At 64.5% G+C, this 57671-nt stretch carries 39 protein-coding genes; 27 read left to right on the top strand and 12 right to left on the bottom strand.

Features of this window, described 5'->3' with window-relative positions; translation table 11 throughout:
* The first annotated feature begins 402 nt into the window (after window positions 1-402).
* Window positions 403-2424, top strand: coding sequence for an alpha/beta hydrolase family protein (locus ACFQDI_RS17910; RefSeq protein ID WP_377169314.1), 2022 nt, complete (start codon window positions 403-405; stop codon window positions 2422-2424).
* Between the two features lie 12 nt (window positions 2425-2436).
* Here the strand turns inward: ACFQDI_RS17910 and ACFQDI_RS17905 are convergent, their stop codons facing one another.
* A complete protein-coding gene (locus ACFQDI_RS17905; RefSeq protein WP_377169312.1) occupies window positions 2437-4317 on the bottom strand; it encodes an alpha/beta hydrolase family protein in 1881 nt (626 codons plus the stop codon).
* 131 nt (window positions 4318-4448) lie between these two features.
* On the opposite strand from ACFQDI_RS17905, the gene ACFQDI_RS17900 reads away from it, so the two are divergent.
* From ACFQDI_RS17900 to ACFQDI_RS17875, 6 genes are read left to right on the top strand one after another with little or no spacing between them, the layout of a single operon-like run.
* Window positions 4449-4760, top strand: a complete 312-nt coding sequence (locus tag ACFQDI_RS17900; protein ID WP_377169310.1) for an ArsR/SmtB family transcription factor — start codon at window positions 4449-4451, stop codon at window positions 4758-4760.
* 15 nt (window positions 4761-4775) lie between these two features.
* A complete protein-coding gene (locus ACFQDI_RS17895) occupies window positions 4776-5258 on the top strand; it encodes a DUF6428 family protein (protein WP_377169308.1) in 483 nt (160 codons plus the stop codon).
* Between the two features lie 9 nt (window positions 5259-5267).
* On the top strand, window positions 5268-5951 hold the full coding sequence (locus tag ACFQDI_RS17890; RefSeq protein ID WP_377169306.1) for an MIP/aquaporin family protein: 684 nt from the start codon (window positions 5268-5270) through the stop codon (window positions 5949-5951).
* Window positions 5952-5990: 39 nt separating this feature from the next.
* The gene (gene arsD, locus ACFQDI_RS17885; protein ID WP_377169304.1) at window positions 5991-6320 is read left to right on the top strand and encodes an arsenite efflux transporter metallochaperone ArsD; all 330 of its coding nucleotides are present in this window, start codon (window positions 5991-5993) and stop codon (window positions 6318-6320) included.
* Window positions 6317-8128 (top strand): arsenical pump-driving ATPase, encoded by a 1812-nt coding sequence (gene arsA / locus ACFQDI_RS17880; protein WP_377169302.1) that lies wholly within the window; start codon window positions 6317-6319, stop codon window positions 8126-8128. The genes arsD and arsA overlap by 4 nt, the downstream gene beginning before the upstream one ends.
* Before the next feature lie 49 nt (window positions 8129-8177).
* Window positions 8178-8684: an arsenate reductase ArsC gene (locus ACFQDI_RS17875; protein ID WP_377169300.1), complete on the top strand. Its 507-nt coding sequence runs from the start codon at window positions 8178-8180 to the stop codon at window positions 8682-8684.
* A 13-nt stretch (window positions 8685-8697) separates the two neighbouring features.
* Here the strand turns inward: ACFQDI_RS17875 and ACFQDI_RS17870 are convergent, their stop codons facing one another.
* Window positions 8698-9345 (bottom strand): hypothetical protein, encoded by a 648-nt coding sequence (locus ACFQDI_RS17870; RefSeq protein WP_377169298.1) that lies wholly within the window; start codon window positions 9343-9345, stop codon window positions 8698-8700.
* 356 nt (window positions 9346-9701) lie between these two features.
* On the opposite strand from ACFQDI_RS17870, the gene ACFQDI_RS17865 reads away from it, so the two are divergent.
* From ACFQDI_RS17865 to ACFQDI_RS17810, 12 genes are all read left to right on the top strand, one after another.
* Entirely contained in the window at window positions 9702-10454 is a 753-nt protein-coding gene (locus ACFQDI_RS17865; RefSeq protein WP_377169296.1) for a PEP-CTERM sorting domain-containing protein, read from the top strand.
* A 57-nt stretch (window positions 10455-10511) separates the two neighbouring features.
* Window positions 10512-11645: a type 2 periplasmic-binding domain-containing protein gene (locus ACFQDI_RS17860; RefSeq protein WP_377169294.1), complete on the top strand. Its 1134-nt coding sequence runs from the start codon at window positions 10512-10514 to the stop codon at window positions 11643-11645.
* Window positions 11646-11792: 147 nt separating this feature from the next.
* On the top strand, window positions 11793-12440 hold the full coding sequence (locus ACFQDI_RS17855; protein ID WP_377169291.1) for a hypothetical protein: 648 nt from the start codon (window positions 11793-11795) through the stop codon (window positions 12438-12440).
* Window positions 12441-12696: 256 nt separating this feature from the next.
* The gene (locus ACFQDI_RS17850; protein ID WP_377169288.1) at window positions 12697-14310 is read left to right on the top strand and encodes a ShlB/FhaC/HecB family hemolysin secretion/activation protein; all 1614 of its coding nucleotides are present in this window, start codon (window positions 12697-12699) and stop codon (window positions 14308-14310) included.
* A 50-nt stretch (window positions 14311-14360) separates the two neighbouring features.
* Complete coding sequence (locus ACFQDI_RS17845) at window positions 14361-16214, top strand: DUF2341 domain-containing protein (protein WP_377169286.1); 1854 nt, start codon at window positions 14361-14363, stop codon at window positions 16212-16214.
* A 6-nt stretch (window positions 16215-16220) separates the two neighbouring features.
* Entirely contained in the window at window positions 16221-16625 is a 405-nt protein-coding gene (locus ACFQDI_RS17840) for an ExbD/TolR family protein (protein ID WP_377169284.1), read from the top strand.
* 22 nt (window positions 16626-16647) lie between these two features.
* The gene (locus tag ACFQDI_RS17835) at window positions 16648-17355 is read left to right on the top strand and encodes a TonB C-terminal domain-containing protein (RefSeq protein WP_377169282.1); all 708 of its coding nucleotides are present in this window, start codon (window positions 16648-16650) and stop codon (window positions 17353-17355) included.
* 45 nt (window positions 17356-17400) lie between these two features.
* Complete coding sequence (locus ACFQDI_RS17830; protein ID WP_377169280.1) at window positions 17401-19344, top strand: putative porin; 1944 nt, start codon at window positions 17401-17403, stop codon at window positions 19342-19344.
* A gap of 2 nt (window positions 19345-19346) precedes the next feature.
* Window positions 19347-20054: a hypothetical protein gene (locus ACFQDI_RS17825; RefSeq protein ID WP_377169278.1), complete on the top strand. Its 708-nt coding sequence runs from the start codon at window positions 19347-19349 to the stop codon at window positions 20052-20054.
* Between the two features lie 13 nt (window positions 20055-20067).
* Window positions 20068-20964, top strand: a complete 897-nt coding sequence (locus tag ACFQDI_RS17820; protein WP_377169276.1) for a peptidylprolyl isomerase — start codon at window positions 20068-20070, stop codon at window positions 20962-20964.
* Between the two features lie 20 nt (window positions 20965-20984).
* A complete protein-coding gene (locus ACFQDI_RS17815) occupies window positions 20985-32429 on the top strand; it encodes a filamentous haemagglutinin family protein (protein WP_377169274.1) in 11445 nt (3814 codons plus the stop codon).
* Window positions 32430-32472: 43 nt separating this feature from the next.
* A complete protein-coding gene (locus ACFQDI_RS17810) occupies window positions 32473-34260 on the top strand; it encodes a hypothetical protein (RefSeq protein WP_377169272.1) in 1788 nt (595 codons plus the stop codon).
* 52 nt (window positions 34261-34312) lie between these two features.
* Here the strand turns inward: ACFQDI_RS17810 and ACFQDI_RS17805 are convergent, their stop codons facing one another.
* From ACFQDI_RS17805 to ACFQDI_RS17790, 4 genes are all read right to left on the bottom strand, one after another.
* Window positions 34313-34540: a TIGR03643 family protein gene (locus tag ACFQDI_RS17805; RefSeq protein ID WP_377169270.1), complete on the bottom strand. Its 228-nt coding sequence runs from the start codon at window positions 34538-34540 to the stop codon at window positions 34313-34315.
* Window positions 34537-35547 carry an ADP-ribosylglycohydrolase family protein gene (locus ACFQDI_RS17800; RefSeq protein WP_377169267.1) on the bottom strand — a complete coding sequence of 337 codons (1011 nt, stop codon included), beginning with the start codon at window positions 35545-35547 and terminating at the stop codon, window positions 34537-34539. The genes ACFQDI_RS17805 and ACFQDI_RS17800 overlap by 4 nt, the downstream gene beginning before the upstream one ends.
* Before the next feature lie 10 nt (window positions 35548-35557).
* Window positions 35558-36421 (bottom strand): hypothetical protein, encoded by an 864-nt coding sequence (locus ACFQDI_RS17795; protein ID WP_377169265.1) that lies wholly within the window; start codon window positions 36419-36421, stop codon window positions 35558-35560.
* A gap of 160 nt (window positions 36422-36581) precedes the next feature.
* Complete coding sequence (locus ACFQDI_RS17790; RefSeq protein ID WP_377169262.1) at window positions 36582-37568, bottom strand: NAD(P)/FAD-dependent oxidoreductase; 987 nt, start codon at window positions 37566-37568, stop codon at window positions 36582-36584.
* Between the two features lie 814 nt (window positions 37569-38382).
* On the opposite strand from ACFQDI_RS17790, the gene ACFQDI_RS17785 reads away from it, so the two are divergent.
* From ACFQDI_RS17785 to ACFQDI_RS17775, 3 genes are read left to right on the top strand one after another with little or no spacing between them, the layout of a single operon-like run.
* Complete coding sequence (locus ACFQDI_RS17785; protein ID WP_377169260.1) at window positions 38383-40497, top strand: AAA family ATPase; 2115 nt, start codon at window positions 38383-38385, stop codon at window positions 40495-40497.
* 32 nt (window positions 40498-40529) lie between these two features.
* The gene (locus ACFQDI_RS17780) at window positions 40530-41618 is read left to right on the top strand and encodes a 5-methylcytosine restriction system specificity protein McrC (RefSeq protein WP_377169257.1); all 1089 of its coding nucleotides are present in this window, start codon (window positions 40530-40532) and stop codon (window positions 41616-41618) included.
* Window positions 41619-41631: 13 nt separating this feature from the next.
* Window positions 41632-41934 carry a DUF7957 family protein gene (locus tag ACFQDI_RS17775; protein ID WP_377169255.1) on the top strand — a complete coding sequence of 101 codons (303 nt, stop codon included), beginning with the start codon at window positions 41632-41634 and terminating at the stop codon, window positions 41932-41934.
* Between the two features lie 115 nt (window positions 41935-42049).
* Here the strand turns inward: ACFQDI_RS17775 and ACFQDI_RS17770 are convergent, their stop codons facing one another.
* Complete coding sequence (locus ACFQDI_RS17770; RefSeq protein ID WP_377169253.1) at window positions 42050-43183, bottom strand: sensor histidine kinase; 1134 nt, start codon at window positions 43181-43183, stop codon at window positions 42050-42052.
* The gene (locus ACFQDI_RS17765) at window positions 43180-43878 is read right to left on the bottom strand and encodes a response regulator transcription factor (protein WP_377169251.1); all 699 of its coding nucleotides are present in this window, start codon (window positions 43876-43878) and stop codon (window positions 43180-43182) included. The genes ACFQDI_RS17770 and ACFQDI_RS17765 overlap by 4 nt, the downstream gene beginning before the upstream one ends.
* Window positions 43879-44085: 207 nt before the next feature.
* Here ACFQDI_RS17765 and ACFQDI_RS17760 point away from each other — a divergent pair, with 207 nt between their 5' ends.
* Both ACFQDI_RS17760 and ACFQDI_RS17755 read left to right on the top strand, forming a co-directional pair.
* Window positions 44086-44484 carry a hypothetical protein gene (locus tag ACFQDI_RS17760; protein WP_377169249.1) on the top strand — a complete coding sequence of 133 codons (399 nt, stop codon included), beginning with the start codon at window positions 44086-44088 and terminating at the stop codon, window positions 44482-44484.
* 159 nt (window positions 44485-44643) lie between these two features.
* Window positions 44644-45534: a UDP-2,3-diacylglucosamine diphosphatase gene (locus ACFQDI_RS17755; protein ID WP_377169247.1), complete on the top strand. Its 891-nt coding sequence runs from the start codon at window positions 44644-44646 to the stop codon at window positions 45532-45534.
* A gap of 186 nt (window positions 45535-45720) precedes the next feature.
* Here ACFQDI_RS17755 and ACFQDI_RS17750 read toward each other — a convergent pair whose 3' ends face one another.
* From ACFQDI_RS17750 to ACFQDI_RS17740, 3 genes are all read right to left on the bottom strand, one after another.
* Complete coding sequence (locus ACFQDI_RS17750) at window positions 45721-46749, bottom strand: hypothetical protein (protein WP_377169245.1); 1029 nt, start codon at window positions 46747-46749, stop codon at window positions 45721-45723.
* 612 nt (window positions 46750-47361) lie between these two features.
* The gene (locus ACFQDI_RS17745) at window positions 47362-48138 is read right to left on the bottom strand and encodes a hypothetical protein (RefSeq protein ID WP_377169243.1); all 777 of its coding nucleotides are present in this window, start codon (window positions 48136-48138) and stop codon (window positions 47362-47364) included.
* Between the two features lie 74 nt (window positions 48139-48212).
* Window positions 48213-48341 (bottom strand): hypothetical protein, encoded by a 129-nt coding sequence (locus ACFQDI_RS17740; protein ID WP_377169240.1) that lies wholly within the window; start codon window positions 48339-48341, stop codon window positions 48213-48215.
* 142 nt (window positions 48342-48483) lie between these two features.
* Here ACFQDI_RS17740 and ACFQDI_RS17735 point away from each other — a divergent pair, with 142 nt between their 5' ends.
* Window positions 48484-49677 (top strand): efflux RND transporter periplasmic adaptor subunit, encoded by a 1194-nt coding sequence (locus ACFQDI_RS17735; RefSeq protein WP_377169238.1) that lies wholly within the window; start codon window positions 48484-48486, stop codon window positions 49675-49677.
* Window positions 49678-49689: 12 nt separating this feature from the next.
* A complete protein-coding gene (locus ACFQDI_RS17730; RefSeq protein WP_377169236.1) occupies window positions 49690-52896 on the top strand; it encodes an efflux RND transporter permease subunit in 3207 nt (1068 codons plus the stop codon).
* 257 nt (window positions 52897-53153) lie between these two features.
* Here ACFQDI_RS17730 and ACFQDI_RS17725 read toward each other — a convergent pair whose 3' ends face one another.
* Window positions 53154-56210 carry an SEL1-like repeat protein gene (locus tag ACFQDI_RS17725; RefSeq protein ID WP_377169234.1) on the bottom strand — a complete coding sequence of 1019 codons (3057 nt, stop codon included), beginning with the start codon at window positions 56208-56210 and terminating at the stop codon, window positions 53154-53156.
* A 158-nt stretch (window positions 56211-56368) separates the two neighbouring features.
* Here ACFQDI_RS17725 and dinB point away from each other — a divergent pair, with 158 nt between their 5' ends.
* A complete protein-coding gene (gene dinB, locus ACFQDI_RS17720; protein ID WP_377169232.1) occupies window positions 56369-57448 on the top strand; it encodes a DNA polymerase IV in 1080 nt (359 codons plus the stop codon).
* Window positions 57449-57671: the final 223 nt, after the last annotated feature.

The raw sequence follows: 57671 nt of genomic DNA, 5'->3' as shown, positions 1-57671 counted from the left end.
TCATTATTTCAAATAGGCTGGCGCGTCCCGCGCTATTGGTTGGCGCGTGGTTCATTCTGGATGCAGAATCGAGGTCAATTACTTTAATCTCCACCGATTTGTATGGTGACTTAGGCATTTTTGCAAATATCGAATGGTATCAACCATGCTTCCGTTAGGAATCTTGCTTTTAGCAAAACGGATAACCGTGACAGTTTTCGCAATCGAGACGACGCCCTCAAAAGGCAGATTCGTTAACACAAGCGGTCCATCTTTCGTAGTGGCCCGGTCCATGACTGGCCGAAGGCTGCCCTGCCCGCTTCACCTGAGGTGGCGCGGCGCGGTGGAAATGTGAGTTTGCGAGCTTCGTGATGAACTTTGGGGGTTCATGGCGTTTGTTTGGGCTCTGTCTTTTTCCCCACCATGAAATCCAAGCTGCTGCTCCTTGCCGTTCTCGCTTCGTCCCTTGTCCGTGCTGAGGACAGCCGGGTGCAGGCGCCGAAGGATCTGAACGGGTACTTTCCGTTTAATCCGCCGTCTTCGCTGAGCGAGTGGGAGGCACGAAGGGAGCAGGTGCGGAAGCAGATCCTGGTGGCGGAGGGGCTGTGGCCGATGCCGACGAAGACGCCGCTGAATGCGGTGGTGCATGGGAAGGTGGAGGGGGATGGCTTCACGGTGGAGAAGGTGTACTTTGAGAGTGCGCCGGGATTTTTTGTGACGGGGAGCCTGTGGAAGCCGAAGGTGATCAAGGGGAAGGTGCCGGGGGTGATGTTTGCGCACGGTCACTGGAAGGATGCACGGCTGTCGCTGGCGGAGCCGGACAAGCTGCGCGCGGAGATCGCCACGGGTGGGGAGCGCTTTGAGCGGGGCGGGAAGAGCATTTTTCAGTCGCTGTGCGTGCAGCTGGCGCGGATGGGCTGCGTGGTGTGGCAGTGGGACATGCTGAGCGATTCGGACTCGGTGCAGATCCCGCGTGAGATCGTGCACACGTTTGCGAAGCAGCGGCCGGAGATGAACACGACGGAGAACTGGGGGCTGTACAGCCCGCAGGCGGAGGCGCACCTGCAGTCGATCATGGGGCTGCAGACGTGGAACGCGGTGCGGGGGCTGGATTTCCTGCTGTCTTTGCCGGAGGTGGACCCGGAGCGCACGGCGATCACGGGGGCGAGCGGCGGGGGCACGCAGACGATGCTGCTGGCGGCGATCGATGACCGGATCAAGCTCTCCTTTCCGTGTGTGATGGTGAGCACGGCGATGCAGGGGGGCTGCACGTGCGAGAACACGTCGCTGCTGCGGATCGGGACGGGGAATGTGGAGTTTGCGGGGCTGTTTGCGCCGAAGCCGCAGGGGATGAACACGGCGAATGACTGGACGAAGGAGATGGCGACGAAGGGTTTTCCTGACCTGCAGAAGCTGTACACGACCTACGGTGCGAAGGACAATGTGTTCCTGCTGCGGGGGGAGCACTTCCCGCACAACTACAATGCGGTGACGCGCTCGGCGTTTTACACGTTTGTGAACAAGCACTTCAAGCTGGGCTTCCCTGCCCCGGTGATCGAGCAGGACTATGAGCCGCTGACGCGGGAGCAGCTGACGGTGTGGGATGAGAAGCACCCTGCGCCGAAGGCGGGTGATGCGGAGTTTGAGCGGAAGCTGCTGAAGTACCTGGCGACGGATGCGGAGAAGGTGCTGCGTGAGGCGGACGCGAAGGTGCTGCGCGAGGGGATCGAAGTGGTGACAGGCCGGACGTATGACAAGGCGGGCGAGGTGGAGTGGACGCTGAAGGACAAGCAGGACCGTGGCGACCACCTGGAAATGACGGGGACGCTGACGAACAAGACGTACAACGAGGAGGTGAGCGTGGCGTGGCTGTACCCGAAGGCGTGGAACGGGCGTGTGGTGGTCTGGCTGGATGACGCGGGCAAGTCCGGCATCTCGGGGAACAAGGAGGTGAAGGAGCTGGTGGCCGGCGGTGCGGCGGTGCTGGGGGCGGACCTGCTTTTCCAGGGGAGCGAACTGGCAAAGCAGAACCGGCTGGTGGCGAATCCGCGTGAGTTTGCGGGATACACGTACGGGTATAACAACGCGCTGTACGCGCAGCGTGTGCATGATGTGCTGACGCTGACGACCTTTCTGCGAAACACGAAGGTGGGCAGCCACCCGAGCCCGAAGACGGTGTGTGTGGCGGCGTTTGGGGAGCAGACGGGGCCCATCGCGGTGGCGGCACGTGCGCTGGCGGGGAGCGCGATCGACCGCGCGGCCGTGGACACCCATGGCTTCCGGTTTGGCAAGCTGCTGGACTACCGTGACCCAATGTTCCTGCCGGGTGGTGCGAAATACCAGGACCTGCCGGGGATGATGGCGCTGCAGGCCGGGCTGCCGCAGTGGGTGAAGGGCGAAGGCCAGGAGCCGAAGGGCACGGCGGTGAAGTGGCTGCTGGAGTAGAGCAGGCCTGGATCAGGCCCACTCCACGCGGACAAACTCGGGCGCGGAGCCCGCCCATGGCGCAGGGGTGGTGTCGGTGTCGCCGGGGAGTGTGTGGCGGGCGCAGAGGCCGAGCTGGTCGATCTGCGCCCAGCTTTGGGGGGAAGATCCGTCGCGGCTGGTGAAGTCCCTGAGCTCCAGGGCGAGGGTCTGCGGCTCTGCGGAGCCGGTGATCTCGCGCCTGCAGACGTAGGTTTTGCGCGGGCCGCGATAGCTGCGCCATTCGTTTTCCTCGACGACGAAGGCCATGCGGTTTGTCTTTGGCATCCTGAGGGTGATGGCGAGCCTGGCGCCTGCGGGGCCGCGCCAGAGGGGATCGGTGACTTTGCGGGTCCACATCTGCTGATGGGAGGTGTTGCCCTGATTGAGGACGTACCAGTCGCGCAGGCCGTGGCTGAAGTCGTCGATGAGGCGGGTGGGCTGTGCGGTGAGGGGCACCTGGGATTTTTGCAGTTCTTCCGCGCTGCGGGTGTGGAGGAGGGTGCTGATGCAGACCTCTGTGACAGGCGTGCCGTAGCCGCCGAGCACGGAGAGCGAGACGGGCTGAGGCAGGGTGAAGTACACATTGGCAAAGGCGTGCAGGGCGGACTCGCGCGCATGCAGGGGGAGCCGGGCGGTGAAGCCGCCGCCTGGCTGGGGGGTGACGTCTGCGCTGCGCCAGAAGCGGGCGCGGGGGTCGTCATCGATGGAGTAGAAGATCTCGCAGCGTGCCACGGGCCAGGGGTGTGCAGCGGGCTGCACCTGCAGGGCGGGTGCGGGTGTGAGGAGGAGCTGGCTCTGAGGTGTGGCGGGCAGCGGGGGGCCGCCTTTGAGGTGGTGGTCAAACCACAGGGGCATGGTGACGGCGACGGCCGGGGTGAGGCGGTGATTGAGGTGCGGGGCCCAGCTGTAACGTGTGGGCTGGGGGATGAGCGCATTGGTGCGGTAGACGTCGTCCATCCAGCCATGGAAGTCATTGGTACCGCTGCGGTGGAGGACCGGGCAGGCGATGCGGGGGGCGTAGCTTTCAAAGCTGAGGGTTTTGCGGAAGAGCTCCACGTCCCCCTTCACGGCGTCCTGGGGGTCTGACTTCACGCCGCCAAAGACATGCGGCTGCCAGCGCCAGCCCTGGCCGCCGACGGCAGGCACGGCGGCCTTTACGCGCGAGTCTGTGCCGGCGACATACATGGTGAGGTTTCCGCCCATGGAGTAGCCGTGCACGCCGAGGCGTGCGGAGTCCACGCCGGGCTGCTGCGCGAGGAAGGTGAGGCCACGGCGGCAGCCGAGTGCCAGAAGATACCAGTTGTTGTTTTTCGGGTGCTCGCGGTCCTCGAAGAGCTGCTTTGGACCGGGCAGGATGGAGGCATAGCCGGGGACGTTGAGCTGGGTGGGGTCCACGGCGCCCCAGTCGGTATTGGGATCGCCAGGCAGGGCTTTTTCACACGAGTTGAAGGGGGGCTTTCCGGTGCCGCTGCCGCCCCAGTTGACAGAGAGGGCGGCGTAACCGCGCGAGACGAGGAGCCTGACCTCCGCGACGGAGCCGCGCTGGCCGCCGCCGTGGATGTGCATGACGGCGGGCAAGAGGCCCTGAGCCTGATGCGGAAAGCCATAGACGGCGGACATGAAGGCCTTGGTGCCTTTGAAGGTGCCGATGAGGTAGCAGACATGGCGGAGGATGGCGCCGTCTTCCGACCACTCGCGGATGACCTCGGACTCGAGCGGGTCTTTGAGCGGGTCAAAGTCCGCCCAGAGCTCTGCCACGGACTGAGGGACGGCGGGGTCTGCGGCGTGGGCAGGCAGCACGAAAGCGGGAATGGCGGCGGCGCTGGAAAGGAGAAAACGGCGGCGGCCGGAGGTGAAGTCTGGGGGATGCATGCGTGAGGTGGAGAGTACGCGGATGCGGCGGAAACTTTCCACGGAAGATGGTGGGAGGGTGCGCCGGGGGAGGAAAGGAGTTGCGCGGGGCGACTATTTGGTTATTTTGCCAAATAACCAACCGATTGACCATGCCCGCGAGCAAAACCGTCTCAAACAAACGAACCGCCGTGATCAAGGCGCTGGCGCACCCTTCCCGGCTGCTGATCGCGGAGGCGCTGATGGACGGGGAGATGTGCGTGTGCGACCTGAAGGAGCTGGTGGGCGCGGACATGTCCACGGTGTCCAAGCACCTGAGCATGATGCGCCAGGCCGGGGTGCTGGTGTCTGAGAAGCGGGGGCTGAACATTTATTACCGGCTGGCGTGCGACTGCCTGGGGGATTTCCTGCGCTGCCTGGACCAGCTGGCGCCGAAGAAGGCCACCACCAAACCCTGCTGCTAACTGCTTTTTCCTACCATGAACATCACCGAATTTCTCACCCACCTGAACTCGAATGCGGCCAAGCCGCTGCTGTTTGTGCTGCCGGACGGCGGCATGATCCCGGCGCACTACCACGTCACGGAAGTGGGGCATGTGATGAAGAACTTCATCGACTGCGGCGGCACGCGGCGGACGCTGGAGACCTGCCTGCTGCAGACGTGGGTGCATGATGATGTGGAGCACCGGCTGCTGTGCGGCAAGCTGGCGGCGATCTTTGAACGTGCGGACGATGTGCTGCCGCACCACAACCTGCCGGTGGAGATCGAATACGAGGACGGGGTGGTGGCGCAGTTTCCGGTGGAGCGTGCGGAGGTGATCGACGGTGCGCTGGCGTTTCACCTGGGGCTGAAGCACACGGACTGCCTGGCGCGGGGGATCTGCCTGCCGGGCGAGTGTGCGCCTGCGCCGAAAGCGGAGGCGGCGGCCTCCTGCTGCACGCCGGGCTCCAAATGCTGCTGAGACCTCCCTATGAAGAGACAACGCCTTGCTGAATTTCTGGGTACTTTCGCGCTCGTCTTTGCGGGCACGGGGGCGATCGTGATCAATGGCGCAAGCCACGGGGCCATCGGGCATGCGGGGATCGCGCTGACCTTCGGGCTGGTGGTGATGGCGATGATTCACACCTTTGGCGATGTGAGCGGGGCACACCTAAACCCTGCGGTGACGCTGGCGTTTGCGGTGGCACGGCGCTTTGCGTGGCGGGATGTGCCGGGGTATCTCGGTGCGCAGATGGGCGGGGCGCTGGCTGCGAGCATTTTGCTGAACGGGCTGTATCCGCATGATGCCACGCTGGGGGCCACGCTGCCTGCGGGGTCTGAGATGCAGAGCTTTGTGCTGGAGCTGGTGCTGACGGCGATGCTGATGCTGACGATTTTGAGCGTGTCCACGGGTGCGAAGGAAAAAGGCATCACGGCGGGCATCACCATCGGCGGAGTCGTGGCGCTGGAGGCGATGTTTGCAGGACCGGCGTGCGGCGCCTCGATGAATCCTGCGCGGTCGCTCGCGCCTGCGCTGATCTCAGGGCACACGGAGCATCTGTGGATTTACCTCGTGGCGCCCGTGCTCGGGGCGCTGGTGGCGGTGCCGCTGTGCAGCCAGCTCCAGGCCAAAGGCTGCTGCGATGGCCAGTGCGGGCCAGGCCCGTCCGCGTAAAGATTTGAAAAAAACATCCGACACAACCGATTCACTCCCATGAAGACCATCCAAGTCTATGATCCGCCCATGTGCTGCTCCACGGGCATCTGCGGGCCTGACATTGATCCTGATCTGGTGAACTTTGCGGCGATGCTCTCGCAACTGGGCGCCCATCAGGTGAAGATCGAGCGCTACAACCTGGGGCAGCAGCCGATGGCGTTTGCGCAAAATGAGGCGGTGAAAGCGATCCTGGAAAAAGAGGGGACGGAGGCTCTGCCGCTGATTTTCTGGGATGGCGAGCTGCATCTGCAGGGCCGGTACCCAACGAAGGCGGAACGGCCCGCGTGGTTCATCGCCGCGCTCGGCACCAAGGGGGCAGCATCATGAACCTGCCACTCTACCGGCCGACTGCGGCAGAGAGCACCCGCTTCCTGTTTTTCACCGGGAAAGGCGGGGTGGGCAAGACCTCGCTCTCGTGCGCAACGGCGCTGGTGCTGGCCGAGGTCGGCAGGCGTGTGCTGCTGGTGAGCACCGACCCGGCGTCCAATCTGGACGAGGTGCTGGGCACGCGGCTGAGCAACCGGCCGACGGCCATTCCCGGGGTGCCGGGACTGAGTGCGCTGAACATCAACCCGAGCGAAGCGGCGGCGGCGTACCGGGAGCGGCTGATCGGGCCCATGCGGGGGCTGCTGCCTGCGGCGGCGCTGCGGAGCATGGAGGAGCAGCTGTCCGGCTCGTGCACGGTGGAGATCGCGGCATTTGACGAATTTTCCGCGTTCATCGGGAATCCTGACGCGGCGCGGGAGTACGATCATGTGATCTTTGACACCGCCCCCACGGGCCACACGCTGAGGCTGATGAGTCTGGCGAAGGCGTGGGACCAGTTTCTGGACAGCAACACGAGCGGCACCTCGTGCCTGGGGCCGCTGGCGGGCCTGGAAAAGCAGCGTGAAATCTATGCCGCGACAGTGAGCACGCTGGCGGATGCCGCAGCGACGACGCTGGTGCTGGTGAGCCGTCCGCAGCATGCGGCGCTGAGGGAGGCGGAGCGGACCTCGCGTGAACTGCGCGCGATCGGCGTGGGGAACCAATGCCTGGTGATCAATGGCACCTTCACCACCGCCTGCACGACGGATGAGGTGGCGCAGGCGATGCAGCAGCGAGGGCGGGCGGCGCTGGAGAAATCTGCCGGATTCATCGAGAGCATGCCGAGCTTTGTCGTGCCGCTGCGCTCCATCAACATCCTGGGTGTGGACGGACTGCGCGTGCTGATGAACGGCGATGACTCCGCACGTGCCGACGCAGGAGGCGCCGCCGTGGGAGCGGAGCACGGGTGGAGCCCGCCGCCGATGGAGAGCCTGGCCGATCTGGTGACCGACCTGGAGAAGCAGGGGCACGGCGTGATCATGACGATGGGCAAAGGCGGCGTGGGCAAGACCACGGTGGCTGCAGCGGTGGCCGTGATGCTGGCGCAGCGCGGGCATGCGGTGCACCTGAGCACCACCGACCCGGCCGCGCATGTGGCGCAGACATTGGCCGGCCAGGTGCCGGGCCTGAGCCTGAGCAAGATCGACCCGGCGGCCGAGACGGCCGCGTACACGCAGGAGGTGATGGCCGCGCAGGGCGCCCAGATGGATGAGGCGGGGCGCTCGCTGCTGGAGGAAGATCTGCGCTCTCCGTGCACGGAGGAGATCGCGGTCTTCCGCGCGTTTGCGCGTGAAGTGGGGCAAGGGACAAGGCGATTTGTGGTGCTGGACACGGCACCGACGGGACACACGCTGCTGCTGCTGGATGCGAGCGAGGCCTACCAGCGCGAGCTGGAGCGGCAGGCGCGGAGCACGCAGCCGGAGGAGGTGCTGCGGCTGCTGGAGCACCTGCGAGATGCTGAGTTTACCCGCATCCTGCTCGTGACGCTGCCGGAGGCCACGCCTGTGCATGAGGCGGCCGCGTTGCAGGCGGACCTGCGGCGGGCGCGGATCGAGCCCTATGCGTGGGTGATCAACCAAAGCCTGCTGAACAGCGGCTCCGGCGATGCGCTGCTGCAGCGCCGTGAAGAGGCGGAGCACCGTTACCTGAGCGAAGTCGCCACGGAGCAGGCCCGCCGCACCGCCTGGCTGCCGTGGCAGCCGGAGGAGCCTGTGGGACCAGAGGCGCTGGCGCACCTGGGCAGCGCCAGACTCGCGGTGCAGGCCTGAGCTTCTTTTGTTTTACAACTCTCCATCCATTTACCCAAACAACTCCCCCATGAACAAACCTACCATCCTCATTCTCTGCACGGGCAACTCGTGCCGCTCCCACCTTGCCGAAGGCATCCTGCGCCGTGCGCTGGGAGAGGGCTACACGGTGGCGAGCGCGGGGTCGAAGCCTGCGGGCTACGTGCATCCTCTTGGCATCAAGGCGATGGCGGAGATCGGCATCGACATTTCCGGCCACCATTCGAAGCACTTGAGCGAGTTTTTGAACCAGGAGATCGAAACGGTGATCACGGTGTGCGGGAACGCGGACCAGGCGTGCCCGATGTTTCCGGGCCAGGTGAACCGGCACCACTGGGGCTTTGACGACCCTGCGCATGCGACGGGTACGGAGGAGGAGCAGATGGAGGTCTTTCGCCGGGTGCGCGATGAGATCCGCGAGGTGTTTGAGTCCTATGCGTCCGGCAGGAAGAACCAGGCTGCGATGGCGGCCAAGGCGGCACCGCTGGCTGCGCTGGCGTACAGCGACGGGCATGCGGACGAGCAGAAGATGAAGTGAGGTGACCGCGGGCTCAGCGGGCTGCCGGTGCGGGCGATGGGAAAACGGGCAGCACCGGCCTGCCCTGGGCGGGAGCGGGTGCCTGGACGGGGATGTGGAGGGGCAACGGGGGCTCCACGGTGCTGACTTTGACAGTGGGAGAGGCTGGAGGAGTGCGCTTTGCAGAGGGCAGCGGAGGAAGCTGCCCGCCTTTGGCTGCGGGTGCGGGCTTTGAGGTGGCCATGCGGCTGGTCTCGGCAGCGGCGAGCTGGCTGAGGTAGGCGGCGTCGTAGGTGAGCGAGGCGACCTGAGAGCCCTGCGAGATCTCCACGCGGCACTCGGCACGACGGCTGGTGAGGTGGACGGAGATGAGGCGCAGGCCTGAGGGTGAGGGATGGTCTTTGCGGAGGGGGGTGCGCTCACCGGTGCGGACATTGACGATGACGACGGTGGGGCTTTCCGCAGCGCCGTAGTGCGCGCCGATGGCGAGGTCTCTGGCGAAGGAGTCCTGGGCGAGGAGGGACGCGGCGGTTTTGAGCGTGAAGGGATTTTTGCTCCAGCCTGCCTCATAGCGCGAGGCGGGATACGCCTGGGGCGGGGTGAAGACGGCGGGCTCCTGCGCGCGAAGAGGCGCCGCTGCGTGCATGGCGAGCAGCAGGCAAAAGATGCCGTGTGCAGGCATGAAGCGAGGAGAAAGGACTGGGGCTAGGAGGTGAAGCACGCACATGACCTATGCAGCATGGATGAGACGGCGAGTGTGACATCTTTTTCGCCGAGGAGCGTTTGACAAAACGCGGCAGGGCCTGCGGAAGGGCGGACGAGTGCAACCATACTGTAACAGTGATGATCTCGCCGGGGTGTGCGCGGGGTGGCATAGCAGGGCGTGCCGGAGACCGGCTGTTTCCAGCAGTCTGCCCCGGCCCACTCCCGACACTCAGCGCAATATCACACACACTAATGAAACTGACCAAACTATTCAGAGCAGGCATGATTGCCTTGGTCTGCGGCGCGTTCTCCGCGTCTTCTCTCCGAGCGGCCATGACCTACACGCAGGGCGACCTGCTGCTGGTCTTCCGCCAAACCGGAAACAACCAGACCTACATGGTCGATCTCGGCTCCGCGACGACATTCCGTGACGCCACCAACACCATCAACCTGGGCATCACCGGCATCGCCGCGGACCTGTCCGGAGCGTTTGGCAGCAACTGGTACACGGACGGCACCGTCTATGCGTCCATCGTGGGCGGCAACAACCAGCCGACGGCTCTGCCTGGCGACGGTACGGGCGGCACCCTGCCCTACTACAACAAGTCGATCTACGTTTCCAAGTCCGGAACGGGGAGCCTTTCTGACACACCCTTCAACACGCTGGCGCAGTCCACCGTGGCGACCATGGCGAACACCATCGGCGTGACGCTGGGCAACGTGTTTGCGGCGGGCACGGCCACCGGCAACAACAGTGCGGGCACCTTCATCCCGACGGCCACGGCCAACGACTACACGGACCTGATCCCGCCGACGGCGGCAAACTACTTTGGCGGTCTGACGGCCTCCACGGAAGTGAACCCCAACGGCACGTTTGACCTCTACCGCATCCTGGCAAACACCAACGGAGCCACCGATGCGCCCACCGGAAACGGTGTGTCCCAGTACCAGGGCGCGTTCACCATCTCCAGCGCTGGCGCGGTCAGCTTTGCGCCGCAGGTCAGCGCTGTGCCGGAGCCTTCACGCGTGATCCTGATGGGCCTGGGCCTGTCCGGTCTGCTGCTGCGCCGCCGCCGCAAGGCCTGATTGCCCGCCAGTCATCCAGCCACTCTTCACCTTACTTTTAACTGTTCACTGAATCTCATGAAAAATTCCTTCCTGAAAGTCGCCACCCTTGGCGCCCTGCTTACCACCTCCGCCTCTGCGGCGAACTACACGATCAACCTCACGGGCTCCACAGCCTTCCGATCCTCCACACACGCCGCCATCGTGGCGAACCTGACGAGCCCGACCTTTGCCTACACCGACAAGGCCAGCAACGGCCGTGACAAGGCGACGTACGTGATCTTCAAGGGCACCATCGGCTCTGACAACTACACGATCCGCTGCACGTGGTCGGGCTCTGTGGAAGGCGTCATCGACGTCGGCCACCAGAACTCCATCCCTGCCCTGCCGACGAGCCAGGCGACGACCACCAGCCCGGGCACGGCGCTGGTGAACTCAAGCGAGGCGACCTTTGCCACGGCAACAATGACGCCCGATGGCGCGATGTCTGACGTGTTCCAGAGCTCGACGTCCGAGACCGCGACGCTGAACGACAAAGTCGTGGCCGTGGTGCCGTTCAAGTTCATCGCCAGCAACGGAGCCCCGGCCGGGATCGACAACATGACGCCACAGATCTTCCGCACGATCTACGGCCCAGGCGGCGCGCCGCAGTCCATCCTGACGGGCAATCCTGCCGACACGAATTACGTGATCGGTGTGGGCCGCGACATCGGCTCCGGCACACGTGCCACGGCGATGGCTGAATCTGGCTACGGAATCTTCACGGCCCCTTCGCAGTACATCATCACCACGGCAGGCAGCAGCTGGAGCATCGGCAACGCGGTGTCGCAGTCCGGCACGAGCGGCTACACCAGCGGCAGCACGCTGGCGGGAGACCTGGCCAAGTCGTCCTCTGACGGCCTGGTGGCGGTGGGCTACGTGGGCGTGGCCGACTTCAACGTGAACAACGTGGAACTGAAGTACAACGGCGTGAGCTACTCCGCGGCGAATGTGTACAACGGCAAGTATACCTTCTGGGGCTATGAGCACCTCTTCACCCCGACGCGTGTGTCCACCGCCACAAGCGGCAACGACCTGGCGGCGAAAAACTTCTTTGCGAACGTGGGCACCACGCTGGCAAGCAACCCCGGCGCTGCCGGCCTGAACCCCGCCAACATGCAGGTGCATCGTGACGGTGACGGCGCGACCGTGCTGGCCGGACCGCTGCCATGATGCTGATGATCTCTCCGAGACTTTAAAAAACCCAGGGGTGGCAGGGCTTCGGCCTTGCCACCCTTCTCGCGTCTCAAGCCGCTGCTGCCTGACGGATGAAGCGCCTCACGATTTGCACGATTTCAAGACAGCCCCCCTTTCCAACCCATGATGCTTTCCCCCCGCATAATAGTGCCAGCCGGAGCCGCTGGCGCTCTGATCATGACGTTTGCCGGATTTCAACTGGGGAGCCCCAAGCAAGCCAGGCATGGCATGGCGGTGCCGCCGCCGGTGGCGATGGCTGCTGTGAAAGAAAAGCCACGCGCTGCAAGCGTGCCGGTGACGGCAGGGAGCCGCACCTCCAGGGCAGTGAGCGAGCCAGCCAACACCCCTGCCACGGCGAACGCGCAGCCCGCAGCAGCCGCTGCGCCGCTGACGGCTGAGAACCAGAAGATACCAGCCCCTCAGGGGAGGCTGATGCAGGGACAGGCCCGCAGCGGCATGACGAGCCCCAGAGCGGCGCTGCCTGCGGCTGCCAAGACGCCGGAGTGGCCGATGATTTTTAAAATGACGGATGCCACCGCTGGCGGTGTGCAGACGCTGCCGGCGCAGTACCAGGCGGCGGTGCAAAAGCTGCAGGACCAGTTTGTGAAGGAGGTGGGCGGGACGCAGCAGAATGCGGCCGACCCCGCATATGCGGACCGCTGGCTGAGCGCGACACAGCGCGCGGATGATCTTCTGAGAGCGCAGATCGGGTGGCAGGCATTCAATGCGTACTCCCTGTCTCTGGCGAAGGCGAACGGGGCTCCGCAGTGAGCGAAGCGCGTGAATAAAAGACGCAAGCGGAGCGCCTTCGGTGTCAGCATTGTAACAATTCTGCGTGCTGCGAAGGGAGATGCACGCGAGAGGGCGGCAACGTGTGACGCATTCGTAACAGCGGCCAGCTTGAGAGGGGCTGCGGGTGAAGGAAAAGGAAGGCGCTCCGAAACACGCGCCAATGCCGCCCCTTCTCTTTCAAACAAGCTTGAAAAAAAGCGATGCCAGCCGGACCCACCGGGAACTCTGCCGAAGCGTGCGCACCCTGGCATGCATGGCGGGACTGGGCGCCTTTGGCAGCCTGGCGTGCCACGGGGCGACACCACCGGACACGACCACCACGGCAGAAAATGCGACGCCGCCCACGGCGCTCTCCCAGCTGGGAAACCTGTATGTGCGGGAGTATCGTGTGCGTGGAAACCACCTGCTGAAGGCGGTGGAGATCGAGGAGGCGGTGTACCCCTACATGGGGCCGGGGCGTTCTGAGAATGACATCGAAGGAGCGCGCGCGGCGCTGGAGAAAATTTACAAGGACAAGGGCTACCAGAGCGTGGGCGTGCAGGTGCCGGCGCAGACGGGGAACCGTGGTGTGATCTACCTGGAAGTGGTAGAAACGCCGGTGGGACGCCTGAGGGTGAAGGGGGCGCGGTATTTCCTGCCGAGCAAGATCAAGGAGCAGGCGCCCTCGATGAAGGAGGGGACGGTGCCGAACTTCAACGAGATCAGCAAGGACATCGTGGCGCTGAACCGGTGGAGGGACCGCAAGATCACGCCGGAACTGCGCGCGGGCGTGGTGCCGGGGACGGTGGACATCGACCTGAAGGTGGAGGACAAGCTGCCGCTGCACGGGAGCTGGGAGATCAACAACCAGCACAATGCGAACACGGTGCCGCTGAGGCTGAGCGGATCGCTGAGCTACAGCAACCTGTGGCAGATGGGGCACACGCTGGGAGCGAGCTTTCAGATCGCGCCGGAGAGGATGAGCGACAGCGCTGTGTATTCCGCCTTTTACCAGGCGCCGGTGCAAAGCGTGGAAGGGCTGAGCGTGATGCTGACGGGCACGGTGCAGGACAGCAACATCGCGGCGCTGGGCGGGACGACGGTGATCGGGAAAGGGCAGATCGTGGGCTTCCGGCTGATGAAGACGCTGCCGTCGAAGCAGGGGTACTTTCACTCGATCAGCTTTGGGATGGACTACAAAAACTTTGTGCAGGATGTGAACGCGGCGGGGACGCTGGTGTCGTCCCCCATCGCGTATTACCCTTTCAACCTGTCCTACAGCCTGAGCCATGTGACGGAGAAGACGTACACGGAATTTAACACGGCGCTGACGTGGCACCTGAGCGGGATGGGCGGCTCGCAGACGCAGTTTGCAGCGCGGCGGTTTGCGGCGACGGACAGCTTTTTCTACCTGCGCGGGGACCTTTCCCACACGCATGACATCGCGCAGGGGTTTCAGGTGTACACGCGGGTGCAGGGGCAGGCGACTCCGGATGCGCTGATCAACACGGAGCAGACTTCGGGCGGCGGGTACAACACGGCGCGCGGCTACCTGATCGCGACGCGGCTGGGGGACTCGGGTGTGTTTGGCACGCTGGAGCTGCGCAGCCCGAACTTTCTGGGCTCTGCGAAGGACCGCGAGAACCAGTGGAGGCTGTACGCCTTTCTGGAAGGCGGCAAGCTGTACACGAACAAGACGCTGCCTGCGGAAAAGCGGACCTACGACCTGGCGAGCGCGGGCTTTGGCACACGGGTGCGCTACCTGAACCACCTGACGGGCTCGGTCGATCTGGCGATGCCGCTGATCTCGCAGCCGAACGCCCTGGCTCACGACCTCTTCCTTCTGTTCCGCCTGGGAATGGACTTCTAGGCCGACCCCATTTTTTCACCCTCTCAATGCACAGCCCCAAACTACGCTTCATGTCCCGCACTCCACGCTTTGTAAACTCCGTGCTGCTCGCCCTGGCGCTCACGACGACCTTTGCCGCCGCTGCTGAAAACTGGTGGGATGCAAAGTGGCCGACACGCAAGAAGATCGAGATCGACACCACGGGCAAGGGCGTGGCGATCGCGGAGCCGATCGGTACGACGGCGGTGCTGGTGCGGCTGCATGAGGGTGTGTTCAGCTTCATGTCGGCGAAGGAGGACGGGAGCGACCTGCGCTTTGTCTCCGAAGACGGCAAGACGGTGCTGAAGCACCATGTGGAGAAGTGGGACTCGCTGCTGAACGAGGCGTATGTGTGGGTGCAGGTGCCGGAGCTGAAGCCTGCGAGCGCGACGGCGATCTGGCTGTACTACGGCAACACGGAGGCGCCTGCGCCGGAGGCGGCGAAGGAGACGTATGATGCGAGCACGACGCTGGTGTACCACTTTGCGAAGGGAGGCACGGACTCCTCTGCGACGGGTGCGAATGCGGAGGGTGCGCCGACGCCGACGGGGGCGCTGATCGGCGATGGTGTGAGGCTGTTTGGACAGACGCCGGTGAAGGTGGCTGCGCCGCCGCTGCCGGAGTGGGCGCCGGGAGCGCCGCTGACGGTGTCTGCATGGATCAAGCCGAGCGCGCTGCAGCCGAATGCGGTGATCCTGAGCCGGCGCGAGGGGACGAACGCCTTCATCCTGGGCCTGGACAACGGTGTGCCGTTTGTGGAGGTGAACAAGCAGCGGAGCAGCCCGGGAGCGCCCATCGCGGCAGGCGGCTGGCACCATGTGGCGGCGGTGGCGGACGCGGGCACGATCACGGTGTATGTGGACGGGAAATCCTACGGGGCGCTGACGGCGGCGATGCCGCTGCTGAAGGGGCCGGTGGAGCTGGACAAGGACAGCTCGCCTGCGGCGGGAAGCCTGGCGGGCTTTACCGGGGAGCTGGACGAGGTGCAGATCTCGAAGACGGCGCGGCCTGCGGGGTACATCCACTTTGCGGCGGTGAACCAGGGCACGGCGGCGGACAAGGACAAGCTGCTGAAGGTGGGCGAGGACGAGGCCTCCGACCATGAGGAGGAGGGCGAGATCATGAAGCACCTGACGCTGATCACGGACATCTCGAAGGATCTGACGTTTGACGGCTGGGTGGTGATCTTTCTGTGCACGCTGCTGGCTGTGGTGGGCTGGGGGATCGCGGTGGGCAAGGTGATGTACCTGAACACGATTGAGAAGGCCTCGAAGGAGTTCATGAAGCGGTGGGAGAAAATCTCCAACGACCTGACGGCGATCGACACGGAGGATGCGGACAGCGTGCAGAACCTGGGCGGCAGCGTGAGCGGGAAGACGCAGAAGCTGATGAGGCAGTCGCCGCTGTACCAGCTCTACCACCTGGGGGCGCAGGAGATCAGCCACCGCATGAAGAGCTTCCGCCAGGTGACCTTCAACCCGCAGGAGCGGAAGGAAGCGAAGGTGATGGGGCTTTCGGGGCGGTCGATCCAGGCGATCAAGGCGACGCTGCACGGCGGCATGGTGCGCGAGGTGCAGAAGCTGAACGGGAAGCTGGTGTTTCTGACGATCGGGATCGCGGGCGGCCCCTACCTGGGACTGCTGGGAACGGTGATCGGGGTGATGATCACGTTCGCCGTGATTGCGAAATCCGGCGAGGTGGAGGTGAACTCCATCGCACCGGGTATCGCGGGCGCGCTGCTGGCGACGGTGGCGGGCCTGGCGGTGGCGATTCCGGCGCTGTTTATCTACAGCTACCTGAGCAGCCGGATCAAGGACGTGGTCTCGAACATGGAGACCTTCATCGACGAGTTCGTCACGAAGATGGCGGAACACTACAAGGAGTAACATTCTATGCAGGCTGACAGCAAATCATACGACGACATCAATGTGACACCGATGGTGGACCTCTACCTGGTGCTGCTGCTGATCTTCATCATCATGACGACGGCGGGGGTGCAGGGGGTGAAGGTGAACCTGCCGCGCGGGGGGCCGTCCACGTCCAAGCCGATCGAAGGGCCGAAGATGCAGGCGGTGACGGTGGACGACCAGGGGAACATCAAGCTGAACGCGTCGGTGGTGACGATGGACGAGCTTTCGAGCAAGCTGGAGGCGATCAAGGCCTCGATGCCGGACGCGCCGGTGGTGGTGCGCGGGAGCACGGGGACGTCGTACCAGACGATCATGGACGTGCTGACGGCGGTGGGCCGTGCCGGCTTTACGAACATCGGCCTGGCGACGCAGGCACCCAAGAAATAACCCCGCAGACAGGCACCATAACATGGCATCTCCTCACATAGAAGACGACGAGCCTGGATTTTTCCGGCGCTATCTCTGGCTGATCATCCTCGGCGGGCTGGTGCTGGCGGGCGGGGGCTACTTTGCGGCGAACCGCAAGCCTTCAAAGTCCACGCCGAAGAAGAAGCTGGAGATGATCTCGATCTCCATGCCGCCACCGCCTGCGCCGCCTCCCCCACCTCCGCCGAAGAAGGAGGAGCCACCGCCTGAGGAAGAGAAGAAGGAGGAGGAGATGATCGAGCAGGCGCCGGAAGAGATCGCGGAGAAGCCTGATGACAAACCGGCCGACAAGCCTGCGGACGAGCCGCTGGGCACGGCCATCGGCGGTGGTGACGGCAGCGGCCTGGGCATGGGCGGCGGCGGCGGTGGCGGCGGAGGAATGATCGGCGGCACCGGTGGCAAAGGCGGCAGCAAGTGGGGCTGGTATGCCGGGCAGGTGCAGAACCGCCTGGCGGATGCGCTGAGGAACCACCCGGTGACGAAGCGTGCCGGATTCAGCAACGTGATCAAGATCTGGTCTGACAACACCGGGCGCATCGTGCGTGTGAAGCTCACAGGGAGCACGGGCGACAGCAAGGTGGACACGGCGATCGAGAACGAAGTTTTCAAGGGGCTGGTGCTGAATGAACCGCCGCCCGACGACATGCCGATGCCCATCAACCTGCGAATGACCGCGCGCAAAGCGAACTGACCGAACGCCCCTTCCCTACCCTTTTCCTTTTTTTTCCTGCTCTCCATGCTCACTCCAAAACAAGTCTGGCGAAGAACGTACGCCTGTTTCACAGCCTCCCTCCTCGCCGCATTGCAGCCTTCGCTGATGCTGGCTGCGGAACCCACCCTGCCCGAGCCGCTGCCGCTGCTGGCCGAGAATGCGGCAGCCGCCCCTGCTGCTGCGGCGGCGGGAGTGCCTGCGCCGATCGCGGCAGATCCTGCGGCCGGTGCGGCTGTGCTGCCAGACCCGAATGGTGCGGCTCCGCAGCCGATCCTGAACGCGCCTTCGCAGAATGTGACGCTGAACCTGATCAACCGTCTGGTGCAGAAGGGCATCCTGACGCATGCGGAGGCGTCTGACCTGATCAAGGGTGCGGAGGAGGATGCGGCGTTTGCGAAGGCGCAGGCCCAGGCGCTGGCGGAGACGCAGGCGGCGGTGGTGGCGCAGAACGCGATGCCGCCGGTGCAGCCGGACGCCGAGGAAGTGCGGGTGACGTACATCCCCGAGGCGGTGAAGAACCAGATCCGCGACCAGCTGCGGACGGAGGTGCTGGCGCAGGCGCGTGAACAGCACTGGGCCGCGCCAGGCACGGTGCCGGAGTGGACGCAGCGCCTCAAGATTTTTGGGGACGTGAGGACGATGTACCAGGGCTTCAGCTTCCCGGACGGCAACAACACGACGGGTGTGTTCCCGAACTTCAACCAGATCAACACGGGGCAGCCTTTTGATGTGTCCGGGACGGTGTTTTCCCCGCAGCTGAACGTGAACAAGCACCGTGACACGTACCTGATGCGGATGCGCCTGGGATTTGACATCGACCTGGAGGACGGGTTTACGGCGGGCATCCGCTTTGCGACGGGAAGCACGAACACGCCGGTCTCGACGAACCAGGCGCTGGCGGCAGCGGGGCCGGGAGGTCAGGGAGGACAGGGAGGGAACTTTGCGAAGTACCAGCTGTGGCTGGACCGCGCGTTTGTGAAGTATGATGCGTCGCTGGCGCAGGATTCGCACATCGCCTTCTGGCTGGGCCGGTTTGACAACCTGTTCATGACCTCGAGCGAGATCATGTGGGACGAGGACGTGGCGCTGGACGGAGTGGCCTTCAAGCTGGACAACAGCTGGACCCCCAACTTCAAGACGTGGCTGAGCGGCGGAGCGTTCACGGTGTTTAACACGGCGCTGAACTTCCCGGACAACAGCCCCAACAAGGCGGCGAGCTATGACAAGTACCTGTTTGCGGCGCAGTTTGGCGTGGAGTTCAAGCCGGCGGATGACATCGAGGTGAAGATGGGGATCGCCTACTACGACTGGAAGAACATCGAGGGGCGTCTTTCGGACCCGTTTGTGCCGCTGAACAATGTGGATGCAGGAAGCACGGACGACAGCCGCCCGCTGTTTGCGCAGAAGGGGAACACGTACCGGCCGATCCGCAACATCACGCCGAGCGCGCTGAACGGGTTTGGGACGACGAACCAGTTCCAGTACTTCGGCCTTGCGACGCCGTTCCGGCAGATCGCGTGGAGCGGGCGGATGGACTTCAACTACTGGGAGCCGATGCAGGTGTCGCTGCTGGGAGAGTTTGTGAAGAACATGGCGTTCAACCGTGCGAACATCAACTCGGTGGCGGTGAACAACCGCACGGGCGGGGGCACGGGGAACTTTGCGGGTGGAGACACGGCCTGGTACATGGGCGTGAACGTGGGCAAGCCGTACAGCCTTTTCAACGAGCGCGGGGACTGGAACATGGGAGTGGGCTACCGCTACGTGGAGTCTGACGCGGTGGTGGACGGGTTCACGGACTCGAACTTCGGCGGCGGCGGGACGAACATGAAGGGCTACACGCTGAGCGCAGCGATGGCGCTGTCCAAAGCGACTGCGATCCGACTTTCCTACATGACGGCCGCCCAGATCGCCGGGCCGACGCTGCGCTCGGACGTCGTGATGTTTGACCTTACCGCGAAATTTTAACCATGAAGCACCTACCTTTCCAAGTGATCGTCCTCGCCGGCCTGCTGACCGGCTCCCTGAAAGCCGCCGAGGAGGCGGACCCGGCCATGGCCGTGCTGAAACGCATGCGTGAGCAGCTGCGCAATGTGATGGTGCAGCAGCAGAAGACGGAGGCGGAGCGCGCGACGCTGCAGGCCGCAAACCTGGAGCTGGAGGAGAAGGTGAAGAAGCAGGATGCGGAATTCAAGAAGCTGGCGAAGAGCAGCAACGAACAGAAGGACGCGGATGCGAAGAGCATCGCGGAGCTGAAGGCGAAGGTGATGGAGCAGGAGCGCGAGCAGGCGCGGCTGCAGGAGTCGCTGGCGAACTGGAAGGCGGGGCACGAGAAGCTGAAGCAGGCGGCGATGAAGGTGGATGCGCAGCGTGCGGAGCTGGCGGCGCGGGTGATCTTGCAGGACCGCAAGGTGGCGGACTACCAGCGGAAGAACGACGAGCTGTACAAGATCGGGAGCGAGATCCTGTCCAGGTACGAGGGCTTTGGGCTGGGCACGGCCATCGCGGCGCGGGAGCCTTTCACGAAGAACATGCGGGTGAAGCTGGAGACGCTGGTGCAGGACTACGGCGACAAGCTGGTGGACAACAAGATCAAGCCGGATGAGGCGCCGAAGGGCGCGGCAAAGGCGACCCCCAAAGAGGACGCGGCCAAAGTGCAGGCACCTGCCAAACGCTGAGATGATGATGACGATGCGCCCCAACCGATGGTCCTGCGTGCTGCTTTTCTGCGGCTGGAGCAGCCTTGTGATGGCAGCTGATGGCGACCCGGTGGTGGGGAGCATCGGGGAGATCGAGCTGCGGCAGAGCGAGGTGCTGGCGTCCCTGGGGACGATGAGCGCGGTGGACAAGGAGGCGCTGGCGCGAGATCCCGGCTCACTCAACCAGCTGGTGCGCTCGCTGCTGGTGCAGCGGGTGGTGCTGCAGGAGGCGCTGGAAAAGAAATGGGACGAGGAGCCGAGCATCCAGCCGCTGCTGAAAAGCACGCGGGAGGCTGCGATCAGCGACAGCTATTTGAAAGCGGTGAGCCGGCCGCCGGAGTCGTACCCGAGCGAGGGTGAGCTGAAGCTGGCGTATGAAAACGGGCGCGCGGCGCTGACGGTACCGCGGTCCTTCCGGCTGGCGCAGATTTTTGTGGCCGAGGAGGCGGGGGCGGAGAAGAAGCTGAAGGCGGTGCTGCAGCGGCTGAAGGAGAAGCCTGAGAACTTTGGCCAGGTGGCGCGTGAGATGAGCGAGGAGAAGGAGAGCGCGTCACGCGACGGGGAGATCGGCTGGCTCAGGGAGCAGCAGATCCAGCCGGAAATCCTGGCGCAGCTGCCAAAGCTGAGCGTGAACATGGTGTCCGGGCCGGTGAGGCTGAAGGACGGGTGGCACATCCTGAAGGTGCTGGATGTGCGCGAGGCGTTCACGCCGATCTTTGAGCAGGTGCGTGTGCAGCTGGCGCAGCGCATGCGGGCGGAGAAGAGCCGCGCGAACGTGCAGTCGCATGTGTCGGAACTGTTACAAGATCGCCCTGTGGCTGTGAACGAGGTCGCGCTGTCTAAGCTGCTGCTGGAAGTGCCGACCCAGGCTGTGCCAGCCAAACCCTGACCCCCTTCTTTTTTTTTTTCATGATGCGCTCCAACAAGCCCCGCCGCCACCGTCAGCGGCTCCCATGGTTCCACGTCGTGCTTGTGCATGCACAGGTGCTTCTTCTGCTGCTGACGCCCTGCACGCAGGCGGGCGACATCCTGCACATGGCGGGGGCCGCAGGCGGCGGCACCGGCGGCACGGGGACGACCACGCCGAACAGCGCGGCGCCGGTGGACACGGCGGCGGCCACGGCGCAGGCGCAGGGACATGCGCAGGACATGCTGGCACGAAATACCATGGCCTTGCAGGCTGTGACGGCGATGCAGGAGGCGGCGCACGCTGCGGCGGCAGGCGCGACGAACGCGGGTGCGAACCCGAACTTCCCCGGACAGACGCTGCCTGACGTGCCGAACGGGCTGGGCACGGGGGGGCTGGACATCGCGGGAACGCCGACGGGGGCGAACGCGCCGACGCAGTCGATGGAGAATGCGCGCACGATTGTGAACATCCAGCAGACGCAGCAGCAGGCGCTGCTGTACTGGAACACGTTCAACGTGGGCAGCAGCACGACGGTGAAGTTTGACCAGAGCGCGGGCGGGGCGGATGCGGGGACGTGGATCGCGTTCAACAAGATCACGGACCCGTCGGGGAATCCGACGCAGATCCTGGGCTCGATCGAGGCGCAGGGGCAGGTGTACATCATCAACCAGAACGGGATCATCTTTGGCGCGGGGAGCGAGGTGAGCACGCATGCGCTGGTGGCGTCTGCGCTGCCGCTGAACGACAACCTGGTGACGCGGGGCCTGCTGAACAATCCGGACTCGCAGTTCCTTTTCTCGGCGCTGGCGCAGCCTGCGGGGACGAAGGGGCCGACGCCTGCGTACACGCCTCCGGCACCGCCGGCAGGAAAGATCGGGAGCGTGACGGTGCAGACGGGGGCGAAGATCACTTCCCCCACCTCTTCTGCAAACGTAGGGGGGCTGGTGGCGCTGATCGGGCCGAACGTGACGAACAACGGCAGGATCAGCACGCCGGACGGGCAGACGGTGCTGGCGGCGGGGATGCAGGTGGGCTTTACGGCGCATGCGTCCGGCGACGCGAGCCTGCGAGGGCTGGATGTGTACGTGGGCGATGTGGGGACCGAGGGAACGGTGACGAACAACGGCATCATCGACAGTGCGCGGGCAAACGTGACGATGGCGGGGAAAAACGTGAACCAGACGGGGGTGATCACGTCATCCACGTCGGTGACGCTGAACGGGCGGATCGACATCGACGCGAGCTACAACGCGACGCCGAACACGTTTTATGATTCGGTGAACCGGCCGAGCGACCCGCAGTTTCTGAAACGCTCCACGGGTGCGGTGGTGTTTGGGGCGAACAGCGTGACGCAGATCCTGCCGGAGTGGAGCAGCACGCAGACGGTGGTGGGGACAGAGCTGGCGCTGCGCTCGCAGATGAATGTGACCGGGCTGACGGTGTACTTTGGGCAGGACAGCGTGGTGTATGCGCCGAATGCGGTGGTGGCGGTGAGCGCGGGCGTGTGGGAGTACACCTCCTCCAATGCCGGAAGCACGAACACGCTGGTGCATTCCTCCGGGCAGATCTACCTGGACGAGGGTGCGGAGATCAATGTGCAGGGGTCCACGGATGTGAACGTGCCGGTGACGCAGTACATCCAGCAGATCACGCTGCGCCAGGCGGAGCTGGCGAACTTCCCGGTGCAGAAAAACAGCGGTCTGCTGAACTCGACGATCACGGTGGACCTGCGGAGGAGCGGGGTGAGGACGGATGGCAGCATCTGGTATGGCACGCCGCTGGCGGACCTTTCCGGGTATGTGGGCGTGATCCAGCGGACGGTGGGAGAGCTGACGACGGCGGGGGGCTCAGTGACGCTGAACGCAGGCGGGAGCGTGGTGCTGCAGACGGGTGCGCAGGTGGATGTTTCCGGCGGCTGGGTGGACTACGGCGGGAGCACGGTGCAGACGACGCAGCTGCTGCTCTCGAACCAGACGGTGGACATCGCGAATGCGGACCCGACGATCCGGTATGACGGCATCTACCAGCCGGGCAGCAGCACGACGGACCCGCGCTTTGGGGTGACGAGCAGCAGCGGCGCCATCTGGACGCCGGGGAGCTACTACCAGCCGGGCTACCTGCAGGGCGGGAGCGGCGGGAGCCTGAGCATCTCCGCAGCCGCGATGGCGCTGGACGGGGTGATGACCGGGCTGACGGTTTCCGGGCCCTATCAGCGAGAGATTCCGGCCGCCGCGTCATCTCTGGACCTGAAATGGCAGGCGGATGTTTCGGGCTTTCCGGACTTTCTTTTCAACTCGCCGACGCCGCCGCTGATTGAGTTTGGGACGACGGGGACGCAGGCGCCTGCGGGGGCGTTTACGGTGGACTCCAACGGGCTGCCGCTGGCGCTGAGCGCGGACCGGACCAACCATGTGATGCTCTCCCCCACCCTGCTGACGAGCAGCGGATTTGGCCGGCTGAGCGTGGTGAATTTTGACGGGCAGATCATCGTGCCGGAGGGCGTGACGCTGCAGACGCAGGTGCTCGGGGCGGTGACGCTGGTGGGCGCGAATGTGAGCGTGCTGGGGAGCATCGTGGCTCCGGGCGGGGAGATCACTCTCAAGGCGTACAACATTTCTCCGGCTGAGATGGCGCGGCTGACGCGGCAGCCACCGGCCGCAGACCCGGCGCCGAACAGCGGGCGCGGCGTGCTGACGCTGGGCGCGGCGTCTGTGCTGAGCACGGCGGGACTGCTGGTGAATGACGTCACGGCCGCCGGGCTGGCGGAGGCGCGGCCGATCATCATCCAGGGCGGCAGCATCACGGCAGAGGCCTACTCGATCGTGGCGCAGGAGGGCAGTGTGCTGGATGTGTCCGGCGGTGTGTACCTGAGGACCAACGGGACCTTTCAGTATGGGAATGCGGGCACGCTGAGCCTGCTGGCAGGGGCCAACCCTGACTACTCGTACCGGGTGGGGTCGCAGGACATTCACCTGGACCTGAAGGGGGTGACGGGTGGGACTTTTGAGCTGGGCTCGACGATGCTGGGCTTTTCCGGGGCGAAGGGCGGGACGCTGAACCTGCAGGCGCAGATGATCCAGGTGGGCGGGAGCACGGGGAATGCACAGACGCTGCTGCTGGATGCGGGGCTTTTCAGCCGAGGGGGATTTTCCACCTTTGACCTGACGGGATTTGGGACGGTGGGCGGCGCGGACTATCTGCCGGCAGTGAGCATCGCTGCGGGGACGCAGATCATGCCGCAGGTGATGAGCTACGTGGCCACTGCGAACAGCAGCGTGGCGGGAGGCATCAGCCTGACGCGGTGGCTGGCGCAGGAGGGGGTGAGGAATCCGGCGACGCTGAACTTCCATGCGCCGGGGCTGACGGATGACTTTTCCACGCTGCTGACGGTGCGCGGGGATTTTGTGATGGGTGCCAACTCCTCGATCGTGACGGATGCGCTGGGGGCGATCCACATCAATGCGCAGACGGCGAGCATCCTGGGCAGCCTGACGGCGCCGGGGGGCGAGATCGAGATCATCACGGCAGGGCAGTTCCCGACGCTGACGACGCTGAACAATGCGCAACCGACACTGTATGTGAGCGCGCAGAGCACCCTGTCCGCCGCCGGAAAGACGCTGCTGCTGCCGGACGCCTACGGGCGGAAGGTGGGCACGGTGCTGGCGGGCGGCACGGTGTACCTGCAGGGGAACATCGTGGCGGCAGCGGGGTCTGTGATGAATGTGTCCGGCACGAGCAACACTCTGGATGTGAACCTGGGATCTCTGGGGTATGCGGTGGGCACGGCGGCGCTGACGGCCACGGGGCTGCCGTCTGTGGGGCTGACGACGCAGCGCGCGCGCGTGGACACGAATGCGGGGAAGATCACGCTGGTGGGTGGCGAGGAGCTGTTTGTGGACAGCACGCTGCAAGGCTATGCGGGTGGCAGCAACGCGGTGGGCGGGACGCTGGCGGTTTCCTCCGGGCGCTTTTATGCGAGCGGGGTGATCGCGGACCCGCGTGACATCACGCTGTGGGTGCAGCAGTCCGGGACGGTGCTGCCTTCCACGTTTGGGGGGATCGGCAATCCGGTGAGAAATGCGGACACGAGCATCGTCCCGGGTGCGGGGTATTTTGCCGTGAGCTCGTTTTCCCAGGGCGGGTTTGACTCGCTGACGCTGGGCGGAAACGTGGGCTTTGTGGGTGCGGTGGACATCACTGCAGCGGGTGCGCTGAGCGTTGGGAGCAAGGGCATCATCCAGGCAGACAGCCAGGTGAACCTGACGGCCTCGTATGTGTCGCTGGGGCGGGCTTTTGTGAACCCGCAGCAGCCGCAGGAGGTGCTGACGCCGTTTACCAAGATCTCCGACACGGGGGCTTTGAACTTCTTCTACTTCAGCCCGACGTACGGAAGCGGGACGGTGAATGTGACGGCGAAGCTGATCGATGTGGGGACGCTTTCCCTGCAAGGGGTGGGGCAGCTGAACCTGATGGCTGACAACGGAGCGATCCGGGGAGACGGCGTGCTGGATGTGGCGGGCAGCATCTACATGCGGGCGGCGCAGATCTACCCGCCGACGGCGGTGAGCTTCAACGTGTTTGCGTATGACTACATGAGCGGCGGGAGCTCGCACGCGGGCTCGGTGACGATCGTGGGGTCCGGGCAGCAGCCGCTGCCGCTCTCTGCGGGAGGGACGCTGGGGATCTACGCCTCTGAGATCACGCAGGGTGGCACGCTGGTGGCACCGTTTGGGACGATCAATCTGGGGTGGGACGGGATAGGCGGCTGGGATGGTGCGCAGAGCGGGCCGGTGGACCTGATCACGAACCAAACAGCGCCGGTGACGAGGCAGCTGACGCTGCTGACGGGGAGCGTGACGTCCGTGTCTGCTGTGGATCCGCTGACGGGCCAGGGACTGACGATTCCGTATGGCATCAATCTGAACGGCACCTCGTGGATCGACCCGCGGGGCATCGACATCACCGGGGGTGGCGGGCCGGAAAAGGCGGTGCATCTCTCGGCGCTGAATGTGAGCACGCAGACGGGGTCTGTGATCAATCTTTCAGGAGGCGGGGAGCTGTATGCGTACCGCTGGGTGACGGGGAACGGCGGGACGAACGATGTGCTGGCGTCCGAGGGGAGCTTTGCGGTGCTGCCGGGATATGCGGCGGATTATGCGCCGTTCGGGGCGTACAACTCGACGGCCTCCGGTGCGACGCTGGGAACTGACAAGGGCTACACGAACTCGACGCTGCATGTGGGAGACAAGATCTACCTGGGTGCGTCTCCGGGGATGGCGGCGGGTGTGTACACGCTGCTGCCTGCGAGGTATGCGCTGCTGCCGGGTGCGTTTCTGGTGACGCCGGGCAGCGGTGCGCCGGCAGGGAGCCAGCTGCTGCCCAGCGGGGCCTACACGGTGAGCGGCTACCGGTTTGACGGGCTGAACAGCAACGTGGTGTCCGAGGCGCTGATGAGCAGCTTTGAGGTGGCAGCCGGGAGCGTGGTGCGCAAGTCGGCGCAGTATGATGACTATGTGGCGAGCACCTTCCTGAAAGCGCAGGCGGCACAGCTGGGCGTGGCGGTGCCGCAGCTCCCTGCGGATGCGGGGCATGTGGTGCTGCAGGCGGTGCAGTCGATGCTGCTGCAGGGGACGCTGATCGGGCAGACGGGGACGGGCGGGAACGGTGCGCTGGTGGACATCAGCAGCCCGGTGGACATCGTGATCAGCAGCCCGGGAGCGGCGCCGGTGAGCGGCAAGCTGCAGCTGGACTCCGCGAGCCTGAGCCTGATCGGGGCGGGGAGCCTGCTGATCGGCGGTGTGCGTACGTCGGGGACGGACGGGACGCATGTGACGGTGAGTACGAACAACCTGACGGTGGACAATGCGGGCAGCACGCTGAGCGGCACGGAGGTGCTGCTGGTGGCGAAGCAGGTGCTGGAGGTGAAGTCGGGCTCGCAGATCGTGCAGGGCACGGCGGGGACGGCGAGCAGCACGGAGAAGCTGATCTTTGGCAGTGCGGGCAGCACGGGCAGCGGAGACGGTGCGCTGGTGCGGGTGGGGAGCAGTGCGAATGCGACGATCACACGGCTGGGGCGCTCGGGCTCGACACTGCCGACGCTGATCGTGGGAAGCGGTGTGCTGCTGCAGGGGAACAGCCTGGTGCTGGACACGACCTATGGGACGAGCCTGGATGCGGGCGCTGTTTTGAACAGTGCGAACATCGCGCTGAACAGCGGGAGCCTGGCGCTGCAGCTGGACAGCACGGTGGCGGTGCCGCCGACGACGGGGCTGGTACTTTCAGGCACAGCGCTGCAAAGCCTGGCGAGCGCGAAGACGCTCTCCCTGCTGAGCTACACGACGCTGGACATCTACGGAGCGGGCCAGGTGGGCAACAGCTCGCTGGTGAACCTGGAGGTGCATGCGGGGCAGATCCGGGGCTTCAACCAGGGCGGCGGGACGGCGGCCTTTGTGGCGCAGAACCTCCTGGTGGACAACAGCGCGAACGCGGCGAACGGCACGGCGGTGGCGGGGAACGGTACGCTGAGCTTTAGCGCGAATGTGATACGGCTGGGGAGCGGCACGCTGCAGGCCAACCAGTTCAGCGCGGTGCAGATGCAGGCGAGCTCCGGGGTGCAGCTGGAGGGGAACGGAGGATTCACGACGAACGCGGCGCTGACGATCACGACGCCGGTGATTGCCGGGCTGGCCGGTGCGGTGCAGAGCATCCGCTCTGACGCGGCGCTGATGATCCAGGCGCCGGTGAGCAGTGGCACGGCCCTGGCGACGAACGGCCTGGGAGCAAGCCTGAGCCTGCAGGGAGCGCGGGTGGAGGTGGACACGCTGGTGAAGCTGCCGAGCGGCAGCCTGAAGGTGCTGGCGACGAACGGGGACGTGGTGGTGAACGGCACGCTGGACCTGAGCGGCGTGAGGCGTGACTTTCAGGATGTGAGCACGTTTACGAGCGGCGGCCAGGTGAGCCTGACCTCCAGCACGGGCAATGTGAGCCTGGGTGCGACGGCGGTGGTGAATGTCTCCGCCAATGCGGGCGGCGGGAACGCGGGCTCTGTGAGCATCAGCGCGCCTACGGGGATGCTGACGGTGGCGGGTGGAGCGACCATGTCCGGCCTGGCGGGCACGGGCGGGGTGAACGGCAGCTTTACGCTGGATGTGAGCAGCCTGGGCGGGCTGCTGCTGGGCAGCATCGCGGGCACGGCGAGCGCCTCCTTCACGGAGTCTCTGAGCGTGCGGGTGCGGACGGGGGATGTGGTGATCAATGACACGATCAAGGCGCACCAGTTCCAACTGGCGGCGGATGCGGGTTCCATCACCGTGGGCAGCACGGGGAAGATCGACGCCTCGGGAACGACGGGCGGCACGATCCGGCTGGTGGCGCGCAAGGATGTGGTGCTGCAGGGGGACAGCGTGAACAACCGGGGGGCGACGCTGACGGTGGCGGCGCAGAAGTTTGACTCTGCGGGCAAGGGCGGGGCGGTGTCTCTGGAAGCAGGAGCCGCGGCGCTGGTGAGCGGGACGTATGGCGTGGGCACGGGCACGGTGGACATCCAGAGCCTTTCGAGCATCAATCTTTCGGTGGCCGCCCAGACTGCTGCGAGCGCGGGGCTGGGACAGTTCAGCGGAGTGCTGCACCTGCGTGCGCCGCAGATTTCCGGCGGCACGGATGTTTCGGTGAACGCGATCCAGGGCACGATCACGGGAGCGTCGAGCGTGACGGTGGAGGGCTACTTCATCCAGGACCTGACCAGCTCCGGGGGGACGATCACGAGCACGGTGCAGAGCACGGTGCAGAGCAATGGGAACACCTTCCTGGGAGCGGGCTACACGGCGATGTACAACCGGATCGTGGGCACCAACCCGCTGAACTCGGGCCTGGGGTCTGTGCTGGTGCTGCAGCCGGGGGCGGAGATCGTGAACCGCAGCGGGGACCTGACGCTGGGGACGACGTCGTCCACGACGACGAGCGACTGGAATCTTTCCACCTTCCGGTTTGGGACGAAGGCGGCGCCGGGGGTGCTGACGCTGCGCGCGGCGGGCAACCTGGTGTTTTACAATGCGCTGAGCGACGGCTTCACGCCGACGCTGGCAAACAGCAACGCCTCCTGGCTGTGGCTGGCGCCAGTGACGACCCAGGTGAGCACGCTGCCGGTGAACACGCAGTCGTGGTCCTACCACTTGACAGCGGGGGCGGATCTCTCGGGCGTGGACTTCCACACGGTGCAGCCGATGAGCACGCTCTCCGGCCAGAGCGGCCTGCTGAATGGCGCGACGGCGGGGTCTGTGCTGGTGGGCAAGAACGGCGGGCTGGCCCTGCCAACGACGCCGGGGACGAATGCAACGACGAGCTCGGCGATTTCAAGACTGTACCAGGTGATCCGCACGGGGACGGGAGACATCGACATTTCGGCCGGGGGTGATGTGATTTTGCTGAACCAGTTTGCGACGATCTACACGGCGGGCGTGGGCGTGCAGAGCGCGACGTCGGTGTTTGCGAGCAATGACTTTGTAGTGCCGGTGCTGTCGAAGGCCGGGACGCAGCCTGCGCAGGGGCCGCTGGGGGTCATCCAGCAGACGTATGCGGCCAGCTACACGATGGCAGGCGGGAATGTGTGGGTCTCCGCAGGGAACGACATCACGCACAAGACGCAGAACACGCAGGGCGTGCTGATCGATGACTCTGAGAGGCAGCTGCCGGTGAACTGGCTGTACCGGCGCGGGTTTGTGGACCCGCTGACCGGGCTGTTTGGCTCTGCCGGGGTGACGGGCAATCCGCTGACGACGCTGAACGACCCGACGGCGTCCACGACGTGGTGGGTGGACTTCAGCAACTTCTTTGAAGGCGTGGGCGCGCTGGGCGGCGGCAATGTGACGCTGAAGGCCGGACGTGATGTGGCGAATGTGGACGCGGTGTCTGCGACGAACGCACGCATGCCGGGCAAGGACCCGAGCACGGGGCTGAACGTGAAGCCGGACGCGGACAAGCTGCTGCAGCTGGGCGGTGGCAATGTGGTGGTGGAGGCGGGACGCAACATCGACGGCGGTGTGTACTACGTGGAGCGCGGACGCGGGACGCTGACTGCGGGCAACAGCATCACGACGAACGCCACACGCACGCTTTCGCTGGGGATTCTGAACGGCTTCAACGCGCCGATCATCAAGGACTCGAGCACGTGGCTGCCGACGACGTTGTTTGTGGGGGATGCGACGTTTGACGTGAGCGCGAAGAAGGATGTGCTGCTGGGCCCGGTGGCGAACCCCTTTCTGCTGCCGCAGGGGATGAGCAACCGCTACTGGTACAAGACGTACTTCTCCACCTACACGGCGAACAGCGGCGTGAATGTGTCCTCCCTGGGCGGGAGCGTGACCTTCCGCGAGGCTGCGACGCCCGGGAACACGACGGCGGACCCGCTGCTGTACCAGTGGCTGACGAATGTGCTGCTGTTTAACACGTCGGCGACGCAGAACGCCTCCTACAGCCAGCCGTGGCTGCGGCTGGCGGAGTCCTCCACGAATGCGTTTGCGTCCGTGTCCTCGATCATGCCGCCGACGCTGAAGGCGACGTCCTTCTCCGGGGATGTGAACCTGGTGGGTGCGCTGACGCTGTTCCCTTCGGCAGTGGGCACGATCGACCTGCTGGCGGCGGGCTCGGTGAACGGGCTGCGCCCGACGGGGACCTCGACGCAGCTGGTGCCGGGGCAGACGGTGGTGAGCTGGGGAGCCTCGACGATCAATCTTTCGGACGCAAACCCGCTGGCCATCCCCTCCTACTACACGCCGTATGCGTATGCGACGCTGGCGGGCAAGGCGGGGACGGCGAACACGAGCGCGAACGGCTTCCTGTCGTTCATCGAAAACCTGTTCAACGAGACGGGCTCCACCTCCGGGGTGTCGTCTGTGCTGCAGAACAAGCAGTCGCTGCATGCGCCGGGGGTGCTGCATGCGAACGACCGCACGCCGGTGCATATTTATGCGAGCACGGGAGACATCACGGGAATCACCTTCTACTCGGCGAAGCAGGCGCAGATCATCGCCGGAAACGATGTGTCTGACATCTCCTTCTACATTCAGAACACGCGTGCGGACAGCACGTCGATCGTGGCCTCGGGGCGCGACATCATCGCCTACAATGAGAACACGCTGTCACGCATCCAGTCGCGGCTTGCGGGGAATTCGCTGATCATCGGGCAGTCGGCGCTGGCGGGAGACATCCAGATCAGCGGTCCGGGAAGCCTGGAGGTGCTGGCAGGGCGGAACCTGGACCTGGGCACGGGGGCGAACAAGACGGACGGCACGGGGGTGGGGATCACGAGCATCGGGAACGGGCGCAATCCCTACCTGCCGTTTGGCGGGGCGGACATCACGGTGGCCGCCGGGATGGGCGGTGCCGCGCTGGGGCTGGGTGGCTCGGGGATGGATTTCACGACATTCATGACGCAGTTTGTGAACTCGGCCGCGGGTACGCGCTACCTGGGTGAGCTGGCGGAGATGCTGGGGGTGACGACGGTGAACCTGAACGACCCTGCGCTGACGCCGGAGCAGCAGAAGCAGCTGGCGCTGGCGGTGTACTACCTGGTGCTGCGGGACGCGGGCCGCGACCACAACAATCCGGAGAGCCCGAATGCGGGAACGTACACGGACGGCTTTGCGGCGATCTCTGCGCTGTTCCCGACGACGACGACGGGCACGATCCACACGCAGGCGCGTGACATCCGCACGAAGAGCGGCGGGGACATCAACATCCTGACGCCGGGAGGCGGGCTGGAGATGGCCTCGACGACGATCGGCAGCACGCTGGCGCCGCCGGGGATCATCACGGAGTCGGGCGGGAACATCAACATTTTTGCCGACAAGGATGTGACGATCGGGATCGCGCGTATCTTCACGCTGCGTGGGGGTGATATTATGATCTGGTCTTCGCAGGGAGACATCGCGGCGGGCTCGTCTTCCAAGACGGTGCAGTCGGCGCCGCCGACGCGGGTGCTGATCGACCCGCAGAGTGCGAATGTGGCGACGGACCTCGCGGGTCTGGCGACGGGCGGGGGCATCGGGGTGCTGGCGTCGGTGGCGGGCGTGAAGCCTGGGAACGTGGACCTGATTGCGCCGGTGGGTGCGGTGGACGCGGGTGACGCGGGCATCCGTGCGACGGGAAACCTGAACATCGCGGCGACGATCGTGCTGAATGCGGCAAACATCTCGGTGGGCGGCACGAGCGCGGGTACGCCTGCGGCGCCTGCGGTGGCGGCCCCGAGCCTGGGCGGACTGGCGGCGGCGTCCAGCAGCGCGGCGGCGGCGACGTCTGCCACGAACAGCCAGGCTCCGTCGCAGAACAAGGAGGAGCAGGCGCTCTCGCAGGAGCAGCCGTCGGTGATCACGGTGCAGGTGATCGGCTACGGCGGCGGAGATGGAACGGATGAACGCAAACGCCGCAATGACCAGCCGGGTGAGTGAGTGATGTGCACAGCACTCCCCTGCCCTTTCCTTTTTTCAGACCATGGCCTTTCAATTTGACTCGAACTCGCAGCAGAAGATCCCTGAGATGCAGCCGCCGAGGGAGCGGATCGGGAAATTTTCACTGCTGACGATGGGGGCGTTCATGCTGCTGATCGTGTGCCTGGTGGGGTGGCACCCGGCGACGTCGGCGGTGCGCGCGATGCTGGCACGGAGGAATGTGAAGGAGGTGCTGGCGGCAACGGAGGCGAAGGACTGGGTGAGGGCGCACCAGGCGCTGATGCTGGCGCGCCAGCGTGCGCCTGAGGATGTGGAGGTGATCCTGGCGACGGTGGAGTTTCTGAAGGCGACGGGCTCTGACCCGGGAGGGCTGGCGCAGGCGCTGCAACGGCTGAAGCAGAAACGGCCGCTGACGGCGGAGGAGGAGCTGGTGCTGGGACGCGCGCTGATCAGCAGCGGGAAGACGAAGGATGCGCGTGAGGTTTACGAGAAGCTGCCGGCCAAGGAGAGCACGCAGCAGCCGGGGCTGGAGCTGCTGTCGAGCATCCTGACGGCCGAGGGGCACGGGAAGGAGGCGGCGGAGATCGCGCAGCGTGCGGCGGCACAGGGGACGGCGGGCGAAAAGACGCCGGAGGCGCACCTGCAGGCGGCGGTGGCGGACCTGGGCAGTCATTTTGCGGAGGTGCAGGGGCAGGCGCAGAAGCAGCTGTGGGAGCTGGCGGAGCTGGGCTCGAAGACGGGGATGGATGCGATCCTGCGGCTGAGTGTGGCGCCCGGGCTGACGGTGCCGGAGGCGGAGCGCCTGCTGGCGCTGGAGGAGAACCACCCGCAGCATGCGCTGGGGACGCGGCTGACGGTGGTGTCTGCACAGATGCGGCTGCAGCCGGAGCTGCGCGCGAAGCTGGCGGAGGCGGAGGTGCGGCGCTTCAAGGAGGACAAGAGCGGACGGCTGGAGGACATGGCCTTCTGGCTGATGCGGGAGAAATTTAACGAGGAGGTGCTGCGGCTGGTGCCGATGGAGATGGTGGCGCAGTCACGCGAGCTGTACCCCATCGTGGTGCAGACGCTGTCCCAGGCGGAGCGGTGGGAGGAGCTGCAGAAGCTGCTGAAAACGCCGAACCCGCCGGTGCCTGCGAGCCTGGTGGACCTGGCGATGGCGGAGGTGCTGAGCCACCTGAAGCCCGACCTGCGGGAGTGCCGGCAGCTGCTGCAGGGCACGGTGCTGAATGCGGCGCAGGCGGGGGATGTGGCGACGCTGCAGGCGGCGGGGGCGCTGGCGGAGCAGCTGAGCTTTGCGGATGTGTCCTGCCAGGCCTACCGCGCGGCGGGGATGAAGGCTGCGGAGAACAACGCGAGCGAGGCGGCGCTGCAAAACCTGCAGAAGGGTGCGGAGCTGGCGCTGCGCGCCAAGGACACGGAGATGCTGCTGGATGTGGCGCGGAGGCTGCACATCCTGAGCCCGAGCAGCGCGGTGTTTGCGGACCGCTTTGAGTACCTGCGGCTGGTGCTGGGGGTGGAGATGGAGCTGGTGGATGTGAAGGGGCTCATGAAGCAGCCGGAGGGAAGCCCGGCTGCGGGGGTGACGCTGGAGCGCATCCCGCCGGAGCTGCTGCTGGCGCTGGCGGCGTATCGCGCGGGAGATCGTGCAGAGATGGAGAAACACCTGGCCTCCCTGCCCCGTGCGGAGGGCCTCTCCCCTGGCCCGCGTGCGGTGGCTGCGGGACTGCTGACGCTGGTGGGGAAAGCGGACCGCGCGTTTCAACTGGCGGAGAAGATCCAGGGAGCGCTGCTGCTGGATGAGGAGAAGGCGTTTCTGATGCGGGCGCTGTGAGGGATGCGGGCGAGTGCAGGGAGTGGCTTGCGCCGGCCCGCCTGCAGTTACGTCAGCCTTTGAGCCTTAGCTCAAGCAGCTTGCGGTGTTTGGTAACGCGACCGCTGACGCGCTTCCGCCAGCAGCGGAAGCTGGAGGGCTTGAGTTCGCGGCGCATGAGGTCGATGACCTGGCTTTCCACCAAGCCGGTGCGCTCTCTGATTTCTTCAAAGCTGGTGCGGTCCTCCCAGGCGAGGCGCACGACGAAAGAGGTCAGCTCACTGCTGAGGCGGGTCTTCATGGACGAGTGACGAGGGTTTCGATCTGACGTTTGAGGTGCGTGGCATCAGCGATGCCATCGACATATCTTTGAGGGATCTTTGAAACGCCGACCGCAGCGCCGATGAGCGCACCGAGGACGGCGCCACGATGGCAGTTGTCACCGCCGACATTGGCATTGGCGATGACGCCACTTTCAAAGTCATCCGCATATTTCCATGCCAGATACAAGGATGCGGGGAAGGCCTCGGCAATGTAGCAGGCGGGACTGAGGTGCCTGCCGATCACGACTTCGTCGGGGCATTGGGACCATTCCCGCGCTTTGCGCCGAGAGAACCAGTCATTGCCATGGGCGAGGATGGCCTCACGCAGTGGCGCGCCCTTGAGCAGGTCACAGACAATCCTGACCATGGCGTCTGCTGCGGCCAGCACTTCAGGGGAGCGGTGGGTGAGACTGATGTGCTCGCGGACGGCTGCGCGTGTGGCGCTGAGGTCGCCGCGAAAACTGACGCATAGCACAGCGACATGGGCCAGCCCGCCGATGTGGATGTCTGTGCCGGCGCATTTTCGCGGTGCGGTGCCGCGCGCATAGGCGGTGAAGAATTTACGATGACACTCCTCGATGTAGGTGTCCCGATGCCTCCCCGGCGTGAGCATGAAGCCGATGTAACGTGTGAGGTAGTCGTCCGCATCGTAGGAGCCGCAGGCGATGAGGGAGTCCAGCAAGACTTTGGCGAGCTGGAGGTTGAGCGTGTTTTCGCCTTTGCGCAGGAATTGGTGATAGTGAATGCCGCGCTGCCCCCAGTAACGTGCCTGATCATGCAGGATCTCGCCACGGGCATTGAGCGCGGTGTATTCAGAGCGCCAGAGAATGCTGCCGGGATGCGGAGACTTCGGCGCCGCATAGTCACGGACGATGCCGTAGTCCTGCCGCAGCGCTGAGCGGTCGTAGTACCAATGCACGGGCATGGCGAGGGCATCCCCGATGAAGCCGCCCATGGCGAGGCCGGTGAGTGAGTCCGGAGACATCTCCATAAGATCAGTGTGGGAGCGCCGGGGTGGGCCGGGCTGCCTTGTCAGTCCAGCGGTCGAGTTTTAAATCGTGGGCGCGCAGGCCGCGATTGATCTCCAGGCCGCGAAGATTCCAGTGATGGGCATGCAGCTTGAAAGGGCAGCGGATGCGCTCGTCAAAGTCGGTCGGCCAAAGGACGCCGTCGATTTTTTTGAACTGACGGAAGGTCACGTCCACCTCGGCTCCACGGGTGCTGTCGAGGCCGTTGAGTGTGAGGCGCACGCGGCGCAGCACTTTGCTGCCGCGGTCGATATGGAGGATGCAGCGGTCCTCTTCTGCCATGCCCAAACCTGGGCGCAGGATGGCGAGCACTTCATCACACAGGGCCTCATCCACGAGGGATTCGCCATTCATGGCGAAGACGGTGCCGCTTTGCTGGAAGTAGAATGGCCCGAGCAGAAAGAGAGTGTAGGCATCCGCCACGAGCGCGGCGGCCTGATTGGCCCCGGCTTCCCGGGACAGGGTGCCGTTGTAGGCGATGGCGATCTGACCGGGGGAGCGCAGCACTTTTTTCACGCCTCCGGGGCCGGTGTGCGTTTGCGCGATGATTCGGGGCGAGAGGATGATGCGCTCCTGGGAGACTCCACGAAATTTCGAGTCCACCAGAACAGGCTGAAAGCGTGGGCCGATGGACGCCCACCTGCCTTCATAGCTGACGCTGAGATCCCTGATGCGATCAAACGCTGCGCGTCCATGAGCCTTCTGTGAGGCGGTGACGAGTGCCAGCGCCTGGGGCTCTGAGGTGGTGATGGGACGGGTGCAGATCTGCCTGGAAGCGCAGGAACTGAGCAGGCCGATCAGCAAGATGAGCATCCAGGGAGTTTGTTTCATGAGGCAAAGGGTGGCGGGCGGAAATCGCCAGAGCCTTTACGGACGGCGGAAGTCGTGGGGACCAAGTTTCTCACGCCTTGTCAAACTTCAGGCGGTGCGGGTGTGGCGCAGCCGGCCATGGTCACTGAGGCAAAAGCTGTGCGGCGCGACGGCCCGGATCTCAGGGATGAGGCAGGTGGGCCAGCAGGGTCTCGGCAGCGGCAAATCCGGAGAGAGCCGCGCCTTCGACTCGCGGCCCTGCAAAGGCGTCTCCGGCGATGACGAGGGGTGGAGATGCCTGCAAGAGGGCGCAGGGATGAGCATCGACCTGGAGGGGCTTGCTGTAGCGCCAGCCGTGGACCTGGTAGCTGACCACTTCGGCACCCAGCCAGGGGCGTGCAGCCTCAAGCAGCATGCGCCCGCTTTCCATGCGATCTTCATCCCAGTGCGCGAGGCTGAACTCATGGGTGGCATGAATCGTGACCGCAGGCTCTGCGGAGATGCCTTTGAGCTGATTGTCGGCAATCCATGAGACGGGGCCGCTGGCCGGCGCAAATCCGCCTGGAGGGGGAATCAAAGAGGGCTCTTTGAGCACGGCCATGACGGCCAGGCAGCGCTCGTATTGAATGGATTCGAGCCGCGTCCGCATCGCTGGATCGAGCTCGATTTCACCGGTGGCCAGCAGGGCGAGCGATTGGGGCACCGGTGGTGTGAGCAGCACGGCCGCCGCGGAGTAACAATCTCCGGTGCTCGTCTCGACCGAATAGCGATCTGCGGCAGGTCTGAGGGCCACGACCTGCTTTTCCATTCGTGCTTCCAGGCCCTGGGCCAGATACTTGGCGAAGGCGGTCATGGCTGGCCGCCCCCGCCAGCGCGTGTGGCCGTCTGCCGCAGCGGAGAAGCCCCGGCACCATTCCTGCATGATGCCAGCCTGCGCGCCTTGTTTGAGGATCTCTTCAAAACGGGCATCACGGGTGGTGATGAACTGCGCCCCGTGATCGAAGGTGGCGGCACCGATGCGACGACTGGCAAGCCTGCCGCCCAGACCACGTCCTTTATCCAGCAAAAGCACGCTGCGACCACCCCGCTGGATCTCACGCGCCGCGATGAGGCCGGAGACACCGGTGCCAATGATCAGCACATCCACGGGAGGTTCATGAGTCGGCATGGTGTTTTTCAAAAGAGGGGAGCTGGGGTGTGTCTTTGCTGGTGGGAGCTACTTTTACGCTTGAGGGCTGCGAACGGTTCATGGCATGAGCGTTTCATGCCTCGTGAATTGATTGACTGCGGAGTTTTGGGGAGAGGATGAGATGCGGAGAATGTGTGGCACTCAGTGCTCAGTGGACTGCGGAGGGGTGGAGTGGCGGAGTGGCGGAGTGGTGGATGCATGCGCGGGTGCGCTGGACGGTGCGAGAGCGTGAGGGATCGGGACGATCCCTCTCCGCCGGAGGGCTGGCGTGTGCGGAGCTCTGGCGGAGTGGGACCCTCTTGGTCCCAACACACTCCGCAAAGTCTGCGGCATGGCGTAACGGATGGGGGGGAGCCAGACCTGGCGCGGGGGCTGTGGGGGGCTATGGGGGGCTATGGGGGGCTATGGGGGGCTATGGGGGGCTGTGGGGGGTGATGTGGAATGCGGGGAGCGCTGGGTGTGGCGGGGGCGTGAGGGATCGGGACGATCCCTCTCCGCCGGAGGGCGGAGGCTCTGGCGGAGTGGGACCCTCTTGGTCCCACCACACTCCGCAAAGTCTGCGGCATGGCGTAACGGATGGGGGGAGCCAGACCTGGCGCGGGGGCTGTGGGGGGTGATGTGGAATGCGGGGAGCGCTGGGTGTGGCGAGAGCGTGAGGGATCGGGACGATCCCTCTCCGCCGGAGGGCTGGCGGAGTGGTGGATTCGGAGGCTCGTGGCATGACATTTGAGGTGCAGGCCTATGATAGGTGGCCATACTAGCGGTTTACCGACCTATTTCCTAACCACCTTTCATGACCTCTGTCTCTGCCGCCCAATGGCAGGAGCTGCGCGAGCGCTTCCTGCTGCGTTACCCTGATTTCATTGATTTCTCACAGCCGGGCCGGTTTGCGGAAAATGAGCTGAACTACAAGCGGGGCATTTTGCAGCGGTTTGAGGAGAGCGGGCTGCGGCAGCGCATCCCGGAGATGGTGGCGGAGGGAAAAGGCCAGGAGGTGATCAAGGCGCTGGTGAGGGTGAAGTTTGAAAACCTGATCACGGCGTTTCATTTCTGGTCGATCCAATTTGGCAGGACGGATGAGCAGGCCTGCACGGTGCTGCGGGGGCTGCTGGAGACGGTGGCTGTGCCCTACACGGGGCCTGAAACACTGCGCCCGCTGCTGGATGCGACCGAGGCGGCGGGGACCAAGGCGGACTGGGATGTGCTGAAAATCCTGTGGCTTTTCCGCCCGCAGGACTACTTCCCGGTGGGGATCTCGAAGATGCGGGCCTTTGCGTGGAAGCTGGATGTGCCGCTGGCGGGCAAGAAGCGGCTTTCAATGGAGCACTACCCGCCGCTGCGGGACTTTGTGCTGGGCTTTGGCCCTTTCATGGAAGCGTGGAAGCCGCAGGACCCGACGGACATCCAGAGCGTGGTGTGGGACATGGCCTACCATGAGCTGGGACAAGATGGCGGGAATGATGATGACGACGACCAGGAAGAGGAGCCTGCCGCAGTGTCTGTGGTGAAGGAGGCTGCGGTGGAGCAGCACGCGACGCCGAAGGGGCGCATGTGGGTGATCGCGGCAGGGAGGCAGGCGCAGTTTTGGGATGAGTGGCGCAAGGAGGGCTACATGGCGCTGGGATGGCAGATCGGGGATGTGAGCGTGATGAAGTCGAAGCAGGCGATCCTGGAGGCGCTGCTGGAGACGGAGGATGGCGGAGGCCAGAATGATGTGAGCACGATCCACCAGTTTGCGCGCGAGATTCAGCCGGGGGACCGGGTGTTTGTGAAGCAGGGGCGCAGCCGTCTGGTGGGCTGGGGGATCGTGGAGTCAGCCTATCGCTACGAGGCAGATGCGGACTACCCGCACCGCCGCTCGGTCAAGTGGGTGTCTCACGAGGTGCGTGCGCTGCCACCGCCCGCTCTGGCGATGAAGACGCTCTCGCCGATCCCACGCCATCATGCGCACTATCAGACGATCCGGCGGCTGTACCAGATCGATGCGGCAGACCCGGGGCCGCAAGTGGCGGCGAAGGCAGCGCCGTACACGCGGGAGGAGGCGCTGAGGGATCTTTTCATGCCAGGGGCGGAGATGGACCAGATCCTGGCGCAGCTGAAGCGGCGCAAGAATGTGGTGCTGCAGGGGCCGCCGGGTGTGGGGAAGACCTTTGTGGCGAAACGGCTGGCATTCCTGATGATGGGTGAGCGCGCAGCGGAGAGGGTGAAGATGGTGCAGTTTCACCAAAGCTACAGCTACGAGGACTTCATCCAGGGCTTCCGGCCATGCGCGGACGGGGGCTTCAGGCTGCACTTCGGGCACTTTTATGAGTTTTGCAAAACGGCGGAGGCGGACGCGGGGAACGATTACTTTTTCATCATTGATGAGATCAACCGGGGCAACCTTTCGAAGATCTTCGGCGAGCTGATGATGCTGCTGGAGCATGACAAGCGGGGGCCGGAGTTTTCGGTGGGGCTGGCGTACTCCAACGGTGAGGCGGAGGAGGCGGAGGAGTTTTCCGTGCCGGCGAATGTGCATGTGATCGGAACAATGAACACGGCGGACAAGTCGCTGGCGCTGGTGGACTTTGCGATGCGGAGGCGTTTTGCGTTTGTGAGCCTGCGCCCGCAGTTTGGGGAGGCGTATCAACGCTGGATGACGGAGGTGCGCGGAGCGCCTGCGGCCTTTGTGACGAGGCTGGTCAGCCGTGTGAAGAGCCTGAACGAGGAGATCGCGGCGGACAGACAGCTGGGGCCGGGGTGCTGCCTGGGCCACAGCTTTTTCACGCCGGGGCATGCGGTGCGACCGGAGGAGTGGCAGGCGTGGCTGGGAGATGTGGTGCGCGGGGAGGTGGAGCCGCTGCTGCTGGAGTACTGGCCTGAGGATGCGAGCCATGCGGAGCTGGCGGCTGCGGCGCTGCTGGCGTGAACCTGAACCACCTTCCCTCCCCTCTCTGCGCGATGTCACGCATACCGGTGCAAAACCTCTACTACCTGCTGTCCTATGCGTGGGACCTGCTGAGCGAGAGCGCGCCGGCGGAGGTGGCGATGGATGATACGCGCTCTGCGCCGGAGATGCTGGCGCTGCTGCTGGCGGGGGGCGTGGAGGCGCTGGGGAGGCGCGGGCTGTACCGTGACTACCAGGGCCGTGTGGAGGAGACCTCGCGGCTGCGGGGGAAGATCGACTTCATGACGAGTGTGCGGCGGCTGACGCACCTGGAGGCGCGGCTGGTGTGTGACTTTGACGAGCTGGGCACGGACAACCTGGTGAACGGCATCCTGCGTGCGACGCTGGACCGGCTGCTGGCCTCGGAGTCGATCTCGCGGGAGATCAGGATGCGGCTGAAGGAGGCGGCGGGAGTGCTGAGGGACGTGCCTGCGGCGCATCTGAGGCGGGGGTGCTTTCAAAGGGCGAAGGTGACGCGGCACCACCGTGCCTACCGCATGGCGCTTTCGGTGTGCGAGATGCTGTATGAGCTGGCGCAGCCGGATGCGAGCGGGAGGGCCTACCATTTTGCAGACCCCTGGGCGGACAAGGGGATGCCGCGGGTGTTTGAGACGTTTGTGCGAAACTTCCTGAGCAGACACCTGCCCGGGGCTGCGGTGGGTGCGCGGCGCCTGAGCTGGGATGCAAGGGGCGACACGGAGGAGGCGCAGGCGCTGCTGCCGGGGATGGTGACGGATGTGACGATCGAGTGGGGTGACGAGCGCTGCGTGGTGCTGGACTGCAAGTTTTACGAGAACAGCTTTACGGAGCGCTTTGACCAGATGCGGCTGAAGTCTGAAAACCTGTACCAGATGGCGGCCTACCTGCACCACCACCCGCTGCGGGCGAAGGGCGGGACGATGCATGGGGTGCTGCTGTACCCGACGGTGGAGGCGGACTTTCTGCACGAGTATGACTTCATGGGGCACCGGCTGATGATCGCGAGCGTGGACCTGGGGCAGCGCTGGCAGGGCATCCATGAGCGGCTGCTGGAGATCGTGAGGAGATCCGGTTTAAAAGCAGGCGGATCAACCCATGGAGCCTTTCAGCAACAGCTGTCATAAACAGACCGCGGCCATGAAACAAATCGATCTTCAGCAGGCATCAACGGTGGTCCGATTGTCGGACGAGTTTCTGCTGGCTCTCATCTCCTATGAATGCCTCGACACTGAGGAAGATCGGCGTCGAAACCTTTTCAAGGTCGATGAAACTGGGATGGTACTCTGGCAGGTCGGAGACTACGTCGCGACACCATCACTTTCCACTTTCACCAATGTGGAGCTGCGGAATCAGGAGGTTTGGGCCTTTAATTTCGACGGCGGCCTGTACCGAATTGATCAGGGCAGCGGCGCAGTCCTGGCTTCGAATTTCGTCAAATGAGCGTTGTCATTCCACCAACATGCAGTGGTGAATGGCCTGGTTTGATTTTGATTCCTGAGGCGGGCTGGTTTCTCGCGGGGGTGGGTGTTTGCGGAGCGGGAGAACGAGGACGATTTTAGCCGGGGAGTGGCACGCGGATGGTGAAGGTGGTGGCGTGGCCGGGGTGGCTTTCGAGGTCGATGGTGCCGCCGTGGAGCTCGACGGCGCGCTTGACGATGGAGAGGCCGAGGCCGGTGCCTTTGGAGTCCTGGCTGGTGCGGTAGAAACGCCTGAAGGCGTAGGGCAGGTCTTCGGGACGGATGCCGACGCCGTCGTCTGTGACGGTGATGAGGCACTCGTGCTGGGTCCAGCGACCGGCGATGGCGATGCGGAGGCCGGTGCGGGGATTCTCCTTGAGGGCGTTTTCGATGAGATTGGAAAAAATCTGGTCCCAGTAGAAGCGGTCGCCGCTGAGGAGGCCGCCGTCCGGGGGGAAGTCGAGGGTGATGTGGGGCTGGCGGACTTCGATGAGGGGGGTGAGGTGCTCGATGGCGTCGTGCACGCAGCCACGGAGGAGGAAGGTCTCGGTCTTGAGAGGCTCTTCGAGCCCTTCGAGCCGGGCGAGGGTGAGCATGTCGTCGATGATGCGCATCATGCGACGGGAGTGCTTTTCCATGACATCGAGACAGCGGCCGAGGGAGGCGGTGTTTTTGATCATGCCGCTTTTCAGCGTCTCGATGTAGCCGTGGATGAGGGAGAGCGGGGTGCGGAGCTCGTGACCGGCGCTGGTGACGAAGTCCTGGCGTGTCTGGGCGATGGTGTCGTGCTCGGTGCGGTCTTCGGCCATGACCCACACTCCGGTGCGGGGGCCCTCACTCCAGGGGGAGGCGATGAGGTGGTAGTGGCGCTCGTGGCTCCACTCGGCGGCGTAGCTGTGGGGGAGCGGGAGGCGGAGCTCGCCCTCGACGCGGGTGCGGCGTGCGCGTGCGTCTGAGATGATGCGGCTGACGGCCTCGAGGGCGGGTGCGGTGCCGAGGGGGCGGCCCTCCTCCAGGGGATGGGGGAGGAGCATGACGCTGATGGCGAGATTGGCAAAGAGGATGAGGCCGGCCTCGTCGAGGACGAGGATGCCCTGGGGGGCTTCATTGAGGAGGGCACCGAAGAGGCGGCAGTCGTCCTGCATGCACATGGGGGCTGCGGGAGGCGGCGCGGGCGCGGGTGCGGGTGCGGGTGCGGCGGCGAGGGGCGCGGGCTTTGCCTGGAGGGTCATGCGTCTGCCAGCTCCTGCACTATGCTCTGAAACATGTAGCCCTGGCGGCGGTGGGTGCCGATGTGGCGGCCGTGGTCTCCGAGCTTGTCGCGGAGGCGCTTGATGTGGGTGTCGAGGGTGCGGGAGTGGGTGTCGTCTGCGTAGCCCCACACAGCGCTGAGGAGCTCGCTGCGGGAGTGGATGACGTCCGGATTGGCCATGAGGGTGGTGATGAGCTTGAGCTCGGTGATGGTGAGCTCGACGAGCTTTCCGCTGATGGAGAGGGACATGTTTTTGCGGTCGAGGAGGAACTCGCCGATGCGCTGCTCTGCGAGCATGACGACCTTTTGCGAACGGCGGAGGACGGCGCCGATGCGGAGCATGAGCTCGCGGGGGCTGAAGGGCTTGGTGAGGTAGTCGTCTGCGCCGCTTTCGAGCCCGGCGATGCGGTCATTCGTCTGCGCCCGTGCGGTGAGCATGATGACGGGGATGTGGCGCGTGCGGGTGTCTGCACGGAGGCGGCGGTGGACCTGGACGCCGTCGATGCCGGGGAGCATGATGTCGAGGACGATGAGGTCTGGCGCGGTCTTGACGGCCATGGGGAGGACGGCGAGGCCGTTGCCTACGGAGACGACTTCGTGGCCTTCGCGCTGGAGGTGGAGGCTCACGAGTTCGACAATATCCTTCTCATCATCGACTACCAGGATTCTGCTCATGTTCGGGTGACGAGACTGTGACGGCAGGAATGGAGTGCTGCCAAAGACAAGGATGTTACGATCTCGTCGCAGAGTGTGGCGGTGGTGAAGGGTGACGGATTTGTTGCGGAGGGAGGTGAAGGAAAGCGGGGTGTGCTGGCGGGGGATAAAGAGGGCGGCTTTTCAACGAAGGCGTGCCACTTATTCATGGGTAGCTTCTGACACTACATGACACGAGGCCTGTGGTGGTGGGACGGATGCGATGGCGACGCCAGAGGTGTGCGCGATGAGCCCCTGGGGCTGGGCGCAGGCGGTCACATCACGTGGTGGTCACATAATTGTGACGCGTTCGTGTTTGAGGAGCGGCTGAGGGCTCTCAATGATGAAGACATGTTCAAGCCGAGACATGATGAACTTCACTGCTTCCTGCAATGGCGCCGGCAGACGCGCTTCATCCGCCATCATGGCGGGCCGATCATGGCTGTGACGCTGTTCTTCACGTGCCTGTGGTTTGTGTGGCGTGCGTGTGAGAGCCGCAGGCAGACGGAGGACCTGCCGCAGGTGGAGACGCTGCGCATGCATGAGCTGGACCGCAAGCTGCAGGTGGCACAGATGCCGCGGCTGTGAGGCGCACGGGGTGGCGCACCCGTGACGAAAACGTTTGAGTTGCGGTCTTTCACGCGGGGCGCGGCGGCACGATGTCTGGTGACAAGGCCGTGACTATTCACAGGTGCCCGCTGTCCGGGTGCCGTGGCTGGCACGGCTGACACATCCCGACTCCACAAGATGAAAACGAAACTTCGCATCAAGACGCTGTTCATGTCCGACGTGCACCTGGGCATGGCGGACTCCAAGGCCGTGCAGGCGGCGCATCTGATCCGGCACTGCAAGTGCGAGAAGCTGGTGCTCAACGGCGACATCATCGATGTGTGGGCGCTGAAGAGCTCGGGGCGCTGGACGCAGGAGCACACGCACTTTGTGCGCACGGTGCTCAAAAAGATGGAGAAGGAGAACACGGAGGTGATCTACCTGCGCGGGAACCATGATGACATCCTGGAGAAGTTTCTGCCGTTCAAGCTGGCGGGCCTTTCGCTGGTGGACGAGCACATCCATGAGTCGCCGCACGGGCGCTACCTGGTGGTGCACGGGGATGGCTTTGACCATGTGACGACGAACCACGTGTGGCTGGCAAAGGTGGGTGCGGTGGGCTATGAGCTGCTGCTGCGCGTGAACCGGCTGTACAATGCGTGGCTGCGCTGGCGCAACCAGGAGGCCTTTTCCCTGAGCCGGTGGGTGAAGATGAAGGTGAAGAATGTGGTGAGCTTTGTGGGCCGCTACGAGGAGCAGTTGCAGAAGCTGGCGCGCTGGAAGGGCTGCAGCGGGATCATCTGCGGGCACATCCACACGCCAGCGGACAAGATGATCGAGGACGTGCACTACCTGAACTCGGGAGACTGGGTGGAGAGCATGACGGTGGTGGTGGAGCATCTGGACCGCACGTTTGAGGTGCTGAGTTATCATGACTTCTGCCGCCTGACGGGCCGCAAGCCCAAGGGGGGAGACCCGAGCATGGATGTGAGCGACATCAGCAACCGCGCGCCGGGACTGCCTGCGCCAGTGAGCTATGAGGAGACGGAGGATGCTGAAGAGGAAGCCGAGGAGATGGCGGGGGTGTAGCCTGGTGGCAGTGCCGCCTTATCTTATCCAATCTGCTTTGATCTGGTCTTATCTGGTTTGATCTACCCTGCCCTGCGCGGGGCTGCGGCTATGCGTGAGTGCCATTCACGGCTGGCATCATTTTTGAAAGAGATCAGGCGTGTGAAGTGAGCGCCATGTTCAGCCCCGGGAGGGTGCTGCGGGTCTTCAGTCTTCGGTGATGATGGGGATGTCCTTGGAGTCGCGGGCGGATTTGGCCTCGTCGAGTTTTCCGTCCTTGATGAGGCGTGTGATGATCTGCTCGGCCTTCTGATTATAGTCCTCCATGACCGGGAGGGAGGCTTTGGCGCGGGCGGCCTGGAGGCTCATGAGGGCGCTCTCGTAGGTGGAGCGCAGGGAGGCGAGCGAGGGAGCCTGGGCGGGCACGGTCTGTCGGGAGGGACGGCCGGTCTTCACGACGGTGTCCTTCTCACTGCGGAGGGCGAGCGCTTCGTCGAGCTGGCCCTGGGACTGGGCGGTTTTGAGAGCTTTGTCGATGGCGGCGAGGTACCTGTCATTGAGCGCGGCGACGCTCTGCTCGTAGGTTTTCCAGATCTGGGCGCGGAGGGCGCGCTCTGTGGCCGAGCGGAGGATTTTGAGCTCTCCGGTGGAGGTGTCCGCGACCTTGGCGGGGAGGGCGGCTGCAGGGGCGGTGTCCTTGTCACTGAGGCGGCCTGTTTTCAGCCACCAGCTGTCTGGAAAGCGGCTGGCCTTGGAGGGCTCGCTCTCGAAGATCTTGACGCCTGCGTAGCGGACGATGGTGACGGAGTCCTCGACGTGGGAGGCCTTGTCTCCGGTGATGCCTTCGATCTGTTTGTTGGTCTCAGAAAAGCTGATGTAAACCTCCTCGGCGCCTTTGCGGGCGATGACGAAGTCCTGGCGGCATCTGAGGACGTACCAGGCCTTGTCATGGGTGCGGAAGAGCATGCGGACTTCGGCGCTGAGCTTTCCGGCCACGCTGGCCTGGGGCCCGGTGTTGACGACGGGCAGCCTGGCTTTGATGAAGGTGGCGGTGCGGGTGTCCTGCGGAGCGGCGTCTGCGGCTCTGAAGCGCAGCCCTTTGACGATGGCCTGATCATCTGCGGAGAGGGTGCTGACATCGGCCTCCTGCTGCTGGGCGTGCACAGGGATGTGAAGCAGCGCCGCAGCGAGGAAGAGGCGGAGTGTGCTCACGATGGAACGACTGAGGCGGGACATGCATCGTATTCACCTGAAAAGGCGGAGGAATGCAAGGCTTACTTAACAGGACTGCTGATGGTGGCAGGCCATGCGGTGAGGCTGCGCCCGTGTCCTGACACTGCATCTGCGAGGAGCGTGGAATGTGGGGTGAGGCTTTGTCTAAGGCATGAATGGCACTCAGTTAAGGTCATGGATTTGTGGGATGGGGAAGGCTGGCCACTTCAGCAAGCCGTGCTTTTGGAACCGAAGCGCAGCGGAGGTAGACAGCCGCAGGCTGCCCGAAGGGTGAGCGTAGCGAATCAATGCGGTCGCGCAGATGCACGGCGCAGGCCTGCATCGGAGCTACCGCTTTCTAGGGGGGCACGGCGGGCGTGGGGCTGGGGCTGGCGAGGGTGTCACCGGCTGCCGCTTTCGGGTGTGTGCTGGTAGGCGGAGTCACCGAGCACGGCCAAAGCGGTAGCTGCGGTCGTTCCTCCCTTCGCGACCGCAGTCCATATTATGGGAGGCTGCGAATGCGGAGCCAAAACACTGCCAGCCAGACCTGCAAAATGAACGACGGCCCGCCTTAACTGAGTGCCATTCATGCCGGGCATTTGATTACCCCAGCGTCTTCTCCATCGCGGCCTGAGGCTACCAAGCAGGTTTGACCACAATATCTCCGGCTCCTTCGACGCTCATGATATAGATCGCCCCGTGGGCGCGAATGTGCACCTTGAGCACTCCTCCATTGGCGAGGGGATAAAAAGCGGCGGCCTTGTTGTCCACCTGCTCCCAGGGCTGACCGTTTCCCAGTTTGAAGATACGGCCTTGCTTGAAGCCTGTGAAAGTCCTGCCGGAAATCCAGTTGTCCAAGGGGACATGCACGGGCCCCTGAAATGCAGGAGCTGCGACTTTGGGCTTCACCTCGGGGTGACGCGCTTGACGCACCTGGTTCAGCCAAGCCGAAAGCGACTGCACTTCAGAGGCAGACAGATTATTCGCGCTGTTGATCCATCTTGGAATAATGGCCGAGGGGCGTTCGACATAATCTTTTAACACCAGCTGCTCACTCTCATTGAGCTTGTCGACGCCTGTCACCTGCCGCTCGCGATTTGTCATCATGGCCGCGAGCGGTCCAGCGGGCGCCCGCCTGCCGACGCCAGCCGCAGCGGGGTTGGTGGGGTCTATGATGCTGACGAGGAATTCAATGCTACGGCCCTGGGAATGGGTGAACTGGATGCGCTGAGTGTCGAGGGCCTCGATTTTCACACGAGTGTAAACTCTGCCGGCCTGTGTGCGGAGCTCTGCCAGCCGCATGCCTGGACTGAGCTGGTAGGCCCAGGCAGGGGCCAGCACCTCCACCACCTGTGCTCTGGCAGGAGAAAGGGCGAGTGCAATGCCTGCGAGCAAACCAGTAAAAAACTTCATGCGACACCTTGAATTCGCCACCCCCATTGGTCAACCCGACTAGCATAAAGAACCTTCTTTCGTGGAACAGGCTGTCAGATGGACACGGCCACATCTCCTCCCATGAGGATGGTTTTGCGGCTGGTGGGTTGCTCGTGCGGGCATGCCCGCTCGCGGTTGATGGAGACAGGGCGCTGGGTGCATGTGGCGGTTTGCCATTCCATGGATAAGTGATACGCCTATGAATGCTTTGAGCAGCCTGTGAGGGGTGGGGCTGAGGGGGTATATGGCTTGTGGGGTCCGCAGGGGATAGGGCCTCCTTTGCTTTACATTGGTGCGTCGGGGCATAGAATCATGCCACCCCTTATGAGTTATAGAGACCACTCCACCGTGTTCAGTCCGTTTCACTCCACTGAGAGCTGCAAGGCCAGGGGGCTGCGACCTGGGAGGTGGGCGGCTCTGATGTGCGCGGGACTGCTGGCGCTGACGCTGAGCAGCTGCGACCACAAAGATGAGCACGCCAAGGATGGGCACCACGCAGAGGAGGCGGAGGAGGAAGAATCCCAGCTGGTGCTGACGAAGCCGATCCGCCGGGACACGGTGATCACGCGTGATTATGTGTGCCAGATCCGCTCATGCCGGAACATTGAGATCCGTGCACTGGAGCGCGGCTACCTGGAGGTGGTGAATGTGAAGGAGGGCCAGTTTCTGAAGGAGGGTGACCTGATGTTTTCCATCCTGCCGCGGGTGTACAACGCGGTGGTGAAGCGTGCGGAGGCGGAGGCGCAGGTGGCGCGGGTGGAGTATGAGAACACGAAGCGCCTGCTGGCCTCGAACGTGGTGTCTGACAAGGAGCTGACGATGGCGAAGGCCAAGCTGGACCAGAAGCTGGCGGAGGTGAACCTTTCGCAGACGCACCTGGGCTTTACGACGATCAAGGCGCCGTTTTCCGGGCTGATGGACCGGCTGCGGCTGCGGAACGGGAGCCTGGTGGAGGTGGGGGATCTGCTGACGACGCTGTCTGACAACAGCGAGATGTGGATCTACTTCAACGTGCCTGAGGCGGACTACCTGGAGTATGCCTCGCACAAGCAGTCGGAGGAGAGCAAGCAGGTGAGCCTGGTGATGGCGAACGGCAAGCTGTTTGACCAGAAGGGACGTGTGAACGTGATCGAGGGCGAGTTTAACAACAAGACGGGGACGATCCCCTTCCGTGCGGATTTCCCGAATCCCAAGGGGCTGCTGAGGCACGGGGAGACGGGCAACATCCGCATGCAGCGGACGGTGAAGAATGCGCTGCTGGTGCCGCAGAAGTCCACCTTTGAGCTGGGGGGCGACCACTACATCTACAGCGTGAGCAAGGATGATGTGATCAAGCAGGCGAAGATCGAGGTGGCCGAAGAGCTGGAGGATCTGTACGTGGTGAGCTCCGGACTGGCTGAAGAGGACCGGATCATTTTTGAAGGCCAGCGCCAGGTGCATGATGGCGAGAAGGCCGAGGACTACCGATACGAAGAGCCGAAGGAGGCGTATGCCCACCTGAAGCTCCAGGCGCAGTAAATTCCAACCTCCATGTTTTCGAAGATCTTACAGCGGCCTGCCCTGGCCATTGTAATCTCGTTGATCATTGTGTTTTTGGGCGGGCTCTCGATCGTGAGGCTGCCCATCTCACAGTTTCCCAACGTGGCGCCGGTGGTGGTGATGGTGAACATCACCTACCCCGGGGCGAGTGCGAAGGTGCTGGAGGAGAGCGTGCTGGTGCTGCTGGACCAGGCGATCAACGGGGTGCAGGACATGAAGTACATGATGTCTGACGCGACGAGCGCGGGCGAGGCCACGATCCAGGTGGTGTTTCACCTGGGGACGGACCCGAATGATGCGACGGTGAACGTGCTGAACCGGGTGAACCAGGTGAGGAACCAGCTGCCGCCGCTGGTGCAGCGGGAGGGGATCATCGTGAACAACGTGAGCCCGAACATGCTGATGTACGTGAACCTGTACAGCACGGACAAGAACGCGGACATGCAGTTTCTTTTCAACTACGCGTTTGTGCAGCTGCAGCCGGAGCTGGCGCGCATCCGGGGGGTGGGGCAGGTGCGCATCCTGGGCACACGAAACTATGCGATGCGTATCTGGCTGAAGCCGGACCGGATGCGGGCGTACAATGTGTCCACGGACGCTGTGATGAAGGCGCTGGAGGAGCAGAGCGTGATCGGGACGCCGGGGAGGCTGGGGCGGGCGGATGCGCAGCGCTCCCAGGCGCTGGAGTATGTGCTGACGTACAAGGGGCGCTACAACACGCAGGAGCAGTATGAGAAGGTGATCCTGCGAGCGACGGAAAACGGGGAGATCCTGAGGCTGAAGGATGTGGCGCGGGTGGAGCTGGGGAGCGAGTTTTATGACCTGTATTCGGATTTGGACGGGCACCCTTCGGCGGCGATCGTGATCAAGCAGAGCTACAACAGCAACGCGCATGAGGTGATCGGGCAGCTGAAGGACCGTCTGGAACTGATGAAACGCAAGAGCTTCCCGGCGGGGATGGACTACGAGATCAGCTATGATGTGTCGAAGTTTCTGGATGCGTCGATCGAGAAGGTGCTGCACACGCTGCTGGAGGCCTTCATCCTGGTGTCGCTGGTGGTGTTTGTGTTTCTGGGGGATTTGCGGAGCACGCTGATCCCGACGCTGGCGGTGCCGGTGTCGCTGATCGGGGCGTTTTTCCTGATGCAGATGTGCGGGGTGAGCATCAACCTGATCACGCTGTTTGCGCTGGTGCTGGCGATCGGGATCGTGGTGGACGACCCGATCGTGGTGGTGGAGGCGGTGCATGCGAAGATGCACGGGACGAAGCACACGCCGTATGAGGCGGTGCAGAAGGTGATGGTGGAGATCGCGGGGGCGGTGATCGCGATCACGCTGGTGATGACGGCGGTGTTTGTGCCGGTGACGTTCATGTCCGGGCCGGTGGGGGTGTTTTACCGGGAATTTTCCATCACGATGGCGTCTGCGATCATCCTCTCCGGGATCATGGCGCTGACGCTGACGCCGGTGCTGTGCGCGATGATTTTGCGGAGGCCGGAGGTGCAGCACCAGCACAAGCACCGGAGGAGGGGGCCGGTGGAGTGGGTGCTGGAGCACTTTAACAGCGCCTTTGAAAAGCTGACGCGGGTGTATGTGGGACTGCTGAAGAAGATCGTGCACCGCCAGGGCATGACGCTGGGCATTCTGGTGCTGGCGGGCGGGGCCATCTATGTGGTGAACCAGTCACTGTCTCCGGGATTCATCCCGGCTGAGGACCAGGGGATGATCTACGCCATTTTGCAGACGCCGCCGGGGAGCACGCTGGAGCGGACGTTTGCGAAGTCGCTGGAGCTGGAGAAGATCGCGAAGCAGATCCCGGGGGTGCAGTCGGTGTCGTCGCTGGCGGGGTATGAGGTGCTGACGGAGGGGCGCGGGTCGAACGCGGGGACGTGCCTGATCAATCTGAAAAACTGGAGCGAGCGGAAGATGAACTCGCGGCAGATTATCGCGGCGCTGGAGAAGCGGTGCCATGTGATCTCGGGGGTGAAGCTGGAGTTTTACGAGCCGCCGGCGGTGCCGGGCTACGGGGCGGCGGGGGGCTTTTCCCTGCGGCTGCTGGACAAGACGAGCAGCGGTGACTACGACCGGCTGCAGGTGGTGAACGACGAATTCATGGAGGCGCTGAAGAAGCGCAAGGAGCTGCACGGGCTGTTCACGTTTTTCAGCGCGAACTACCCGCAGCTGGACATCGAGATCGACAACCAGATGGCGATGCAGAAGGGGGTGTCCATCAAGACGGCGATGGAGAGCCTGGCGATCCTGGTGGCGAGCACGTATGAGCAGGGCTTCATCAAGTTTGGGCGGTTCTGGAAGCTGTATGTGCAGGCGGACCCGAAGTACCGTGAGATGCCGAAGGACCTGCAGGACCTGTATGTGGGCAATGACAAGGGGGAGATGGTGCCGTTCTCGGAGTTTGTGGTGCTGAAGCAGAAGCAGGGGCTCAATGAGATCACGCGGTACAACGCCTACCCTGCCCCGTCCATCCAGGGTGCGCCAGCGGCGGGGTACAGCAGCGGGGACGCGATCAAGGCGATCGAGGAGGTGGCGGAGAAGACGCTGCCGCGCGGGTATGACATCGGGTGGGCGGGGCTGGCGTTTGACGAGGTGGCGCGCGGGAACGAGGCCATCTACATCTTCATCGTGGTGCTGATGTTTGTGTACCTGGTGCTGGTGGGGCAGTATGAGAGCTTTCTGCTGCCGCTGGCGGTGATTCTTTCCCTGCCGATCGGGGTGATGGGGTCGTTTGTGATGCTGCACACGTTTGGGCTGGACAATGACATCTTTGCGCAGGTGGGGCTGATCATGCTGGTGGGGCTGCTGGGGAAGAACGCGATTTTGATCGTGGAATTTGCGACGCAGAAGCACCAGCAGGGGCTGCCGATTTTGGATGCGGCGATCGAGGGCGCGCGGGTGCGCTTCCGGCCGATTTTGATGACGTCGTTTGCGTTCATCGCGGGGATGGTTCCCCTGCTCCGCGCATCGGGTGCGGGCGCGATCGCGAACAAGACGATCGGTGCGTCTGCGGCGGGCGGGATGCTGCTGGGGACGCTGGTGGGGCTGCTGGTGATCCCGGGGCTGTACTTTCTCTTTGCCACCCTGGCTGACCGGCGGAAGCTGCTGCCAGATGAGCGGAACATGCCGCTGAGCGAGGCGAAGGGCCAGGGCGCGGCGGGAACGAGCGAGGCTGTGGAGCTGTGAGGGGGGCTTGGTTCTCGGTTCTCGGTTCTCGGTTCTTGGTTCTTGGTTCTTGGTTCTTGGTTCTCGGTTCTCGGTTCTCGGTTCTCGGTTCTCGGTTCTCGGTTCTCGGTTCTCGGTTCTCGGTTCTCGGTTCTTGATTCTCGGTTCTCGGTTCTCGGTTCTCGGTTCTTGGTGGTGGGGTGTTGGGAAAGTGTTATTCTAATCGTTAGTGGTATTTTATGTCACGACACTACCATGCTCTGAGGCCGGGGGCTGGCTCAGAGTGTGCGGGCTTTCTGGAACTCTTCGACGAGCTTTTCGGCGGCGGTGATCTGTGCGGGGGAGAGGGTCTTTTTGAGGGCGGCGACGGCGGTGATAGCGTCGGGCTGCTTCTGCGCGGCGGAGAGGAGGTACCAGTGGAGGGCGGCGACGGGGTCTTTGGCGGTGCCGGTGCCGTCGCGGCAGGCGTCTCCGAGGGCAAACTGGGCGTAGGCATCCTGCTGGTCTGCAGCTTTGCGGTACCAGGCCACGGCGGCGGCGGGATCTTTGGCGATGCCAAAGCCGTCCATGCAGCAGTCGCCGAGGCGTGCCTGGGCGAGGGGCTGGCCCTGGTCTGCGGCTTTGCGCAGCCACTGCACGGCCTGGGGGGGATCTTCGGGGATGGTGGTGCCGGCGTAGAGGGCTTCGCCGACTTCAAACTGGGCTGCGGCATGGCCCTGGGCGGCGGCTTTGAGAAACCACTGGTGGGCCTGCGCGGGGTCTTTGGGGACGCCGTCTCCGCTCTGGCAGTGCAGGCCGTAGGTGTACTGGGCGCTGGCGAGGCCCTTGTCTGCGGCCCGGCGGGTCCAGCGGGCACTTTCGCGGAGGTCTTTGGGCACGCCATCGCCATTGGCATAGACGCGGCCGAGGGCCTCGAGCGCGGTGGTGTAGTCCTGGGCGGCGGCCTTGAGGAGCCACTGGCGGGCGGTGGCGTCGTCTGCGGTCACGCCCATGCCCTCATGGTAGCAGACGCCCAGATTGTACTGGGCGGCGGGGTAGCCCTGGTCTGCGGCTTTGCGATACCATGCGGCGGACTGCACGAGGTCTCTGGGCACGCCCTTTCCGCTGGCGTAGTCTCTGCCGAGGCAGTACTGCGCGTACACATGCCCCTGAGCGGCTGCTTTGAGATACCACTGGATGGCATCGGTGGGACTGGCGGGGATGTCGCGGCCTTCATGGCAGGCATTTCCGAGCTCGTACTGGGAGCTGAGGTAGCCGCGCTCTGCGGCGAGGCGCAGCCAGCGGATGGACTCGGCCCCGTCCTTGCTGAAGTGCCTGGCCATGTCGTGCTGGGCAGGGGCGTAGTCCTGATCTGCGGCCCTGCGGGTCCAGCGCGCGGCCTGGGCGAGGTCTTGGGGCACGCTGCGGCCGTCTCTGAGGAGGGTGCCGAGATCGTACTGGGCGATGGCGAGGTTTTGCTCTGCGGCCCGTTGCAGCCATTGGAGGCCGGAGCGGGTGTCTGCGGCGGTGCCCCGGGCCTGCAGGCAGCATTTGCCGACGCGGTACTGGGCCTGCGGGTGGCCCTGCTGCGCGGCCTTGAGATTCCACTGGTAGAACTCGACGTCTTCGAAGGCGTAGTGCTGGGCGATGAGGTACTGGGCGTGGGCATCGCCCTTGTCTGCGGCGGTGCGGAGCCGCTTTTCGACGGCGAGCGGGTCTGTGGTGTGGTGGGGGCTCTGCGGGCAGGTGGGGTCTGAGGCGGCGAGCACGGCGGCCTGGCGTGACCAGCGCGCAGCAGCGACGGGGTCTTTGTGCAGACCGGTGCCCTCCTCGTAGAGCCGTGCCAGGGCGTGGAGAGCGGTGGCACTGCCATACTCGGCGGCAAAGCGCAGCCAGAAGGCGGCGGTGACGGGGTCTTTTTCCAGGCCCTCTCCGTGCAGGTAGCAGAGGCCGAGGGCGCAGCTGGCGGCGATGTGGCCGTGGTCTGCGGCGCGGAGAAAATAAGCGGCGGCGGCGGCGGGGTCTTTCGTGCCCTCCGCGCCCTGCTGGCAGGCGAGGCCGAGCTGATACTGCGCGTTTTCGCGGCCACGGCCATCGGAGCCGGGGAGATCTGCGGCGCTGTGCAGCCACTCGTAGGCGCGGGAGACGTTTTTGGTCACGCCCTGGCCGAGCAGGTAGCTCATGCCGAGGTGGTACTGGGCGCTGGAGTAGCGCTGCTCTGCGGCCTTGGCAAACCATTCGATGGCGGCGGATTCGTCGGTCTCGATGCCGTGGCCCCGCCAGAGGGCGGCGCCCATCATGTACTGGGCATAGGCCTGGCCCTGCTGTGCGGCACGGTTCAGCCAGCGCACGGCTTCTTCAGGATCGACGGGGCTGCCCTCGCCTTTCCAGTAGCTGAGGCCGAGGCGGTACTGGGAGTAGGGGTAGCCCTGCTCTGCGGCGGCGCGAAACCAGCGCACGCCCTCCGCAGCATCTGCGGGCAGGCCGATGCCGTCCGTGAAGCAGATGGCGAGGCGGTTTTGCGCATAGACGTCGCTCTGCGCGGCGGCTTTGCGCAGCCACACGATGGCTTTGGCGGGGTCTTTGGCCACGCCGGTGCCATTGAGGTAGCAGTGGCCAAGAAGGCTCTGGCCTGCGGCGAAGCCCTGATCTGCGGCGGCCTGATACCAGCGGGCGGCGGCGGGGAGATCTTTGTCGGTGCCTTTGCCGCTGTGGCAGAGCTGGCCCATGGCGACCTGGGCGCGGGGCTCGTGCATGTCTGCGGCGCGGCGGTACCACTGGAGGGCGAGCGCGAGGTCCTGCGGGATGCCTTCGCCGCTGGCATAGGCTGCGCCGAGGCCGTACATGCCGATGGCCGAGCCCTGATCGACGGAGCGGCGGATCCACTTGAGGGCCTCCTCGGGATTTTTGGGCATGTAGCGGCCCTCCTGATAGGCGATGCCAAAGCGTGCCTGCGATCTGGCAAAGCCCTGCTCGGCGGCTTTGCGGAGCCACCCGACGGCGACGGTGCCGTTGCGCTTGACGCCATCGCCGAGGAAGTAGGCGGTGGCGGCGGCGTCCTGGGCCTCGGCGTGGCCCTGATTGCCGGCTTTGCGATACCACTGCACGGCGGCAGCGGGGTCTTTGGGAACGCCTTTGCCTGCATGAAGGCGCTGACCCATGGCAAACTGGGCGGCGGCATCGCCTTTCTCGGCCAGAGCCTGGACCTCGGCGAGCGGGGTGTCATCGCCGATGGCGGGCGCAGTCGCGGACTGGGGCAAGGACTCCGGCTGCTGCGCGGGTGCGGGCGGTGCGATGAGGAGGCTCAGGATGGACAGGGTGACAACGAGTGCGTGCGATGCCTGGGTGGTGGTCATAGAGCCGTGACATGGAGCGAAGCATTGATGGGGCGTGGTGTCACGCGGGGAGTTGATTGTTCGTTCTTGGTTCTTGGTTCTTGGTTCTTGGTTCTTGGTTGTTCGTTGTTTGTCAGGCTGTATCTGGCAGGCAGCATCTCCCCTTCCCCCCTCACTCAATGGCACGCATCATCATGCACATGGACATGGACGCCTTCTTTGCGTCGGTGGAGCAGCGGGACAACCCGGAGTACCGGGGGAAGCCGGTGATCGTGGGATCTCCGCCGGACCGGCGGGGGGTGGTGTGCGCAGCGAGCTATGAGGCGCGGAAGTACAAGGTGCGCTCGGCCATGCCCTCGCGCACGGCGGGGCGGCTGTGCCCGCAGGGGATCTTTGTGCGGCCACGCATGGAGGTGTACCGGGCGGAGTCGAAGCGGATCATGGGCATCCTGAGCGAGCTGACGCCGGTGATCGAGCAGGTGTCCGTGGACGAGGCGTACCTGGACGTGAGCGCGCTGGTGGACGGTGCGCTGGAGGTGGATGAGGCGCTGGAGGCAGCGCGGCCGCTGGGGCTGGAGATCAAGCGGCGCATCCGCGAGGAGTGCGGGCTGACGGCGAGCGTGGGGATCAGCGTGAACAAGTTTCTGGCGAAGCTGGCGAGCGATTTCCAAAAGCCGGACGGGCTGACGGTGATCCTGGACCGGGACAAGATCGCGTTTCTGCGGCCGCTGCCGGTGAGCGCGATCCATGGCGTGGGGCCGGTGACGGCGCAGGGGCTGGAGTCGCTGGGGCTGCGGACGATCGGGGACCTGCAGGACACGACGCTGACGCTGGAAGGGGTGGCGGGCTCGTTTGCGGCCAAGCTGCGGGCACGGGCGATGGGGAATGATGACCGCGAGCTGGACCTGAGCGATGAGCGCAAGAGCATCAGCGCAGAAAACACGTTTCTCAATGACACGGACGCGCGGCCGGTGCTGCGCGCGGCGCTGAAGGAGATGGCGCTGGATGTGGCACAGACGCTGGGTCGGCACGGTGTGGGGGCGTTGACGGTGCAGGTGAAGGTGCGCTACAGCAACTTCACGACGCTGACGCGGCAACTCCGGCTGGAGGAGCCGGTGACGACGGAACGCGAGATCTACCGGATGGCGTGCTACCTGCTGGCGCGGCACCGGCTGGTAACGGGCCCGCTGAGACTGCTGGGCATCGGGGTCTCGACTCTGGTGGCGCCGGTGCAGCGGCAGTTGAGGCTGGGGATTTGAGGGGGACGGACGAGGCGTGTGGGTGATGGGCTGACCGGACACGCGGCACACTTGGGTGGAAACAAGTGGATTTAATTTTCTGACCTCGAAAGGTTTGTGCGGATTAACTGCCGAAGTGCATCACTCCCTGGGCGTTTGATAACTACTCACTCGTATGAAACGCTACCATCATCTCACCGTCTTCCATCGAAGAGCAATTGGACAACTGCTCAAGCAGGGAGTC

Source organism: Prosthecobacter fluviatilis, from assembly GCF_042655725.1.
GTDB classification, from domain to species: Bacteria; Verrucomicrobiota; Verrucomicrobiia; order Verrucomicrobiales; family Verrucomicrobiaceae; genus Prosthecobacter; species Prosthecobacter fluviatilis.
Note: the sequence above shows the minus strand (reverse complement) of the source record. Positions and strands in the feature narration are given on the sequence as shown.

What these genes read in the sequence shown, in the direction of transcription:
- ACFQDI_RS17855 (WP_377169291.1), top strand. Translation starts at nt 11,793, where the DNA reads ATGATGCTTTCCCCCCGCATAATAGTGCCAGCCGGAGCCGCTGGCGCT.
- ACFQDI_RS17780 (WP_377169257.1), top strand. Translation starts at nt 40,530, where the DNA reads ATGTCACGCATACCGGTGCAAAACCTCTACTACCTGCTGTCCTATGCG.
- ACFQDI_RS17865 (WP_377169296.1), top strand. Translation starts at nt 9,702, where the DNA reads ATGACCTACACGCAGGGCGACCTGCTGCTGGTCTTCCGCCAAACCGGA.
- ACFQDI_RS17760 (WP_377169249.1), top strand. Translation starts at nt 44,086, where the DNA reads ATGACACGAGGCCTGTGGTGGTGGGACGGATGCGATGGCGACGCCAGA.
- arsA (WP_377169302.1), top strand. Translation starts at nt 6,317, where the DNA reads ATGAACCTGCCACTCTACCGGCCGACTGCGGCAGAGAGCACCCGCTTC.
- ACFQDI_RS17875 (WP_377169300.1), top strand. Translation starts at nt 8,178, where the DNA reads ATGAACAAACCTACCATCCTCATTCTCTGCACGGGCAACTCGTGCCGC.
- ACFQDI_RS17795 (WP_377169265.1), bottom strand. Translation starts at nt 36,421, where the DNA reads ATGAAACAAACTCCCTGGATGCTCATCTTGCTGATCGGCCTGCTCAGT.
- ACFQDI_RS17775 (WP_377169255.1), top strand. Translation starts at nt 41,632, where the DNA reads ATGAAACAAATCGATCTTCAGCAGGCATCAACGGTGGTCCGATTGTCG.
- ACFQDI_RS17800 (WP_377169267.1), bottom strand. Translation starts at nt 35,547, where the DNA reads ATGTCTCCGGACTCACTCACCGGCCTCGCCATGGGCGGCTTCATCGGG.
- ACFQDI_RS17900 (WP_377169310.1), top strand. Translation starts at nt 4,449, where the DNA reads ATGCCCGCGAGCAAAACCGTCTCAAACAAACGAACCGCCGTGATCAAG.
- ACFQDI_RS17785 (WP_377169260.1), top strand. Translation starts at nt 38,383, where the DNA reads ATGACCTCTGTCTCTGCCGCCCAATGGCAGGAGCTGCGCGAGCGCTTC.
- ACFQDI_RS17725 (WP_377169234.1), bottom strand. Translation starts at nt 56,210, where the DNA reads ATGACCACCACCCAGGCATCGCACGCACTCGTTGTCACCCTGTCCATC.
- ACFQDI_RS17810 (WP_377169272.1), top strand. Translation starts at nt 32,473, where the DNA reads ATGGCCTTTCAATTTGACTCGAACTCGCAGCAGAAGATCCCTGAGATG.
- ACFQDI_RS17820 (WP_377169276.1), top strand. Translation starts at nt 20,068, where the DNA reads ATGCGCCCCAACCGATGGTCCTGCGTGCTGCTTTTCTGCGGCTGGAGC.
- ACFQDI_RS17845 (WP_377169286.1), top strand. Translation starts at nt 14,361, where the DNA reads ATGTCCCGCACTCCACGCTTTGTAAACTCCGTGCTGCTCGCCCTGGCG.
- ACFQDI_RS17730 (WP_377169236.1), top strand. Translation starts at nt 49,690, where the DNA reads ATGTTTTCGAAGATCTTACAGCGGCCTGCCCTGGCCATTGTAATCTCG.
- ACFQDI_RS17755 (WP_377169247.1), top strand. Translation starts at nt 44,644, where the DNA reads ATGAAAACGAAACTTCGCATCAAGACGCTGTTCATGTCCGACGTGCAC.
- ACFQDI_RS17815 (WP_377169274.1), top strand. Translation starts at nt 20,985, where the DNA reads ATGATGCGCTCCAACAAGCCCCGCCGCCACCGTCAGCGGCTCCCATGG.
- ACFQDI_RS17890 (WP_377169306.1), top strand. Translation starts at nt 5,268, where the DNA reads ATGAAGAGACAACGCCTTGCTGAATTTCTGGGTACTTTCGCGCTCGTC.
- ACFQDI_RS17825 (WP_377169278.1), top strand. Translation starts at nt 19,347, where the DNA reads ATGAAGCACCTACCTTTCCAAGTGATCGTCCTCGCCGGCCTGCTGACC.
- ACFQDI_RS17830 (WP_377169280.1), top strand. Translation starts at nt 17,401, where the DNA reads ATGCTCACTCCAAAACAAGTCTGGCGAAGAACGTACGCCTGTTTCACA.
- ACFQDI_RS17870 (WP_377169298.1), bottom strand. Translation starts at nt 9,345, where the DNA reads ATGCCTGCACACGGCATCTTTTGCCTGCTGCTCGCCATGCACGCAGCG.
- ACFQDI_RS17910 (WP_377169314.1), top strand. Translation starts at nt 403, where the DNA reads ATGAAATCCAAGCTGCTGCTCCTTGCCGTTCTCGCTTCGTCCCTTGTC.
- ACFQDI_RS17745 (WP_377169243.1), bottom strand. Translation starts at nt 48,138, where the DNA reads ATGAAGTTTTTTACTGGTTTGCTCGCAGGCATTGCACTCGCCCTTTCT.
- ACFQDI_RS17805 (WP_377169270.1), bottom strand. Translation starts at nt 34,540, where the DNA reads ATGAAGACCCGCCTCAGCAGTGAGCTGACCTCTTTCGTCGTGCGCCTC.
- arsD (WP_377169304.1), top strand. Translation starts at nt 5,991, where the DNA reads ATGAAGACCATCCAAGTCTATGATCCGCCCATGTGCTGCTCCACGGGC.
- dinB (WP_377169232.1), top strand. Translation starts at nt 56,369, where the DNA reads ATGGCACGCATCATCATGCACATGGACATGGACGCCTTCTTTGCGTCG.
- ACFQDI_RS17895 (WP_377169308.1), top strand. Translation starts at nt 4,776, where the DNA reads ATGAACATCACCGAATTTCTCACCCACCTGAACTCGAATGCGGCCAAG.
- ACFQDI_RS17735 (WP_377169238.1), top strand. Translation starts at nt 48,484, where the DNA reads ATGAGTTATAGAGACCACTCCACCGTGTTCAGTCCGTTTCACTCCACT.
- ACFQDI_RS17740 (WP_377169240.1), bottom strand. Translation starts at nt 48,341, where the DNA reads ATGGAATGGCAAACCGCCACATGCACCCAGCGCCCTGTCTCCATCAAC.
- ACFQDI_RS17835 (WP_377169282.1), top strand. Translation starts at nt 16,648, where the DNA reads ATGGCATCTCCTCACATAGAAGACGACGAGCCTGGATTTTTCCGGCGC.
- ACFQDI_RS17905 (WP_377169312.1), bottom strand. Translation starts at nt 4,317, where the DNA reads ATGCATCCCCCAGACTTCACCTCCGGCCGCCGCCGTTTTCTCCTTTCC.
- ACFQDI_RS17765 (WP_377169251.1), bottom strand. Translation starts at nt 43,878, where the DNA reads ATGAGCAGAATCCTGGTAGTCGATGATGAGAAGGATATTGTCGAACTC.
- ACFQDI_RS17770 (WP_377169253.1), bottom strand. Translation starts at nt 43,183, where the DNA reads ATGACCCTCCAGGCAAAGCCCGCGCCCCTCGCCGCCGCACCCGCACCC.
- ACFQDI_RS17750 (WP_377169245.1), bottom strand. Translation starts at nt 46,749, where the DNA reads ATGTCCCGCCTCAGTCGTTCCATCGTGAGCACACTCCGCCTCTTCCTC.
- ACFQDI_RS17790 (WP_377169262.1), bottom strand. Translation starts at nt 37,568, where the DNA reads ATGCCGACTCATGAACCTCCCGTGGATGTGCTGATCATTGGCACCGGT.
- ACFQDI_RS17840 (WP_377169284.1), top strand. Translation starts at nt 16,221, where the DNA reads ATGCAGGCTGACAGCAAATCATACGACGACATCAATGTGACACCGATG.
- ACFQDI_RS17860 (WP_377169294.1), top strand. Translation starts at nt 10,512, where the DNA reads ATGAAAAATTCCTTCCTGAAAGTCGCCACCCTTGGCGCCCTGCTTACC.